We start from the raw sequence: 57,671 nt of genomic DNA, 5'->3' as shown, positions 1-57,671 counted from the left end.
CGGCGCGCTCCAGGGCCGGTTGGTCGACCTGCAGGGGCGTTTCAATCTCAACAATCTTGGCTCCGGCGATGCCGAGGCGACCCAAAAGCAATTCGAACGTCTGATCGAGCTCGTGGCCGATACCGACCAGATCACCGCGCGCACGATCGCGGCCTCGACCCGTGACTGGATCGATGCCGATATCAACCCGACCCTGCCGGATGGCGCCGAAGACGACTATTACCTTGGCCTTTCGCCCGCGTATCGTACCGGTAACACGCCGATGGCGAGCGCCAGCGAGCTTCGCCTCATCAAGGGCGTAACGCCCGCCATTTATAGCGCGCTCGCCCCCTATATCTGTGCATTGCCGGAGGCGACGGCGATTAACGTCAATACCGCCGCGGCGCCGATACTGGCCACGATTGCGCCGGAGCTACCGCCGGATACGGGCGAAGCCCTGGTCAAGGCCCGGGCCGACGAACCGTGGAAATCCGTCGAAGCATTTCTTCAGGAACCCGCCCTGGCCGGCCGGGATATCGAGGGCAACGAACTGGCCGTGACCACCCACTATTTCCTGGCCACCGGCCAGATCAGTGTTGACCGTGCCCAGGTACAGTTTTTCAGCGTACTCGAACGCGGCGACAACGGCGCGGTACGTACACTACGCCATAGCACCAATGTGGATTGACACACGCCCGCCGCGAATCAGCCTGTTCGCACGGCGACGCGCCGCTATGAACACAGCTCGCCCCGCATCCTGGCGTGCAGCCACGCCGTTAGCGCGCGGTGCATTAAAAGCCGTTTGGATTCAGGTAGACTGGCCGCGGATCGGTACGCCCGCGCCGCGCGCCGGCCGATCGAAGATTTCGGGGGTATGCTTTCGTGGCTGAACGATTCATCGTGCATTTCGACGGCGAACGCGCCGCCTGGCTGAATGCGGCCGATGAACTCGTGCTCGGCGAACTCGCCGACGCCGCGCTGGCTGCCGACGGGCGCGAATGCACCCTGTTGATCCCCGGCGAGGACGTGCTGCTTACCCGTGTCACCCTGCCGCCCATCCGCCAGGCGCGCCGCCGCCTGCAGGCCGCGGCGTTTGCCCTGGAAGATCAGCTGGCCACCCGCGTGGACGATCTGCATTTCGCGCTCGCCGCCCGGGCCGACGCCGATGGCGATACGCCCGTGCTGGTGGTCGATCGCGCGCTCATGCAGCGCCTGCTGGATGCCTGCGCCGAGGCCGGACTGGATATCGTTCAGGCGGTACCGGACGTATTCGCCTTGCCCAACCCGGAAAGCGAATGCTGGCACGTCGCCGTCGTGGCCGATCGCGTACTGACCCGAACCGAAACCCACCACGGCTTTGCCTGCGAAGCCTCGCTCTGGCCAGTGCTGGCCAGCGGTTGTACGCCGCCGGCGCGGATCGTGCTCGAGGCCGCACGAAACAATACCGCCGCCCAGACCATGCGCACCGAACAGGGTCTGGAGCCGGCGCCCGCGATCGAGCCGACCGAACACGCCGACGACGACACCGTGTTCGCCCTGCTGCTCGCCCGCGCCGACACCAGTCAGGCCATCAACCTGCGCCAGGGCGTCTTTGCACGGGCCTCGGCGATGCAGACCTGGTGGCAGCCGTTCAAGCTCACTGCCGGCCTCGCGGCCGCCTGGCTGCTGGTCGCGCTTACCGCACGCGGTATCGAAAGCTATCAGTTGCATCAACGCATTAACGCACTCGAAGCGCGTAGCGAAAGCGTGTTCCGCGAGACCTTTCCGCGGGTCGGCACCATCAACGACCTGCGTGTACAGGCCGAACAGAATATCCGGGCGCTGCGCGGCAACGGCGCGAGCGGCGGTGTATTCCCGTTACTGCAGGCGACTGCCGAGGTCGCCGGCCAGGCTGGTAGTCTGAGCATTCAGTCGTTGCAATACCGTGACGGCGCGCTCTATCTGAGCCTGCGCGGAGACAGCGTGCAGTCCCTGGAAGCGCTGCGGGCCGGCTTTGCCCGCCAGCGCGGCACCCGCCTGAACGTGGAAAGCGCGGATGCCGCCGCCGACGGTGTCCAGATCCGGGCCAGCGTGACCGCGGAGCCGACATGAACGCATTACGCCAATGGTACGAAGGCCTGGCGCCGCGCGAACGCGTGGCGGTGATCGTATGTGCTGTCGTGGTGAGCATTGCCCTGTTCTACTACGCCCTCTGGCGGCCGCTGAACACGAGCGTCGAGGAAGGTCGCATGCGTCTGACCGCCCAGGCCGAGGAAACCCGCTGGATGCTGGGGATTCGCGATGAAGCACGCCTGCTTCAGGCCGATAACACCCAGCGCCAGATTCAGGGGCGCAACGATTCGCTGCTGTCGATCGTCGACAGCACCAGCCGCGAAAACGGTCTTGCCGATGCAGTGCGGCGTATCCAGCCCGACGACGACGATCAGGCCACGGTCACCCTGGAAAAGGCCAATTTCAATCAGATGCTGTTCTGGCTGCGCAGCCTGCAACGCGACTATGGCGTGGCCGCACGCCAGATGACCATCACCCGAGACGAAGAAGCCGGCACCGTCCAGGCTCGGCTCACCCTCGCCCGAGGTAACGCATGATGCGCGCGCTACGCTACGGGCTGATCGGGCTGGTCGCCTTCGTCATTGGGTTGCTGGCCTTTTTGCCCGCGCGCGTTGCCGCGGGCTGGGCCGAACAGATGGGCCCTATCGCCATGGGCGGCGTCACGGGCACGCTGTTCGCCGGCCGCGCCAGCTATATCTCCGGACCGGACGGCGCCATCGAGAACGTTGCCTGGACACTCGAGCCGGCATCGCTGCTGCTCGGCCGAGTCAGCGCGCGCCTGCAGATCGACTCCGACCTGGGCGGCTTCGATGCGGATATTTCGCGCTCGCTGTTCGGCCAGACCACGATCGAAAACGTCTCCGGTAGCGCCTCGGCCGGCTGGCTGGCCAAGCTTGGCGGCTATACCTTTCTACCGCTGTCGGCCGACGTACGCGTGAATATCGACCACGCCGTATTCGACGACACACTCGCATTCGACGCGCTCGACGGACAGATCAGCCTGGCGAACACCCGCTGGCAACTGTTCAACCCGCCGGTGCCGCTGGGCCAGTTCACCGCCGCCCTGGCGCGCGCCGACGATGGGCTGGGCCTGACCATGGTCGAAAGCGAAGGCCCGTTGGCGATCGACGGCGGACTGACCCTCGACGAAAGCCGTCGCTACCGGCTCGATGTGCGCCTGCGCGCGCGGGCCGGCGCGGACGAACGATTGCCGCAAATGCTCGATCAACTCGGCCGGGCCGACGCTGACGGCTGGCATACGATCCGCGAACAGGGCCGGCTCTGAAACGCACTTCCCGCCTTAGCCAGGCCGACAAAATGTCGTTCGTTCAACCGGTCTGGTCGAATTCGGCATCCTGGATCAAACGCGGCGCCTCGACCCGCTCCGGGTAGAGATAATTCCGGGTTACCGGCACCACATCGTTGCGCTGTGCGAGCTGGATATGAAAGACCACCAACTCGCCCCAGCGAAAGATGGCCTGACAACCCAATAGATAGAACTCCCACATGCGGCAAAAGCGCTCGCCCAGGCGTTCGCGAAACACATCGCGATGCTGCTGGAAACGCTCGTTCCAGCAGTCCAGCGTGCGCGCATAGTGCAGACGCCAGACTTCGAGATCCGCCAGGCTCATGCCGGTCTTTTCCACACAGGGCGCGAGCTCCGATAGTGACGGCACATAGCCGCCGGGGAAGATGTATTTCTCGATCCAGCCGTGCGTATCCTCGATCGGCGGACCGTTGCGGCCGATGGTGTGGATCAGGCTACGACCGCGCGGTTTGAGCAATCGCTGCACCTGATCGAAGAACACCTGAAACTGCGGCCGGCCGACGTGCTCGAACATGCCGACGCTCACGATCGCATCGTAGCCCTCGCCGTGATCGCGCTGGTGCTCACGATAATCCTGCTTGAAAAAGCGGACCCGCTCGCTCAAGCCTTCGTTCGCCGCGCGTTCGCGTGCATATTCGTATTGATCGTCGGACAGCGTCAGCCCGGTGACATCCACGTCGTAGTGCCGGGCGAGATAGAGCGCCAATCCACCCCAGCCGCAGCCGATATCGAGCACGCGATCACCCGGCTGCAGGCACAGCTTGCGGGCGATATGGCGACATTTGGACTGCTGCGCGGCTTCAAGATCCATCTCCGCGGATTCGAAATAGGCACAGGAGTACTGCATGTCGCGGTCGAGAAACCGCGCAAACAGCTCATGGTCGATATCGTAGTGGTGTTTGACGTTGCGCCGCGAGCGCAATCGCGAGTTGGCTTCGCGCAGGCCGCGCAGCGCATGGCGGGCCAGATCCAGAATCCGGCTGGAGCCGAAATTGCTGGCGTTGGCGAAGTAGAGCTCGAACACGGCGAGCAGGCCGCCTTCGCCGGGCCACCAGTCGCCGTCCATATAGGCTTCGCCAAAAACCATCTCCGGATCGGAGAGCAGCCGGGCGAGTACCTTGCGCTCGCGTAGATGAATATGCGCGGTCGGCTTGCCCTGGCCGATGATCTGCGTATTCGTATCCGGATAGTGGATGACGAGCGTGCCACGGTCGATCAGCCGGTCGAAAAAGCGGGTCTTCATGTCGTCCCAGTCCTTCGGACGACGCATGGTCAGCGCCATCCGCTTCATGCCTGCTGAAAATACTACACAGACTGGCGATCGATGTACATTACACTCACATGTCTTGATTCAATTTAGATTGCGCGCATGGTTTTTATTCGGGCACGTCTGTGTAGGCTGGACGAACGATAGCTTTTACAGGGAGAACGACGATGTTCGAAAAAATCGTGGTCGCAGTCGACGGCTCGGAGCACTCCAAACGAGCGATAGAGATCGCGGCAGATATGGGCCAGCGCTATAGCGCCACCTTGCATATCGTCCACGTGCCCCAGCACACAGGACACGAAAAGACACTGGCGCTGGGGGGCGCGGCGATCACCATCCAACCCTCGCCGGAAGAACTGGAAGCCGCCGGTCGTTCGGTCGTCGATGCCGCCTGCCGGATACTCGAAGACGCCGGCTGCAAGAAGGTGAAAACCGAAATACTCGGCGGCGACCCGGCGCAGCAGATCGTCGCAGCGGCCGACCGTGTCGATGCGGATCTGATCATCATGGGCCGGCGCGGCCTGAGCGATTTCACCGGCCTGGTGATCGGCAGCACGTCGCACAAAGTGGGCCATCTCGCGCCCTGCGCCTGCCTGACGACGCGCTAGATAGCGCGCCGCGCGAGCTGCGCAGCGGTTCAGTCGATCGCCTGCCGGCCCATCGCCGGCAGGGGCCGATCCGCGCGACGTAGCAACCAGACGATATCGCGGCCGAACGACAGCATCAGCAGGGCCAGCGAGACCAGCAGCGCACTGCTTGCCGCCGCCGACCCGATGCCCGGCCACAGACAACCCAGAAGCGTTGCGCCCTGCCACACGCAGGCAATCTTGCGCAGTCGCGAGGCAGGCAGCGGGCGCCTGAGCGGCGGACACACGCCCTGGGCGATCACGAATACATAACGCGCCAGGCCGATCGCAAGCGCCCAGCTGCCCGCCTTATCGAGGGCGACGATCAACACCGATAACACCAGTAAAAAGAAGGCATCCACTTCCATATCGAAGCGGGCGCCGAAGGCGCCGCTGGCGCCTGTCCGTCGGGCGATCCAGCCATCGACCCCATCCAGCAGCAGACAACCGAGCGCCAGCAGCACGAATGTCTGTACATGTGCGCTGAGAAACCCCGGAAACAGGCCGGCGCCTGCGAGTAGCATGACCGCCGCGCCCCGAATAAGGGTGATCCGGTTGGCCCAACCGAACGGCTGCGGCCAGAATGCCCGGTAATGGTAAAGAATTGCCGCCAGGCCGAGATACAACCCGCCGGCGGTGATGTGCAGCGCGGGCGGGCCGCCGACCAGCTGCAACAACGCTTCGATGCCGATACCCAGCATGGCGAACCCGGCGAAAAGTTCGTAGGCACAGGCCCACGACGGCGCCAGCAGGGCCAGTCCGACCGACGCCGATGGCGATCGCGCGGTGGCCACTGGTCGCCGCGAGGGCATGATGCGGGTTACATTTCGCACAGAAGCTCGTACTCGCTGAGCCGGCGCATGGGCGTCGGCCTCTTTAATCGGGCGCGTCGCAACGCCTGCGACGACGTCATGGACTTTAGTTTACGCGAGCCGGCTTTCTCCCGTTTCAATTTTATGACGCTGCCATGCCCCCTGCCGTGACCGATTGCCTTGCCCGTGCCCTGTGGCTGAAACCGCCGTATGACTGCGAGTTACGTGAACAACATCTGCCCGAGCGCGCGCCTGGGCAAGTGACCATCCGTAGCCTTTATTCTGCGGTCAGCCGGGGTACGGAAACACTGGTATTCGCAGGTGCTGTGCCCGAAAGCGAGTACGAGCGCATGCGCGCCCCCTTTCAGGCCGGCCAACTGCCCGGCCCGGTCAAGCACGGCTATGCCAACGTCGGCGTGGTCGAAGCCGGGCCGGATGGTTGGCTCGGGCGGCACGTGTTCTGTCTGTACCCGCATCAAACCCGCTACGTGGTGGATACGGACGCGGTCATCGCCCTGCCGGCAGATGTGCCCGCGGCGCGCGCGGTGCTGGCCGCGAATATGGAAACCGCGGTCAACGCGCTCTGGGATGCAGGAATTGGCGTGGGCGATCGCGTCACCGTGGTCGGTGCCGGCGTGATTGGCGGCCTGATCGCGGGGCTCGCGAGCGCGCTGCCGGGCACCGATATCGAACTCGTGGATATCGATACCGGCAAGGCCGCGCTGGCCAACGCGCTCGGTGTGGCTTTTCGTACACCCGACAACGCGACCGGTAATCGCGATGTGGTGGTTCACGCCAGCGCCAGCGCGGCCGGGCTGAACACCGCCATCGGCCTGGCCGGCTTCGAGGCTACGGTTCTGGAAATGAGCTGGTACGGTAGTGCGCCGGTCAGCGTCGCCCTGGGCGGGGCGTTTCACTCGCAGCGCCTGACCCTGCGTTCGAGCCAGGTGGGCGCGGTCTCGCCGACCCGTCGGGCGCGGCGCGATCATCGTTCACGCTTGGCGCTGGCGGTGTCGTTGCTGGCCGATCCCCGCTTCGATGCCTTGTTCGAAACCGAGGACGCTGCGTTCGACGACCTGCCAGCGGTCATGCACCGTCTGACCCGCGACGAAGACAAAAGCCTGTGTCAGCGCATCCGTTACGACTGACCGTAGCTATCCATTCTCAGACCTCACGCAAGGATTCGACATGTTCAGCCTGACCGTTCGCGACCATTTCATGATCGCCCACAGCTTCGAGGGCGAAATCTTCGGCCCGGCCCAGCGTACGCATGGCGCGACCTATATCGTGGATGTCACCTTCATGCGTAAAGAACTCGATGCCGACGATCTGGTCATCGATATCGGCCTGGCCAGCGATGCGCTCAAGCGCACCCTCGCCGACCTGAACATGCGCAATCTCGACGAGATGGACGAATTTAACGGGCGCAACACCAGCACCGAATTCCTTGCCCGTGCGGTGTTCGAGCGCCTGCGCCAGGCCATCCATGCCGGTGAACTCGGCGAGAGTGCGCGCGCGCTCACGGCCATGCGCGTGACCCTCGCCGAGTCGCATATCGCCTGGGCGAGCTACGAGGCCGATATTTGAGCGCGGCCACCTTCATCGTCGCGGGCACGCTGGATCAGCCCACGGGCGGTTATGTCTACGATCGCGCGATTATCGATGGCCTGCGCAGCCAGGGCCTGGATATCGAGGTCATCGAACTGCCCGGGCGGTTCCCGCTGGTCGACGACACCGCCCGCGCCGCTCTCGAGCATGCCCTGGCGAACAGCAGGAGTCAGGCGCCGATTGTGGTCGACGGGCTGGCTGCGGGCGGCGCACCCGAGGTTGTAGAACGGCATGCCGACACGCGGCCGATCGTCGTATTGCTGCACCACCCGCTGGCCGATGAAACGGGCCTCGATGCCGACACCGCGGCCCGGTTATTGGGATCGGAACGGCGCGTGCTGGCCTGTGCACGGCATATCGTCGTCACCAGCCGGTTCACCGCGCGTCGACTGGCCGTGCTCGGCCTGGCCCGCAGCGCGGATGTGACCGTCATCGAACCGGGCGTGCGTACAGCCCAGCCCAGCCGCCCGACGTCTGGAAGCCCGTGCCGGCTGCTGTGTGTCGCAAGCCTGATTCCACGCAAGGATCATCTGATGCTCGTCGAGGCGCTCGCGCGGCTCGGCGAGCTCGACTGGGTCTGCGATTTCGTCGGCGACGACCGGCGCGATCCCGCGCAGGCCCAGGCAATTCGCGCGGCCATCGACCGGCGTGGGCTGACCGATCGTATTCGCCTGCGCGGCAGTCAGCCGCGCGCGGCGATCGACGACTTCTACGCCGCGGCGGATCTGTTCGTGCTCGCCTCGCGCTACGAAGGCTACGGCATGGTCATCGATGAAGCCGTGGCCCATGGGCTGCCGATCGTAACCACCACCGGCGGCGCGCTGGCCGATACGCTGCCGGTCGGCGCGGGGATCGCCGTGGCCCCGGGTAGCAGCGACGCCATGGCCGAAGCACTACGTACCCTCATTACGGATACCCAGCAACGCGCCTGTGCCGCCGCCGGGGCACGCGCCGCGCGGGCACGCCAGCGCGACTGGCAAGCAGCCGCGTGTGAGTTCGCCTCGGTACTCAGCGTATGAACGACGCCGATCGCCATGCCTATTTCGCTGCCGACTGGCTCAGCCTGCGCGAGCCCGTCGATCATGCCGCGCGGGCCGAATCACTCACCGCAGCCGCCGCCGACTGGCTCGCCGGCCAGGCGGACGCGACCTACCGGATCATCGATCTGGGCGCCGGGCGCGGCTCGAACCTGCGCTATCTGGCGCCGCGCCTGCCGGCACGCCAGCACTGGTGTTTGCTCGATCACGATCGCGGCCTGCTCGACACCACGCGGGCCGAAGCCGACCGCTGCACGGACGCCAATGGCGGGCCGGTCACCATCGAAACACGCACGCTCGATCTGGCCAGCGCGGATCTCGAGGCAGCGCTCGATGGTGCGAAGCTGGTCAGCGCGGCCGCGCTGTTCGATCTGGTCACGCAAGACTGGATCGAACGTCTGGCTCGTGCCTGTGCCCGCCGCGGTGCGGCGGTTCTGTTCGTGTTGAGCATCGACGGTCATATCGACCTGGCCCCCGCGCACGCTGACGATGCCGTTGTATTCGATCTGCTCGCCGCGCACCAGCAGCGCGACAAGCAATTCGGTGCGGCCCTCGGCGAGCGCGCGCCTGCCGTGTTGCAACAAGCCTTCGAAGCCCGGGGTTACACCGTCACGCGGCGATCCAGCCCCTGGCAGATCGATCGTACACAGAGCGAGCTCGGCGCGGCCTTGATCGAGGGCTGGCGCAGCGCGGCCTGCGAACAGGCGCCACAGGCCGCGGCCAGGATCGACGACTGGGCAAAGGCGCGTATTCGCGCACTGCGCCGCGGTGAACTGGCGATGAGCGTCGGCCACGAGGATATGTTCGCGACGCCCGGTTCATGAACCAGGGCTTTCGTTTTGCGCTGCGCGCGCTGATCACCGTCGCGCTGCTGGCGACCGTGTTCTGGCAGATCGAGCCCGCCGCGCTCGCCACACAGTTCGACAACCTGCGCTATTCATGGCTGGCGACCGCACTCGCGCTGACCGTGCCACAGGTCGTGATCTCAGCCTGGCGCTGGCGGCTGACCGCAGGTTGCGTCGGCCTGCGGCTGTCGATGAAAACGGCGATTCGCGAATATTATCTCGCGACGTTTCTCAACCAGGTATTGCCGGCCGGCGTACTCGGTGATGCCCACCGGGCCTGGCGCCATGCACGGCGCGACCACGATAGCGCCGCCGCCTGGCATGCCGTGTTCATCGAGCGCTTTTCCGGCCAGCTGTCGCTTGCATTGATTACGCTCATTGCCCTTTGGCAAACACCCGCGCTCATCGATGGCATGCGCCGGAGCCTCACGGCCATGCCGATATCGCCGATGCAAAGCGCGCTGCTGATCGCAGCCCTGCTGCTGTTGCTCGCCGCCGGGCGACGCTGGGCCGGCCGTTCCCCCAACTTGTTTGCGCCGATCGTACGTCTGGGCAGCAATCTACGCCGCAGTCTGCTCGCGCCCGGCGTCTGGCCGGCGCAATTCGTGAGTTCGCTGCTGGTGGTCGCCGGCTATATCGGCGTGTTTCTGCTATGCGCCCGGGCGATCGATACGGGCACGCCAACGGCCGAACTGCTGTGGCTGGTGCCGCCGGTGCTCATGGCCATGGCGCTGCCGCTGTCGATCGCCGGCTGGGGCCTGCGCGAAGGCGCGGCGGCAGTGGTATGGACGCTCGCCGGCCTGCCCGCTCAACAGGGCGTGGCCCTGTCGCTTTGCTACGGCGTGCTCGTACTCGTTTCCAGCCTGCCCGGCGCGCTCGTACTCGCCTTCTGCGCTCGCGAGCCACACCAAAGACCAGATATGGCCGAATGAAAACGGATCAGAAAGAAGCAGATTGGTCCGCAAATGAACGCCAATACACGCAAATGTAAAGAGACAGTTCGTGGGCGAGTGGCTACTCGCTACCCTCAAGCCGGCCATGAAAACCCCAAACTGCTGGCTAGTCTTTTGTCTTTATTCGCGTTCATTGGCGTTCATTCGCGGACAACGTGTCTTTTGCCTTCGCGACGACGGCTTGAAGAATATCCGTCCGCAAATGAACGCGAATACACGCAAATGGAAAAAATGTCTTCCAGCGCATCAGGTCATCAGTCGGCCGCAAGGGCCTTTAAAAACGCAGAACACCAATACTGCTTTGTGTTTATTTGTGTTTATTTGTGTTTATTCGTGTTTATTCGTGTTTATTCGCGGACAAACGGTCTTGGGCTTTGGCGATGATCCCTTGAAGAAAATCATCCGCAAATGAACGTGAATACACGCAAATGGAAGAAGTCTCTTCCCGCGCATCAGGTCATCAGTCGGCCCTAAGGACCTTTAAAAACGCAGAACACCAATACTGCTTTGTCTTTATTCGCGTTTATTTGCGTTCATTCGCGGACAAACTGTCTTGACTTTGGCGATGATCGCTTGGAGGAAATCATCCGCAAATGAACGCAAATGGAAGTAGCAGACTGGCTTGTTGTCTTTTATTCGCGTTTACTCGCAGACTCCTCGCAGACTCACATCTTGCCGGCGCGTAGGTCGAGGTCGAAGAACATATCGTCACCCATCGGCGTGCTGCGACACGGTGGGCGCAGGGCCGTGTCCAGACGCTCGATCGGCCATAACGACAGCGCGGGGCGGCCGGAGCCGATGAGCATGGGCGCGACCACCACATGTAACCGGTCGAGCAGCCCGGCGTCGAGAAAACGCGAGATCGTCACCCCACCGCCCTCGACCAGCACGCGTTCCAGCCCACGCTCGGCCAGCATGGCCAGAATCACGGCCGGGTCCAGGGTCGCGCCATCGCCGGGCATCACCACCCGTTCCACGCCGGGCGGGCTCGGGGGCGCGTCGGTGGCGACTACATGCAGTGTTGGCACCGAATCGTCGCAAAACAGGCGGCGGTCGGCACTCAGTCGCGCGCGTGGATCAAGCACGACACGTACCGGGTTGGCGCCGGGCACGTGGCGTACGGTTAGCTGCGGATCGTCGGCCGCGACGGTGCCCGCGCCCACGATGACCGCATCGACGAGCGCACGCAGACGGTGTAGATGGATCCGGCTGGCCTCACCCGTAACATAGTGGGAATGCCCGCTTTCGGTCGCGATACGTCCATCCAGGCTCTGGCCGAGTTGTGCGATCACGAAGCGCGCGCCGCCGAGCGCGACCGGCAACAACGTATCCAGCAGCGCCGCCGCTGTGTCGGATACGGGGGCCTTTATCTGCCAGTCACCACGCGCATCGATTAGTATAGGCGCCTGCTGCGTATTTCCGTCGCCAAGCGTCGTCGGCGCGATGCGCCGATCAATGCGTGCATCCTGAATCAAACGCCAGGCGTAATGGTCGTCCATCAAAGACATGATTGGGTCGTCGCGGGCTGATTTGGGTTGGCGGCGCGTTTAGCGCATGCGTCACACGCGCAGAATAATGCCACGCCCCGTGCAGCCGCACGGCCGATCACACCGCGGGCGCGATACGCGCAACTTGAGTTTTGCGAAATAGCAACCATACCGGGACACAGTATGCGACAGGTGGAACGTTCGATATTCGATTTGCGGCGCGGTCTTCCCGTGCTTATTCGCCACAGTGCGCCGCAAGCCGATGACTCGCACAGCGCCACCCTCGTCGCCCCGTTGGAAGGCATGACCGATGACATCCTCCAGCGTCTGGCCGAACACGCCGGCAATCCCTGTGCGCTGATCGTCACCCGCCACCGTCTGGAGGTGATGGGCCTCGATAGCGACGCCGAGGTTGCCGCGCTGCCGATCACTGACAGCCAGTCTGCGACGCAGCTCATCGAATGGGCCTGTGCCCGCCATCCGCAATCGCCGCCGACAGCGGCGTCGCTACAAAACGCGGACGTTGGTGACGCCGCCGGGCTGACCCTCATGCGCCGGGGCCTGCTCATTCCGGCAGCGATCACCGCGCCGGTGGCCGCCGACCGGCTCGCGGCGATCGAAGCCCGGGTCACCGACGGCAGCCTGCTGGCCACCGATACCGACGCCGTAGCGGGTTACGACAACGAAGCCCCCCGTTTTCTCAAGCGCATCAGCGCGGCCGATGTGCCGCTCGATGATGCGCCGCGTTCGCGCTTCGTGCTGTTTCGCGAAGCGGACGGCATGCGCGAACATCTGGCCATCGTGATCGGCGACCCGCAGAAATGGGCCGATGCCGTGCCGGTGCGCCTGCATTCGGCCTGTCTGACCGGCGATCTGTTCGGTAGCCTGCGCTGCGACTGCGGCGAACAGCTGCGCTCGAGCGTGGCCAAGATCGACGAGCACGGCGGCGGCGTCTTGCTCTATCTGGCCCAGGAAGGCCGCGGCATCGGCCTGGCCAACAAGCTGCGCGCCTATAGCCTGCAGGACGAAGGCCTCGACACGGTGGATGCCGATCACGTGCTCGGCTTTGGCGACGACGAACGCCGCTATAACGTGGCCCTGGAAATGCTCGCCCAGCTGGAAATCCACCGGATCGAGCTACTCACCAACAACCCCTCCAAGATCGCGGCCATGAGCCGCGGCGGCGTGACCGTGGTCCAACGCAGCGGCGTGTATGGCCGGGTAACCCACCAAAACCGGCGCTATCTCACCGCCAAGGCAACCCGTGCCGGCCACTGGCTCGATCAGGTGCTCGGCACCACGCCGGAAGACGCAGCGGCCACCGACAACTGATCGTGGTGTGGCCTCACAAGCGAGCGACTCTGGATGCTGATCACAGCGATTTGCGACGGAATTAGTCCGCAAATAAACGCGAATACACGCGAATGGAAGTAGATAGTTCGTGGGCGCGTGGCTGCTCGCCACCCTTGAGTCTGCCGCGAAAATCGCAAACTGCAGACTTGGCTTTTGTCTTTATTCGCGTTAATTAGCGTTCATTCGCGGACAAACGGTCTTGGGCTTCGGCGATATTCGATTGAAGAAATCGTCCGCAAATGAACGCAAATACACGCAAATGTAAGTAGGCAGTTCGTGGGCGAGTGGCTGCTCGCTACCCTCGAGCCGGCCGCTAAAACCGCACACTACCGGCTAGCCTTCTGTCTTTATTCGCGTTTATTGGCGTTCATTCGCGGACAACGTGTCTTTTGCCCTCGCGACGACGGCTTGAAGAATATCCGTCCGCAAATGAACGCGAATACACGCAAATGGAAGAAGTCTCTTCCCGTGCATCAGGTCATCAGTCGGCCCCCGAGGACCTTTAAAAACGCAGAACACCAATACTGCTTTGTCTTTATTCGCGTTTATTGGCGTTCATTCGCGGACAAACAGTCTTGGTCTTTGGCGATAATCGCTTGAAGAAAATCGTCCGCAAATGAACGCGAATACACGCAAATGTAAGTAGCCGGTTCGTGGACGCGTGGCTGCTCGCTACCCTCGAGCCGGCCGAGAAAAGCGCAAACTGCAGACTGGCCGTTTGTCTTTATATTCGCGTTTATTGGCGTTCATTCGCGGACAACCTGTCTTTGGCTTCGGCCGATAACTCGAAGTAATCGTGGGCCAGTCGCGAACACGCAAAAAGTGGCTGTCAGGGATTGCGGTGACCGAGCGTATCCAGATCGAAGGCCAGCGTTTCGTCGATGATCGCGGCCAGGCGGACGCTGAAATGTGTGGCCAGCGTGGCGCCGCGCTCGGCGCTGGCCAGGCGGGTATCGCCGGCCACGCCCTGCGGATGCAGATCTTCGGCCATCCAGGCAAAGCCGGCGTCGCCTTCGGGCAGTAACGTGGCTCCTGCTGCGGCGCGATGCGCGCCGATGGGTTTGAAGTCGGCCAGCTGGTCACGCCGCACCGAATCCGGCGCGAAATGCAGCATCAACGAGGTTTCCAGCGCGCCGCCGTGCAGGCCGTGGGCAAGCTCGTCCGCCGCGAGAATGGCCGGTGGCGCGCTAAAACGAAAATAATTCGCCTTGACCACGAGCATGGCGTGGGCCGCGCGCAGCTTGAGCGCGACGATATCGAGCACCGCCTTGTTGCCGCCGTGACTATTGAACAGCAATAACCGGCGAATGCCGGCCGCCGCCAGCGACGCGCCGATCGATTCGATCACCGCGATTGCGGTTTCCGCGTCGAGGCTGAGCGTGCCGGCAAAGCTACTGTGTTCCGGACTCGCGGCGATGGCCATCGTGGGCAACACCAGCACCGGCGCGCTGGCTGTATCCATATGTTCGAGGGCGCCGGCAAGCAATCCCTCGCCGATTGTTACATCGGTGGACAACGGCAGATGCGGGCCGTGTTGTTCGATGGCGGCGATCGGCAAGACGGCCAGCGCGCTGTCGTCGGCCAGTTCAGCCAGTTCCGGGCCGCTCAGGTCCTGCCAGTGGTGCCAGGCCACAATCAGGCTTCGCTGTCGCGCGGCATCCGGCCCATGAGATAGAACTCGTCGTTGGGCCGCATCGAGGTCAGGTTGGCCATGCGATTCGACAACGCGAAAAAGGCCGCGATCGCGCCGATATCCCAGATATCTTCGTCACTGAAACCGTGTTCGGCCATCCGTGCATGGTCCTCCGGGCCGACCGTATGGGCGGCATTGGACACCTGTACGGCGAAATCGAGCATCGCACGCTGTCGCGGCGTGATATCGGCCTTGCGATAGTTGACCGCGATCTGGTCGGCGATCAGCGGATTACCCTCGCGAATACGCAGAATCGCGCCATGGGCGACCACGCAGTACTGGCATTGATTGATGCCCGAAGTCGCCACCACGATCATTTCCCGCTCGCCCTTGGTCAGGCCGCTCGGTTTTTCCATCAGTGCATCGTGATAGGCGAAAAACGCTCGAAACTCGTCGGGACGATGCGCCAGCGCCCAGAACACGTTGGGCACGAAGCCGGCCTTGTCCTGCACCGCGAGAATACGCTCGCGAATATCGTCCGGCAGGTCGTCGGGTGCCGGTACGTTGAAACGGCTGATCGGTTTATCCATTACACGCTCGATGCTTGGAAGACGCCGCGCAACAATAGCAGCGATCGGTGCCGCTCGCGGCTAATTGCTGTTTTCGCCCGCGCGCGCGGCAGGCTCGCGTACGAAGCCCAGCGTTTGCGCCATTAAGGCGCGATCGCAGCGATACACGGGCAGGCGCGCACCCGCGAAGGCGATTTCCAGCTCGGTCTGTTCGCCGCTGGGGGTATCGAGCGCGCCCTCGAGCGCCTGTTCGTCGATCTCCGCTTCACTGCCCGCCTCGTGCAGGCGTTCAAGCACCCAGGCCAGATCAGCGCCCTGAATGAGCACCGCGCCCTGCGGCGTATCGAGCACGCCCGTACTTTCTTCATCCAGATACAGCGCGGTGGCGCTATCGATGGGGTTGCCGGTATGGGTCACCAGCCGGTCATCGGCCTGGACCCGTGCGACCAGCGGTGCGTATTCGAGTTCGATATAGCCACGCTGCGGGCCATTCTGAAAGAACCAGCGGCCGTAGTCGTCCACGCCGTAATTGCGCGCGATCGTATCCACGATACGGCGATGGCGAATCACCTCGCCCTGAATCAGCCATTCGCCGCGCCGGTTGAGCCCCAGCCAGCCGAATAGTGCCGGCACGTTCGGCATGCGCGCCATCGCGCGTTCCACCCAGTCGTCCATCGCTCATGCTTGTCGTTGATTCAGAGCGTGATCATACGCTGCGCGCGGCGCGTACCGACACGGCGATGGCCCGCGACCCGCTTGTGCTGGCACGCCCGGCCGCGATCTGCTGCAATCGCGATATGTACGATTGCATTGTCGTTGGCGGCGGTATTGTGGGCCTGGCCACCGCGCGTGAACTGCTGCGCCGCGAACCGGCGCGCCGCGTGCTGGTACTGGAAAAGGAAGCCGAACTGGCCGCGCATCAGACCGGCCACAATTCGGGCGTGATTCATGCCGGCGTCTATTATCCGCCCCAGTCGCTGAAAGCCCGCTTCTGCGTGGCCGGCAATACCGCCACGCGCGCTTTTTGTGCCGAGCACGGTATTGCCTACGAGACGCCCGGCAAACTGCTCGTGGCAAGCGTCGAGGCCGAGCGCGCGGGGCTGAAGAGCCTGTTCGAGCGTATCGCGGCCAACGGGATTGAACACCGTTGGCTGGAAGCCGACGAACTCGCCGACCGCGAGCCTGCGGTACGCGGCGTGGCAGCCATCCATGTGCCGAGCAGCGGTATCGTCGACTACCGCGCGGTCAGCCGCGCGCTGGCGGCGGATATCGAAGCCGCCGGTGGCGAAATTCGTTGCCAGACGCCGGTGCGTGCCCTGCATGAATATGCCAGCGAAGTCGTGGTCGAAACGCCGAACGACACGCTGCACACGCGTGAACTCGTGGCCTGTGCCGGGCTCATGGCCGACCGGCTGGTTCGTATGCTCGATATCACGCCCGATTTCATCATCTGTCCGTTTCGCGGCGAGTATTACCGTCTGCGCGCGGCGCGGCGCGATCTCGTGCGCCATCTCATCTATCCGGTACCCGAGCCGGGCATGCCGTTTCTGGGCGTGCATCTCACGCCGATGATCGACGGTTCGATTACCGTCGGGCCCAACGCGGTGCTGGCAACCGCGCGCGAAGGCTATCGCCTGCGTGACGTGAACATGGGCGACACGGCCGAACTACTGGCCTTTGCCGGCGTACGCCGCATGCTCGCCCGCCATATTCGCCCCGGACTGCATGAACTACGCAATGCCCTGTCCAAACGCGCTTATCTCGCCCGTGTGCAGCGCTACTGCCCGCAACTCGAACTCGACGACCTCGAAGCCCACCCGGCTGGCGTACGCGCCCAGGCGGTGGCCCGCGACGGCAGCCTGATCGGCGACTTCAAGTTCGTCGACACACCGCGCACCCTGCATGTTTGCAACGCGCCCTCGCCCGCGGCGACCTCGGCGCTGCCGATTGCAGCGCATATCGTCGACCGGCTGAGTACACGCGACTGAATACACGTTCGTCTTGCAAGCCGCCGAGCGCGCGTTAGCATCGCCGCCATGATGCGCCCCGCCAAGGAAACCCCATGACCGATCAGAACGCCGTTCATTTCTACGAGCCCCGTAACGGCCACGGCCTGCCCCACGACCCATTCAATGCCCTGGTCGCGCCGCGACCGATCGGCTGGATTTCATCGAAAAGCGCGAACGGCACACTCAACCTCGCGCCCTACAGCTTTTTCAATGTCTTCAACTACACGCCGCCCATCATCGGCTTTTCCAGCGTGGGCTATAAGGACAGCGTGGCCAATATTCAGGAAACCGGCGAGTTCGGCTGGAATCTGGCCACCGAAACACTCGCCGAGCCCATGAACGAAAGCTGTGCCGCCGTCGGCCCCGAGGTGAACGAGTTCGAACTGGCCGGACTCACGCCCGCGCCGTCTCGCGTGATCGACGTACCGCGGGTGGCCGAAACGCCGGTATCGTTCGAGTGCCGGCTCAGCCAGGTACTACGCTTGACCGGCGCTGATGGCAGCCAGACGAACACCTGGCTGGTGCTCGGCGAAGTGGTGGGCGTGCATATCGACAAACGACTGCTCGTCGACGGTGTTTACGATACCGCGGCCGGCCAGCCGATCATGCGCGCGGGCGGGCCGGCCGATTATTTCCGAATCGGTGCCGATCAGCTGTTTCGTATGCGCCGGCCTGGCGCATAGACAGCGGCGCGATTCGGCGACGCTGGTTAGCCGGCGTCGCTATCGGTCTTTTCACTGGCGCTGCGAATACGTTCGATCACCGGCCCACATTGGTTTTCCTCGCCACCGGTCGGCGAAACCAGCGCCAGCAGTGAGGCCGCCGGGGTGGCAGCCACGCCCAGTGCCACCGCGGCCGCGCCGCGCGCAAGCAGCGGCCCGGCCTTTACGCCGGGCGACGGGTCGGCAAAGGTGCCACGCACATACAACGGCGAGCGCAGCGTGAACAGACGCGGACCCTTGCTCTTGGGGGTAATGGTCAGATCCAGGGTTTCCGGGCCGAAATCGATATCGCCGGTGATATTCACGATCGCGTTTTCGGTATCGAATACGAATACCGTCGGCGTTGCCAGGCCCTGGTCGACCGGGATATCGGCCGCCGCGCAATTTATACGCACCAGCTCGTCGCCGAACAGCTTGCCGACGACATAATTGCCGACGTTCAGCCCGGCCAGTTCCATGAGATTGCGACTGATCGCACCGCGGTCGATGAGCACGGTCAGGCGCCCGTTCGCGCCGCCCAGCAATGCCGCCACCGAGTTGCCGGTACCGGTAAAACTCGCATCGGCATTGATCTGACCGAGACTGCCGTCCAGCGCTTCGACCTCGGGCACGATTTCGTCGAGCTGCAAGCGCCGCGCATGCAGATCCGCTCGCGCGGCCAGCGGCGACTTGTTGCCTTCCAGGCGCACCGTGGTATTGAGCTCGCCCTTGGCCACACCGAAGCGCAGCGGGTCCAGCAGAATTTCGCCGTTGTCGAGTACGAGGTGGGTATACAGGTCGTTCAGCGGCAAGGTGTCGCCGTGCTGGATGCTTTCGGCGGTGAATTTCACATCCGCATCCATCGCCGCCCAGCTGTCGGTATCGAAGGTTTCGACCGGCAACACCTTGTCCGTGGGCTGACGCGTGGATTCGCCGCGCTCGGCCTTGTGTTCGTTGGAATCCGCGCCGATCAATGGCGCGAGATCAGCAAAGCGCAGCTGTTTGGATTTGAGTTCGCCGGTGAGCTTCGGACGTTCGCCGCGCTCATCAAAGCGCAGGCTGCCATGGATATCGCTGTCGCCGATGTGCCCGGAGAAGTTGCGATAGGCAAAGGTCGAACCCTCGACGTGATTGATCTCGGCGCTCAGATGCCCGCGGGTGGCATAGGCGGGCGTCGGCGGCAGCGTCACGCCGGTCAGGCGCTGGAGGTTGTCGAGACTGGCGCCGGAAAACGCGACGTCCAGATCCGCGCCGCCGAAATTCAGCGGCTGACTGATCGTACCCGCCACCTGTACCCGCGTGCTGCCCGACCGCACATCGGCCTGAACCGGGAACGGCGTGGTTTCGCTCTTGAGCGCGAGCACGCCGCCGATCTTGCCCTGGCCGGACAAGGGCGCGCCACGATAGCGCCCGTCAATATCCCAGCCGAAGACATAATCGCGCACCGCCGCAGCGTCGGTTTCCACGGCGCTGTCGTCGCCCGTGACCTGGGCAAAGGGCACGGCCTTATCCAATGGCTTGACCGTGAGATCGATATTCGCGTCGAGTGTGGCATCGCGGTAGTGCACCGTGCCTTTGTCGAAGGCGATTTCGTCGATGTCCACCGACCAGGCGCTGCCTTGCGAGGCATTGTCATCACCGCCCGTGTCGCCGCCGATATCGAAGGTCCAGTTATCGCGGCCATCGGCCTGGCGAACAAGCGTGGCATCCGCGCCGGCGAAGGCAATACGCGGCAATGATATTTCCTTGGAGAACAGCCCCAGCGGCGCCAGCCAGGCATCCACGCGCGCAACACGGGCCATCGTTTCCGGCTCGAAGCCCTGCGCATTGGCCAGGGTGATGTCCTGGGCGTGCACATGCGGCCACGGAATCCAGGCCGCCAGACCCTGCTCATGTTCGGGTCGATCCCAGTCCAGACCCAGGTCGCCACTGATGGCGAAATCGCGTCCGATCGCTTCGGAAACCTGCGCGTTGAGCCAGGGCTTGATACGGTTGAAATCGAACAACAGCACAAACGCGACCAGTATCAACACCACGGCCACCAAACCGCCGAGGATGCCGATTCCGATTTTCGGTGCACGCTTCAAGGCGCTCTCCTGAAAAGAAATATGGCCTATGCAGAAGCAATTATGGCGCTAAACGGCACGCCGGTGTAGAACAGCCCCCTCGACCCATTTCCAAAACGCAGGTCCGCCATGACCCGATCCCCCTTCCCCGCTGTCACGGCCGCGCCGCTGATTTGCGCGCTCCTACTGGCTGGCGGCTGCGCCAGCAGCGCCGATCGCCCGGCGCCGGCCCAGGCCGCGCCGGCCCCCGCGGTCAAATTACTGACCTATCGCTGCGAAAGCGGTGCACGTGTACGCGCGACCTATCCCACCGATTCGATCGCGCTGGTGCGCTATCGGGGCGAAACGCGTGAGTTGCAGGTGGTGCGCGCAGCCAGTGGCGTGCGTTATGTCAACGACGATCTCGAATGGTGGACGAAAGGCAGCGGCACCGGCGCCACCGCCATGCTTTCGCAACGTGACAGCGATAACGTGCTCGAGCGCTGCGAGCAGGTCGCCGTCGAGGGCTGAGTCAGCCGCGCCCGCCACCCCGCCCGGTCGCGCGTATCGATCGGGTCACAGCGCTTGAAGGCCTGCTTTCTCGCCCCGATAATCCGGGCATCACGTTGAATCACGCACCGCGCGCAAGGACTTTTCATGGCCGACAAAAAATCCATCCTCACCGAAGATTCGCTGGATTTTCTCGAGCGCTATCTCAACAACGCGTCACCGACCGGTTATGAATCGTCGGGTCAGAAACTCTGGATGGATTATCTGGCGCCCTATGTCGATGAATTCATTACCGACGCCTACGGCAGCGCGGTGGGCGTGATCAATCCGGATGCGGACTACAAGGTCGTCATCGAAGGGCATGCCGACGAAATTTCCTGGTATGTGAATTACATCACCGACAACGGTCTGATCTACGTACTGCGCAACGGGGGCTCCGATCATCAGATCGCCACCTCCAAGCGGGTGAATATCCATACCCGCAACGGCATCGTCGACGGTGTGTTCGGCTGGCCGGCGATTCATCTGCGCGATCCGCAGAAGGAAGAGACACCCAAGAAAGACAATATCTTCGTCGACGTGGGCGCGACCTCGAAAGAAGAAGTCGAAGAGATGGGCATTCACGTCGGCTGCGTGATCACCTACCCGGACGAATTCTTCGTACTCAACGGCGACAAGTTCGTCTGCCGTGCCATCGACAACCGCATGGGCGGCTTCATGGTGGCCGAAGTTGCGCGCCTGATTCACGAATCCGGCGAGCGTCCGAACTTCGGGCTCTACGTGGTCAACTCGGTACAGGAAGAAGTCGGCCTCAAGGGCGCAGGCATGATCGCCGAGCGCATCAAGCCCAACGTGGCGATCTGTACCGACGTGACCCACGACACCACCACGCCGATGATCGAGCAGAAGAAAACCGGCACCGCCAAGATCGGCGCCGGCCCGGTGATCACCTATGCCCCGGCGGTCCAGAACCGTGTGCGTGAGCACTTGATCGCGACGGCCGAAAAACACGAAATCCCGTTCCAGCGCTTGGTCAGCGCGCCAGCCACTGGCACCGATACCGACGCCTTCGCGTACAGCAACCAGGGCGTCCCCTCGGCGCTGATCGCGCTGGCCCTGCGCTATATGCACACCACGGTGGAAATGGTGCATCGCGACGACGTCGAGAACGTGATTCGGCTGATTCACGAATCCGTGCGCAGTCTGGAGTCGGGCACGACGTTCAGTTATTTCGACTAAGGCCAGACAGCGGGCGCGATGTTGCAGACGATTGCGGCTGGGCCGGGTCTGTCTCATTCCGCCTGCCCTTCTTACGGGTGAGCTGATCGGCTGGGCTGGCGAGCAGTCCTCGACCGCGCGTGCTTAGGCACGCCCGTTCGGCTACGCGCAGCAGGCCGGCAGTTGAGCGATACTTACAATTGATCCCGATGTTTTCCATTCGCAAATCGGCTAGCGGGGCGCCCGGCCATGATCGGTAGCCTCGCCGCCCTGCTCCTCTTCCAGCTCGCCGGAGAAATCATCGTGCGCCTGACCGGCGCGCCGCTGCCGGGCCCGGTGCTGGGCATGATCCTGTTGTTCGTCGCGCTCGTCCTACGTGGACGCACGCCCAAGGTGTTCGCCGATACCAGCCGTGGCCTGCTTAATTACCTTGCGCTGCTGTTCGTGCCGGCGGGCGTGGGCATCATCAGCTATCTGGGTCGCGTGGCCGACGAGTGGTTGGCAATTACGATCACCCTCGTTGCCAGTACCGCGCTCGCGGTGATCGTGACCGCGTTCACCCTGCGCGCGCTGACCACCCATCGGGGCGATTGATATGGACCGGCTCGCGCAGATCTGGGTCTATATCGAGGAAACGCCCCTCCTGTGGCTAACCCTCACGCTGTGCGTGTTCTGGCTGGCGCAACAGCTGTATCGACGCTTGGGCAACTTTGCCCTGCTCAACCCCGTGCTGGTGAGCGTGATCGTGCTGGTCGTCATCCTCAAGGCAACCGGCACGCCGTATGCGGATTATTTCGAAGGTGCCCAGTTCATCCATTTTCTGCTCGGGCCTGCAACGGTCGCGCTGGCGGTACCGCTAGCAGCACAGGCCGCCGAGCTGCGCCGCTACTGGCTGCCGATCACCATCGCGCTGACGGCCGGCTCGCTTACCGCGGTCGCAAGCGCCATGCTCATCGGCTGGATGCTAGGACTCGACTCGCAGACGCTACTGTCGATGCTGCCCAAATCCGTGACCACACCGATCGCCATGGGTGTGGCCGAACAGATCGGCGGTCTGCCCTCGTTGACCGCCGTGCTGGTGATTCTGACCGGCATCACCGGCGCGGTGATCGGCATTCCCCTGTTGCGCCTGCTCGGCCTGCGCGACCCGGTAGCCAAGGGGTTCGCCATGGGCGTGGCCGCCCATGGCATCGGCACCGCACGCGCCTTCGAACACAGCGAACGCGCCGGCGCCTATTCCGGGCTGGGCATGGGCCTGAACGGCGCACTCACGGCCCTGCTCGTGCCGCTGCTGGTGTGGCTATTCGGCCTGTAGACACAGGGGCTTGTCTCGACCCTGCCCTGTACCCATGCTGGAACGTATAACGACCCACGCCGGGACCGGCTCAACCCGATCGACTGCGCGGCACGGCGCTTCACCATTCAGCGCCCTTCCGCGCGCCCGCCCTGGCCCGATTCGAAGACACCATGAACGACGAAACCAACGAAGCGACCGAACAACACAGCACGCGAAGCAACCATGCCGACGAGATCAGCCATACGCTGGTCCACAGCGGCCCGGCCCCCAAGCCGGAGGTGATCCAGATTCTGCCCATGCGCGAAACGGTGCTGTTTCCGGAGCTGGTCATGCCGGTGGTGATCGACCAGCCCGGCGCGATTGCCAGTGCCCAGCATGCAACCCGCAACAAGCAGCCGGTCGGCCTGCTGCTCGCCGCCCCCGATAACGACGACGAAGACAATGGCGATACGCCCGGCGCGGGCCTGCACCGTATCGGTACGGGCGCCAACATCATGCGCTATGTCACCAGCCCCGACGGCGAGCACCATCTGGTGTGCCAGGGCATCGCGCGTTTTCGGGTACGGGAGTTTCTCAAGGACGACGAAGGCCGCCTGAGCGCAAAAGTAGAGTGGCTCGAAGAGCCCGCGCCGGAGGGCGACAAACACGTCGATGCACGCATGGACAACCTGCGCAACAGCGCGCTGGAGGCCATCGAGCTGATGGATCAGCCCTCGCGCGAGCTGGCCCATGCCATTCGTTCGATCACGTCGGCCGCCCTGCTGGCCGACGCGGTGGCCGGCTATCTCGGCCTAAAGGCGAAGGAAAAACAGCAGATTCTCGATGCGGTGGATCTGGAATCGCGTCTGGATCGCGTGCAGTCGTTTCTCGACTATCGCCTGGAGGTCATGCGTCTATCGCGCGAGATCAACCAGCAGACCCAGCAACGCATGGGCGAACACCAGCGCAAGGCCATGCTGCGCGAACAGATGCGCTCGATCCAGCGCGAACTCGGCGAAGACGAAACCGTGGCCGAAGAGGTCGAGCGCCTGCGCGAAGCCCTCGACGAGGCCAAGCTGCCCGATGAAGCCGCCGAACAGACCGAGCGCGAGCTGCGCCGGCTTTCGCGCATGTCGGATGCCTCGGCCGAATATTCGATGGTACGCACCTATCTCGAGCTCATGGCCGAGCTGCCCTGGTCGAAGCTGTCCAGGGACCGGATCGATATCGACGAGTCGCGCGCGATTCTCGATGAAGACCACTACGGCCTCGACAAGATCAAGCGCCGTATTCTCGAGCATCTGGCGGTGCACAAGCTCAACCCCGAGGGCAAGGCGCCGATTCTGTGCTTCGTCGGCCCGCCCGGCGTGGGCAAGACCTCGCTCGGACGCTCGATCGCGCGTGCGATGAATCGCGAATTCGTGCGTGCGTCGCTGGGCGGCGTGCACGACGAATCGGAAATCCGTGGCCACCGGCGCACCTACGTGGGCGCGATGCCCGGCAGCATCATCAGCCATCTGCGCAAGGCCGGCACCCGCAACCCGGTGTTCATGCTCGACGAAATGGACAAGCTCGGCGCCTCGGCCCACGGCGACCCGGCCTCGGCGTTGCTGGAAGTGCTCGACCCGTCGCAGAACGACAGCTTCAACGACCACTATCTGGGCGTGCCCTTCGATCTGTCGAAGGTGATGTTTATTGCCACCGCCAATGTGCTCGACTCCATTCCGGGGCCGCTACGCGATCGCATGGAAGTCATCGAAGTGCCCGGCTACACCCGCGAGGAAAAACTCCAGATCGCCAAGCGCTATCTGGTGGATCGCGCGCTCGAACAGGCCGGACTGACGCGTACGCAGTGCGATATCGCCGATGCGACGCTGGAAGCGCTTATTTCCGATTACACCCGCGAGGCAGGCCTGCGTAACCTCGACCGCGAAATCGGCGCCATCGTGCGCCATGCCGCGGTCCAGGTCGCCGAAGGCAAACCCGGCCCGGGCACGATCGCACCAGAAGATCTGGCCGAGATTCTCGGCCCGAAACGTGTCGATAACGAAATCGCCATGCGTACGAGCATCGCCGGTGTCTCCACCGGCCTGGCGTGGACCCCCGCCGGCGGCGATATTCTGTTCGTCGAGGCCTCGCGCGCGCCCGGCAGCGGGCGGCTGACCATTACCGGCCAGCTCGGCGATGTCATGAAAGAATCCGCCCAGGCCGCGCTCAGCCTGGTCAAGGCCCGCGCCAAGGACCTGGGCATCGAGCAGGAACGCCTGGACAAGTCGGATATCCATATCCACGTACCGGCCGGCGCGATCAAGAAGGACGGCCCCAGCGCGGGCGTAGCCCTCTACACGGCGCTCGTGTCGCTACTCACCGACCGCAAGGTGCGCGCGGATGTCGCCATGACCGGCGAGATCAGCCTGCGCGGGCAGGTGCTGCCCATCGGCGGCGTGAAAGAGAAAACGCTCGCCGCTCACCAGGCCGGCATCAAGACCGTCATGCTGCCCGAGCGCAACCGCAAGGACGAAGAGGATATTCCCGACAACGTACGCAGCGCACTGGATATCCGCTACGTGTCGCATGTCGACGAGGCGATCGAGATCGCGCTGTCCGAGGCAGATTAGCCGATACTGCTTTGCATTGATCGCTTTTACACCGGTGTCCGAGCGCAATGCCCTGGAACATCTGCATAGATGTGTGTCGATCTTCGGCTAGCTATTTAAAAAACGTAGCCGCCAAAGGAACGGCGCGAGGAGCGTTCTTTGGAGACATAATCGAAGATTGCGCCCTATATGTCCGCAGATCGACGCCGATCCACGCAGATCGGGAAAGCCTGTCGGCCAAAGTTCAATGTCGAGAGCCATCTCCGTAGATCTGCGTTGATCTGCGGATAATTCTCAAGGAACGCAGCCACCGCAGGAACGAACCGTCTGGCTCGACCGTTGTGGCGCACATTCTTTGAAGGCAGAACCGCCGATTGCGCGGGCTGACTCATTACCGGCCCTGCCGTGCGGTGGGCACAGGCGCGATTGCGCTTTACATGTCCGCAGATCGACGCCGATCAGCACAGATCGGGAAAGCCTTTCGGCGCATTGTCGAGATACATCTGCGTAGATCTGCGTCGATCTGCGGACAATGCTTGAGGAACCTCGCCTCCGCACGAACATCTACGCCGAGGCTGGAAAGGTTGCTGGGCGCGGCCGCGCCGCCTCGATTGCGCGCTTAGCGCCCGTGTTCGGCTTCGATCTCGCGCAGCCGTGCCTCGATGGCGAATACGTGGGCATCATCGGCCTCGAGCTTGCGTAGCGCGTCGGCCAGATTGAGCAGATAGTCGCGGTTGGGCCCGCTGGGCCCGTGCGAGACGGCGATCTGGCGGGCGATGGCATCAATGGGTGCCTCGCCCAGCCAGGCCTCGTTTTCGGCCGTGGCAATATACACCAGACCTTCATCGTGGCTGCCGTCGGCAAAGGTCATCTCGGTGGAAAAACGCAGATAGCCGTTTTTCTCACGATGATCGAGATGCCCGAATACGGCCGGGGTAATGCGATAGGCCATGCCGGTGCAGACCTTGCCCGGCGCTTCGACCAGCGTCGCAACCCGCCCGGGCGCCTCGGGCGTACCCCGATGATCGTGCGACCCCTGCCAGAAACGCCGCTGCCAGCCCGTGATCGTGGCCGGCTTTCGGTCGATATAGTCGAAACCGGCCTTGTAGATCAGCGAGCCGTAGCCGAACAGCCACAGCTCGTCTCGGTCTTCGAAACGCGCCGCTTCGCGGTTGGCCGCCGTCGTATCGAAAGACATGCGTCTGCTGCGTTCAGGCGGCCTTGGGCTCGGTTTCGCCGGCCACGCCGAAGTGCGTATACAGCCGATCGAGCACGCCCCGCAGCGCCTCACCCTGCAAGGCCACTCGCGCGGTGAGCTCGGCCACGGCATCGCCGGCGTCGAGCGAATCCAGATCGTCCTGGATCAGATCGAGCGCGCGGATACGCTTGAGATCGAGATTCTCGTCGAGATCGAACTCGATGGCATCGTCGACCGCCACATTGAGCTTGACGACCTGCATGCCGGCTGCCAGATGCGCCAGCACTTCGTCGCGCTGCAAGTCCATGGCCGTAATACGCACGCTGGATTTCACCTCGTCGGTGGTCTCGAACACGCAGCGATCGCCACATTCGAAGCCGTTGGGCAGCGCATTGACGTCCTCGAGCCAACGCGACATTTCCTCGGCCGGGCGCACGCGGGCATCCGGACGTGCGACCGGCAGGCTGCCCAGAGCTTCGCGCAGGCGCGCCACCACATCCTCGGCGCGTTTTTCCGACGAGGCGTCCACCCAGACACGATTGGCCCGCAAGTCGATGATCAATGGGGTGCGCTTGGAGCGGGTGAATGCCCGCGGCAACAGCTCGAAATGGGCCTCGTCCTTGATATCGGCCTTTTCGCGGCGACTGACCTTGCGTCCTTCGGAGGTTTCGATACGCTCCACGCGCTCGTCGACTTCCTCGGCCAGCACGGCATTGGGCAACACACGCGTGATTTCCTGGTGTACGCAAATCACCAGACCATCAACTGCATGCACCATCGCATGTTCGCCCTTGATCGGCGGCACGAAACCATCGACCCGCGTGGCCTGGTCGCCGCATTCCGGGCATAGCGCATCGGCCAGCTTTTCGTCGAGTTCGGCGGCTGTCCAGGAAAAGGATTCGGTGCCGAGAAACACACAGAGATTACGTATCCACATAGCGATCGATAACCCATGGTCGGGGAAGGACGCGATCGGCTCGAGCCGACGGCGACAATGGAGCGCGACCATACCCAACCGCGCAGATCGCCTCAAGCCGACGCCCGGCCGGCCGCTATCCCTGACCGGCGCGCTGTGGCAACATTCGCGCCGCATCGCGCCGGCCGGGCACGCGCATGCACACGTTGCGCGCGAGCGCATGGTAACGACCCGGCGTGAAAACATAGAACACAGGGTTTTACCGGGGTGACCTGCCGCATGTGCCTAGCGCATGTGGCCCGCGGCCCAGCGCCACGCCGCCGATAAGAAAACGAAAGACCGACGTGCGCCCACGTGGGCTTGCAACGGCCGACGCACCGCTGTGCCGATGCGTAACGCGTATGAACCGGCTGTTATAAGCATCGAACGCTTTCGTATTGGTGAAGTCGGCCCCGTGCCCGCATGTCCAACGCTTTACCCAGCCAGACCAGGCCTGCCATGTATCGATTGTCTTCCGTCGCCCGTGTGTTGTCGCTGCTGCTGTTCGTTAGCGCCGTGAGCATGCTCGGCGCCTGCTCGTCCGAAAGTAACGCCACCAACGACAACAACGCCCAGCCTGCCGAACGCGTACAGGCCGAAATCGGCTATATGCCGATCCTGCCGGACGCGCCGCTGTTCGTGGGCCTGGAAAACGGTGATATCGCCGAGGCCGGTATCGATACCAAGCTGGTGTCGTTCCAGAACGGACCGGCGATGGTGCAGGCGCTGCTCGGTGGCCAGCTCGATATCGCCTATTTCGGCATCGGCCCGACGATGGTCGCCCGCGGCAAGGGCGCGGATATCAAGGTGGTGGCCTCCAACATCATCGAACAGATCAGTTTCGTCGCACTGGGCAACCTGGCGTCCTATTTCGAGAACGGCGACCCGGCCACCGCGTTCGCGCGTTTCGAAAAAGACAACGGCCGCAAGGCCAAGATTTCGACATTCCCTGTGGGTTCCGTGCCCCAGACCGTGCTCGCCTACTGGCTCGACAAGCAGCTGGGCGTTGAAGACGATGCCATCGACGTGATCTACCAGGGTGCGTCGCAGGTCCAGCAAGCGCTGCTAACCCATGCCGTGGACGGCGCGGCCATCCTCGAGCCGGTGGTCAGCATCGTGAAAAACCGGTTGGACGAAGCACGCGTGGTCGCCCACGGCGAAGCCATGTTCCCGGGTCAGCCCGGCGCCGTACTGGCGGTCCGCGCTGAATTCATCGACGCCCATCCCGAGATCGTGCAGAAACTGGTCGCGGCCCATGTCGCCGCCACGGAACAGCTCAAAGCTGGCGACGAGGCCGCTATCGATGCCGTGCATAAATATGTGGGCGGCGGGCGCTTGCCGCGCGAGGTCGTGGCCGAAGCAGTCGCCCAGTCGGCCGACAGCTTCGTGGCCGACCCCAATCGCATCATCGACGGCACCCGCCGCATGCGTGATTTCCAGCAGGCCACGGGCACGCTCGGCGCGAATACCGATATCGATGCGCTGTTCGAAACCCGTTTTTACGACGCGCTCGGCTCCAGCGAATCTGACTCGCAGCCGTAGCGCATGGTAACGAGCCCGAATAAAACACGTTCGCGCCGCGTTGCCCGACCGGCGCATGCCGCAGCCGCGCGGCTGCGCCGTATCCTGCTCGGGCTGGCCGGGGTGGCCGCATTCATTGCCCTGTGGAAACTCGCCTATCTATTCAACTGGGCACCGCGGGGCACGATACCGGATCCGTTCGCCGTGCCGGGCGCGCTCTGGGAAGAGTATCAAGGCGGGCGCCTGGTCCCGGCGATCGGCTCCAGTCTCGTGCACTATGTCTGGGGCCTGGGCATCGGCACGCTACTGGGCTTTGCGGTCGGTCTGCTCGCGGCCAGCCTGCGCGTATTCGACGAGGCCCACTACATGCTCGCGCGGATTCTGCGCCCGATTCCGCCGCTGGCCTGGGTGGTGTTCGCCATCGCCTGGTTTCAGGTCAGCCACGCCGGCGCCGCCTTCGTGATTTCCATCGGCGTGTTCTGGGTGAACTATTTCGCCACGGCGGCCGGTGTACGCGATGTCGACCCGCGCTATTACGAACTGGCGCGTGCCTTCGGCCACGGCGGCTTTTTCAAGCGAATTACCAGCATCACGCTGCCCGGCGCGGCCCCCGGTATTCTTTCCGGTATGCGCACGGGTGTCGGCCAGGCCTGGATGACGCTCATCGCCGCCGAGCTGCTCGGCGTACCCGGCATGGGCCAGGAAATGAATTCGGCCGCGGGCGTGGGCGCCTATGATGCCGTGGTGGTCTACATGCTCACGATATCGTTGATCTATACGCTTTCGGACGGGCTGTTCGCACTCGTGGAAAATCGCGTACTGGGGTGGCGACCATGAGCGGCACAGGCGCAAAACTGCTGGCGCTCAACGAGGTCGGTTATCGCTACCCGAACAGCGAACAGCCGGTTTTCGATGGTCTGAATTTCAGTATCGGCCCAGGCGAATTCGTCGCCCTAGTGGGCGGCTCCGGCGTGGGCAAATCCACGGTGCTGCGCTGCGTGGCTGGATTGGCCGAAGCCTCGTCCGGCCAGATCGTGCGTCCCGCACATACCGATCGCGGCACGCGCCCGAGCGCGGTCGTCTTTCAGGATACGCGCCTGCTGCCGTGGCGGCGTATTCGCGCCAATGTGGGCTACGGGCTGAGCGGGCTGGGCCTGTCACGCAGCGAGCGCGACGCGCGTATCGACGAGGTGCTGGATTTAATCGGTATGACCGAATTCGGCGACCGCTGGCCGCACGAGATCTCGGGCGGCCAGGCACAGCGCGTGGGCCTGGCCCGTGCGTTGGCCGTGCGCCCGCATATCCTGCTCATGGACGAGCCGTTTTCGGCGGTCGATGCGCTCACGCGTAGCCGCCTGCAGGATGAACTGCTGGCCATCTGGCAACGCCTGAACATGGCCGTGCTGTTTGTCACCCACGATATCGCCGAAGCCGTCTATCTGGCCCAACGCGTGTGTGTGATGCGCGGCTCGCCCGCACGGCTGGTGTTCGACGAAGCCGTACCCGCCCCCTATCCGCGTGAACGCGACGACAGCCAACTCAATGCATTCGCCCAGCGCGTGGCGGATGCGCTCTAAGGAAGCTCTGCATAACCTCTCGCGGATCGCGTTCGAGTCCTCACAGACGGTGCGGCAAGGCGCCCTGGCGCAGCGCCTGCCTTATTGGCAGGTCAAGCCTGGCAACGAGGCCGCAGCGTCTGTGAGGCCGAACCCCTTGCGGGCCGGGGCTTTGCGCGCGCTTGATCGGCGTCAGTGTTCGCTAGCGTGCAGCAAGCACGCTACGCTCTCACTTCCTTGCCAATCGCGCGCAAAGCACCCGGCGCGACCGCGACAGGTTGTGCAGAGCTTCCCTAAAGGTGTACCCATGTCCGAATCGCCGTTGCAACTGATCATTCACGCGGCCGACGCGGCCTCGCTGGCGCGGGCTCGCAGCAATGCCGCGAACTTCGTCGCCGCCCGGCCAAAGGCCGAGGTGGAAATCGTGGTCAACGCCGATGCCGTGGCCGCGGCACTCGAGGCGCCGCATACCACCGACGCCTATCTGCGCCTGTGCGCGAATACACTCGAAAAAAAGCAGCTCAGCGCGCCCGCCACGCTGGCACGCGTGCCGGCCGCGGTGGTGTATATCGCCGAGCGCCAGCGCGCTGGCTGGGCCTATATGCGTGCCTGACTGCGCCGACGCGCTGCGCTTATGCGCCGGCGCGTATCTCGGCGATCAAATCGTGCGGACAGTCCGAAAGCGTCTCGATAGCAGGGCGTGCATATAAATAGCCCTGCTGGAGCGTAATACCGCGCGCATAGAGCCAGCGCGCCTCCGCCAGCGTCTCCACGCCCTCGGCGATCAGGCGAATATCGAGCCGATCAGTCAGGGTCACCAGGCCGTCCATGATGGCCTGCCGGCGTTCGTTGCGATCGACATCGATAATCAGATTACGGTCGGCTTTGATCACGTCCGGGCGGATATCCACCAGCAGTTCGAGATTGGCGTAGCCGGCGCCGAAGTCGTCGATGGCGGTCAGAAAGCCCATCGCCCGATAGGATTCGACGATACGCTGCAAATGCAGACGATCGCGCACGTATTCGGTTTCGGTGACCTCGAACATGATGTTGTGCAGCGGCCAGCCAAGCTCGGAGGCCAGCTTCAGGGTCGCCTGGATACAGGCATTGGGTTCGTACACCGCATTCGGCAGGAAGTTGATCGATACCGGCCGCTCACAGCCCAGCCCGTGCGCGATCTCGATCGCGCGGGTACGACAGGCCTGGTCGAACCGATACAGTGACGCCGGTGTGACCTTGGCCAGAATTTCCCCCGCGGACTGGCCGTCTACCCCGCGCACCAACGCTTCCTGCGCAAAAACCTCGCCCGCGGCGATATCCACGATTGGCTGGAAAGCCATGGTGAAATCGAAGTCGAGGCCGTGATCGCAACGACGACACGTCCCATTCTCATCGCGAAGACATTTAGACATTATTTACCTGTGTTGCTTGTGTGCGCGCGCAAGAACGTCGGCCGATACAGAGTCTTATCGGCAAGCAAGGCGCTAACTTGCCCCCTGCGGACGCACATTTTCGGCAAATAACGCCAAAGCACGACGCCGGCGCTGGCCGCGGCGCGTTCCGGTGGCGGCCGATCATGGCCGGTCGTGGCCATGACAATATCGCCGTGCGACGGTTTGGCTTGAGCATGACGCGCAACCCTGCTGTGATGTCGGCGATGACGACCCGATTGAATCCATTCTTACAACGCGCTAATGCCCACAGGGAGCCTGCGCAATGACGCTTCGCAATATCGATGCGCTGTTTCATCCGCAAGGCGTGGTGATCTACGGCGCCGCGCAAGGCGCCGCTCAGACCCAGTTGCTGCGCAACATCGAAGCCAGTGTGGATGCCGAGCATTGCCGGCACGTCAAGACACGGGCCGATCTCGCCCGGCTCGAATCCTTCGACGCCCGCCTGGCGGTCATTCTGGATGCGCGCTGGGGCACCGAACAACGCATCGACGCGCTCGGCGCGCGTGGATGTCGCGCCGTACTGTGGGCGGCCGAGCGACGTATCTCCGGCAAGGTGCTGCGCGCCGCCCAGCCCTACAACCTGCGTCTGCTGGGTTCGCGCACCGCCGGCATCGTCCACACGCGCGACGGCCATAATTTCAGCACCCTGGCGCTGGAACCGCGCCCGGGCAAGGTCGCGCTCATCACCCAGTCGCAATCGCTGGCGGCCGCCTCGCTCGACTGGGCACTCGGGCGCAATATCGGTTTTTCCTGGCTCGCCTGCAGCGGCGCGGAAGCCGATATCGATATCGCCGATCTGCTCGACTATGCCGCGCTCGACCCGCGCACCCGTGCGATCGTGCTGCAGGTCGGCCATATCCGCTCGCCGCGCAAGTTCATGTCATCGGCCCGCGCAGCGGCACGGGTCAAGCCGGTGCTAGTACTTCAAACCCGACGCGCCGTGGATGACGGCCCGCTCGGGCCGGACCCGGTACGCTCGGCGGCCTTTGCCCGCGCCGGCCTTGTGGAATGCGAAAACCTGGGCGGACTGTTCGACGGGCTGGCCGCCATGGAGCTCTTACCCACCATCGGCAGCCATCGGGTGGTCGTCGTGGGCAACGGCGCCGGGGCCTGTGCGCTGGGTACGGATGCGATGTTTCGTCACGCCATCGAACCGGCACGCCTGTCGAGTGCCAGCCGCGAAGCACTCACCGAGCAAGCCCCGCAGGCCGTGGATCTGGGTGTGGCCATCGATATCGGCCGTTCGGACATCGATGAAACGCTTGCCGCACTGGCCCATACCTGTCGCGATGAGAATGTCGATGCCGTGCTGTTCATTCACAGCCCCATCGCCGGCCAGCCGCACGAACCCATGGTCAAGGCGATCGGCGCGGCCGAGTTCTCGCATCGCATCATGAGTGTCTGGCTGGGTCTGCATACTGCGCTGCCGGCGCGCGCCGCCAGCGCGAAAGCACGGCTGGCCACCTTCGTGACCGCGGACGATGCCGTGCGCGCGGTGCGCTATCGTGCCCGCTATCAGTTCACCCGCGAACTGCTTACGGCCACGCCGCCCCCCGACCCGACCGTGACGGCGGATGTCGACAGCCTGCGCGAACGCCTGACCATGCTGGCCAGCAGCGGCGTGGAATGGCTATCCAGCGACGAAGCCAGCCATCTGCTCAGTGCCTACGGCATTGCCGGCGAAACCCCGGCAGAAGCGGCCGTGCGCGTGCGCGTTCGTGTCTATCGCCACGGCGAACTGGGCATGGTGATGAGCGTGCGCGACGAAGCGCTGGGTATCGAACCCGCTTATGGCTTCGCACCACTCGATGCGTTGCTGGCACGGCGCATGCTCGAAGGCGCCAGTGCCGGGCGCCTGCGCGGTACGCGGGCAGCCTTCGAAGCGCTGGCCCAGGCGCTGGTGCGACTGGGCAAGCTCGTGGTGGACCTGCCCCAGCTCGCGGGTCTGGACGTACGCGTGGCCGCCGGCCCGCGTGGGCGCTTGCAGGCGCCGGCCGATAGTCTGATCGAAATCACCGATAAACCGCTTGCCGAGCGCGACCGGCTGGCGATGTCGCCCTACCCGGCGCGCATGCGCCATATCGTGTCGTTACGCGGCGGCACTCGCTATATCGTGCGCGCAATTCGCCCTTCGGACGAGCCGCTGGTACTGGATTTGCTGGAAAGCCTCAGTCCGGAAGAAATCCGCCTGCGGTTCTTCAATTTCATCCGCCATTTCTCGCACGATATGGCCGCCCGTATCACCCAGGTGGATTACGACCGGGAGGTCTCGCTCGTGGTCAGCCCCTACGACCGCCCGGACGCGCTCGCCGGCATGGGCACGCTGATTGCCGACCCGGATAACATGGAAGCCGAATTCGCCATTCTCGTGCACCACGATCACACCGGCGTGGGGCTGGGCCGGCATCTGCTCGACTGTTTGCTGCGCCAGGCCAGTGCCCGCGGTACCGAGATCGTCTATGGCGATGTGCTGGCTCAGAACCGGCCCATGCTGCAGCTCGCTCGCAGCCTGGGCTTCAAGGTCAAGCGCTCGCTCGACGATGCCAGCAGCGTACGGGTGGAAATCTCCGTGCGTAACTATACGAGCGTCTTACCGAGCTAGGAGATTCAGCCATGGCCGGATGCTGCCACGAAGACGATGCCCACCTGCAAGCCATGCGCGACGGCCAGCGACGTGTGCTCTGGACCGTGCTCGCGCTCAACGCGGTGATGTTCGTCGGCGAATTCACGGCCGGCTGGATCGCCGGTTCCACGGCGCTGCTCGCCGATTCGCTGGATATGCTCGGCGATACGCTGGTCTACGCCTTCAGCCTGGCCGTGATCGCGCGCGGCGCACGCGCCAAGGCATTGTCGGCCGGCTTCAAGGGGATGGTCATGCTCGTGTTCGGGCTCGTCGTCTGTGCCCAGCTTGTCGCCAAGCTTGTCTACGGCCTGCCACCGGCCGCGCCCATCATGGCAGTCGTGGGCACGCTTGCATTGATCGGCAATATCGTCTGTCTGGTGCTGCTTACTCGTCATCGGGAGGACGATATCAACATGCGTTCGGTATGGATCTGCTCGCGCAACGACCTGTTCGCTAACAGCGGTGTCATCGTGGCGGCCGCACTGGTTGCCTTCACCCACAGTATCTGGCCGGATCTGATTATCGGCGCGGCGATCGCGGCCCTGTTTCTACGCTCCGCCTTTGGCGTGCTCGGTGATGCCCGCGGCGCCTACCGGGAGGCAGCACAACCCGGGCACGCCGTGGACCGGTCGGCATGAGTCATTACGGCGTCGAAACGCCCGAAGCGGCGGTATCGCCGGGCTCGGTCATCGACTTCTGGTTCGACACGCTCACGCCCCGCGACTGGTTTCGAAAATCCGCCGCGCTCGATCGCCGGATCGCCCAGCAGTTCGGCGCCACCCTGACGGCCGCAGCCAACGGCGAACTCGCGCACTGGCGCGCCACGCCGCCGGGGCGGCTGGCCGAAATCCTCGTACTCGACCAGTTCTCCCGCAATATCCACCGCGATAGCCCGCGTGCCTTCGAGAACGACGAGCGCGCGTTGAACTGTGCCCGCGAGGCCATTGCAAACGGCGACGACACAGCGCTGACGCCCCAGCAGCGTGCCTTCGTCTATATGCCGTTCATGCACAGCGAAACATTGGCCGATCACGAACGGGCACTCGCGCTGTATCAAGCGCTCGGCCTGGCCGGACATCTCAAATCCGAACGTGAGCACTACACGATCATCGAACGGTTCGGCCGCTATCCGCACCGCAACAGCCTGCTTGGCCGTACCACCACGCCCGCCGAAGCCGCTTTCCTTCGCGAGCCCGGCTCATCGTTCTGAATACCGATTACGAGTACGCGTCGCAGTTGCGGCCGCTGAGCACTCTCGGCAGGTCTATCGCGGGTGAGACAGGTATTCGGGAAACCGAGCAGGCGTACTCGCGGCTGGCGCCGCTCACCCTTCGGGCTCGTCGCGTACGCGACGATTCGGCCTCGCTACGCGAGGCCGTCGAACCAGCATTGTTGGTTTTGTCGCAGGTTCGACACGTATTTAAAAACCGAGCAGGAGTATTCGCGGCTGGCGCCGCTCACCCTTCGGGCTCGTCGCTTACGCGACGATTCGGCCTCGCTGCGCGAGGCCGTCGAACCCGTCTTGTTGATTTGTCGCAGGTTCGACGCTTATCCGAAAAACCATATCAAAAGCCGGCGCTACGGCCGGCTTTTGATATGGTGCCCCGAGCAGGAGTCGAACCTGCGACCTGCCGCTTAGGAGGCGGCTGCTCTATCCTGCTGAGCTACCGGGGCATGGCGCGCGCCGCGGCTAGCCTACCGCAACCGCCGCAATATCTCGACCGCGTTTTGATGTACGTCATTGAACTACGCGCCGAACGACATAGTATTCGGGGACGCTCTGTATTACCTCTCGCGGCTCGCGTTCGCGCTGAAAAGACTTTCAAGGTCAAATGCGTTGCGACAAGGCGTGCGAGCGCAGCGCCTGCCTAATTCACAGGTCAAGCTCGCACAACGCAGTCGTAGCACTTTTGAGGCCGAACCTCTTCGGACCGGCGCGACCGTGACAGGTTGTGCAGAGCTGCCCTAGCCATTCGACTTCAACGGAAAACGCTGCTGTTGGCAATTACCATAACTACTGCGTCATACATTGACTCCAGTGATATGGCCCCGCTAGCATGCGCCAAATATACCCTATGAGTCATACCGCCGTGTCCGGTAACGAAAAGTCGCCGTTGAAACCGACCACTGCACGTGGCGAGGCGACCCGACAGAAACTATTGGCTGCCGCCGAGGACGCGTTCGGTAACACTGGCTTCTTTCGTGCTTCGATAAGCGATATTACCCGTGCTGCCGGCGTCGCCCAGGGTACTTTCTATCTCTATTTCCGTAACAAGGAAGACGTCCTTGCGGAACTGGTCCGGCATATGGGGCGTGAATTACGCCGCATGCTGGCCCACTCCATCCCGCCGGGCCTGTCGCGCCTGGACGCGGAACGCGAAGGCATGGCCGCGTTCATCCGCTTTGTCGGCAAGCGCCGAAACCTTTACCGGGTGGTTCAGGAGTCGCTGTTCGTCGACGAACAGATCTATAAGGACTACTACATGGATTTCGCGCGCGGTTATATCAGCGCCCTGGAGAAATCCGTGGAGAAATACGAGATTCGCGACGGCGATCTCGACGTCTGGGTCTGGGTACTCATGGGCACCGCCCATTTCCTGGGCCTGCGTTATGGCCTATGGCAAAACGAAGGACTGAACGAGGCCGAACTGGATGCGGTCATGGACTTCATCCGTAACGGGATCGCTATCCGCACCAGCGAGACCCCGTAAACGCGCCAGTGCCCGCCCGCGGGCGCGCTATTCGCAGCATCCGGGGCCCGACCTAGACAGTTCGGCAAACCCGGATTCGCATCCAGACAGGCCCGGCCCACGCGGCAGAATCGCCGCCATTTTTGCGCAGCGCAACACCGCATTTGCCAATTTTGTTGTATTGCGCACCTATTTAGTCGAATTATTTTCAATGGCGAATTAGTGCATTAGCACAGTTCGCGAAAAATGTTGCAGTGCATTCCTTGAATATACACATATCTCGCCATACGCTATACCCATAGCCGAATAGCAATACGACTTTCGTTTAATACCGCGCCAAATCGCGCGAACACGTTTTCAAGGAGACCGCAATGAACACCCGTATCGCACACACCGCCCTTTCCACCGCACTAATCGCCGGGCTTGTTGGTTTCTCCTCGCTCGGTTTCGCCCAGTCGGAAGCGGTTCAGGCGCTTGACGCCCAGAATGCGCAGCCCCAGGCCAACGCTACGGTCGCCAGTCACCCGCAGGCCGACCAGCTGGCCGCGGAACTCGATGCATTCAACCGCCAGGATACCCAGGGCCGTATCGTCGGCAATGGCCTGGCGAGCAGCGATCAGAGCGCCGACGTGTCCCGCACGGCGATGCAGCTGAGCAACGAAATCGAAAACTACAATGCCCAGGCCAGCGAAGGTCTGGTACCGGAAACGCACATGCCTGCCGGCACCACGGTCCATACCTATCCGCAGACCGAAGCACTGGCCGCCGAGCTGGCCCGCTACAACGAGACCGGTGGCAACCTGAACGCACTGCGCTTCTAACCCCCTGAGAAGTGCATGCGAGCCGGGAGCGATTCAATCGCTCCCGGCTTTTTTGTGAGCGTTATGGGTATAATGGTTACGCGCTCGTTTGCATAAAAAGCGGCAAAATACAGCTATCACCGTCTACGAGCGCTGAAACCAGAATAAAAGGCTGCCCTAAGGCCAAGCCGACCACTCAGGAGAGATGATATGCACAAACCGGCAAAAACACGTTACGCACTGATCTGCGGCTTTGCCTTGGCGGGCACGATGGGCAGCGTTGGCGTTGCACTGGCCGAGCAGGATCAGGCCAATGAGCCGACCCGTGCCGAGGAATTGTCGCAGGAAGTCGAGCAGTTCAATCAGAACCACGGCTCCTTGAAAGAAGAAAGTGCGGCCCGCTCGGGCGCACCCACCGGGCATATCGACGCCGATGGCGAATCGCTGCCAAAAACACCGGCCGACCACGAAAAAGCTGACGAACTCGCCAACGAAGTGCGCGATTACAACCGTAGCGGCGGCTCGCTCAACCGCGACAGCGCGGCCGACAGCCAGGTCAACGACGATCTGTCCAACTCGAAGCCGGTCGATCACGAACGTGCGGATGAACTCTCGCATGAGGTTCAAGACTTCAACAAGAGTGGTGGTTCACTCAACAGCGACAGCGCGGCCGACAGCGACCTCGATGATGACTGATTAGCGGTCTGTCTCTACGGGCAGATAGCGTGTTAATCCAGGACGCCGACAGGTTTTACCGCTTGTCGGCGTTTTTTTACGTTCTCTAGACAGCCAGCGACATCGATATTAGGCCGGATCAGGGCGCTCGACGCCATCAGCGTGCAACGATGGACGGCAAAAAAAACGCCGGCATAAAGCCGGCGTTTTCGCGAGCCGAAAGGCCTCAGTCGGCGTAGGTCAGTCGATCCTTGGGTTTGGGCATTTGGCCCGACACCTGCTCGGCCAGCGAAATATTCTCGCCGACGAATTCCTTGATCCGAACACGGCCGACTTCCGGACCCGGCTCCCAGGCAATCACCTGGCCGCTGGGCGAACGCACCAGCGAGCCTTCGCTGTGTACCGCCAGCTCGTCACCCACTTCAAGGCCCGCAGCCCGGCCGGCATTGATATACATATCCTCACCCTTGAGGGCGAAACTGTGACCGAACCAGGGCGCGATGCCAATCCGATCGGCCGCGGTATCGAGAATACGATCGCTCCAGATTTCCAGGTCCGAATTCGATCCATCGGCAACCTGCACGCGTGTGGACAACGGCTCGTAGCGAATATCGAAATCCGGATCCATCATGCGCGACTCAAGCGTTACCGAGTTGCCACTGCCTTTGGGATCCACGACCAGCAGACCCCGGATACCGGGGAAGATCGCCAGCAGGCGCGGACAGTCGAGCGGGCTTTCCGAGCCACAGGCATCCGAGCCGCCAACGGCTTCGTCCAGTTCGTTGGGCGAGATCAACGTCAGCCCATGCCGCGCCGACTGGCGTTCCAGCGCCGCGAGCAGACGATAAGCGGTCATCGAATCGCGCTGATCCTTGGCGATATAAACACCGATCTTGGGTTTCATCCCCGATGAATCAATCGTCTCGACCGGGGCCGCAGCCACCGTAGCCGCCGGCGCCTGACCGGATCGTATGGCATCGGCACGTCCTTCTTCACGCGCCTTGTCCATCCATTTTTCCCAGAAGGGTTTGCCCCAGTCCGTCTGCTCGTAACCAAACGCCGCGTCCGAATCGGCCAAAGGCGCTTCGCCGTTGTCACCGGCGGGGTTACCGGGCCCCGAGGCACAGCCCGCCAGAACACCTGCCGCCGCGGCGGCCCAGACAAGCGATTGAACGCATTTGAAACGATTCGACAACACAGCGACTCCCGATACAAAAAAAGAGGGGCCTTCGCCAACGGCGAAGACCCCTTCAACCTTACTGACGCTTAGAACTGTACGCCAAGATTCACGCTGCCGGCGATTACCCGATCGTCGGCAAAGGTGCCACCGTTCGGCGTGCCGCCGCCAATCAGGCTATTGCCACGCAGAATACCGACATCGTTCTCCTTGAGCATACCCAGCGTGGCCCAGGTACGGACCGCTTCGTTGAGCTGATAGCTGGCCTGCAAGTCGTAGACCGTGCTGGTGTCGCTGGTTTCGCCATTGACCGCGGCCGAATCCGGCACTTCGATATCCAGGAAGCCCAGCGCGCCGCGCACGGCGAACTTCTCGGTCACATTCATGCCGATACTGGCGATATACAGCGACTCGTCGAAGCCTTCACGCCCGAGGTAACGACCCATCTGATACAGGCTGGTCGGATTGGCGGTGGATTCCGGGCTGGAGTTGATCAGGCTCGAGTAGGTATCGAAGCCGGTCGACATCAGACCGCCGTCGCGGGTCGCCACGTACTGTGCCTTGAGTTCGAACATGCCGACGTCGGCGCCGATGCGGAAGTAACCCGAATAGGCGTCGTCGTTGAAGTAATCGCCGCCTTCTGCGGTCTGGTTCGCATTGACGTTGCCGCCTTCGAGCCAGTTACCACCAAAGGAAATATCTACCGGGCCCACGCTACCCTGCATGTAAGGCGAGTAGATATTCGTGTTCGACAGCACATACGTATTACGCGGTCCGGCCGGCCCCACCAGGTCGCCGTTGTAGTTGTCGAGCCAGTGCACGTAGAGGAAGCCCAGCGACCAGCCGGATTCGCCCAGCGGGGCGACAAAACCCGGGAAGATTTGGTCGCCGTTGTCTTCGTTGAGGTAGCCGGTGTTGTCCTGACGACGGTCATAACCGATGAAGGCACTGACCTTGCCCAGCTTGGTCAGAAACAGCGCACGATCGCGACGGTCGTCGCAGACCAGGAAACAGTTGTTCCAGTTGGCTTCCTGCCGGCCGACGCGCAGCAGACCATATTGGAACGGAATCTGTACGAAGCCCAGGTCGAGCCGGACGTTGTCGCCGCGGTTGTCCGCATTGAACGAGTTATCGGAACTGGTCTGGTAATCGCGCTGGTCGCCACTCCAGCGATCGCCGGCCAGTTCGACACGGGTATGGACTTCGACACCGGTTTCTTCGTGCTTGAGATCGGCCTTGACGCGTAGGTAATGCGCAAAGCCGTTATCGTTGTCTTGCGGGGTGATTTCCGGGTCGGTGGCCGGCGTGGCAAACGACTCGGACTCCACATAGAAACCGGTGGCGCGATAGTCGACGCCGATATCGGTCTTGATGGTGGCATTGGCTGTACCCACACAGCCCAGCGCTGCCAGGGCGGACAAACCGATGACGCGGGTCAGATGGCCCCGACGGCCCGGCTGTTTCGCCTCGATTGCTTTATTGAGATCGCGGATCATTTGTTCTTTCTCCCCTCTAGTTACTACGGGAACGCATGGACTGGTGTTCTCGAGTACTCCGCACACTGCTTGGGGCGTCGGTCGACCGGTTCGTGCCTCAGGCCCGCCTGGTCTTTATCGCTCGCACCCGCGTCGTGCTTTCAAGCCCAGGCCGTCGCGGCGACCGGTGGGCTCTTGGCCGACTTGCTCGATGTTGAATACTCCCCCTGGGTGACTCGTGAGTCATAAGTCACGACTGTCTGTTTATAGTATTTTTTTTTACCGTGCAAGCGGTTAGTGAACTCCTGTTTCATTTTTATTGACGCAACCTGAAAGGCGAATTTTCGGATATGAATCCGCTTTCCTCATCCGACTGTTTATAAACGACTTATAGCGCTTTCATACCGCAATGCAGCATCCGATTCGACTTTAATCGAATGCACCATGCAGGCGTTGATGTGCATTGCAGCATGCGCATATTCGCCCGTCGCTTGTCGGGCCGTAAAAACGCATACCAAACCGGACTTTCCGAGGCGTGATCCGCGCAGAAATTTGGGCAAATGAAGCCCGCGATTCGCGCGTTGGCGCCATCGAACCGCCTTGTTGTCGGCTGGCTGCCACAGGGATAGAGGCTTGCGCCAGTCACGCGAATGGCGATACGTGGCGTATCCTTCAGAGCCGAAAGCGGCACTGCCGTGATGTGTGCGTTATCGACTGGCCGGCGAATGTTCTATCTGTATCACCACAACGATCTGAGCCGGCTGGCCGAGCTGTTCGGCGCACTACGTCAGCAACGGCCCGCGCCGCCCCTGATTCGCGACACCGTGCTCGCCCCGAACGCCGGTATCGGCCGCTGGCTGCGTATTCAGCTGGCCGAGAGCGAAGGTATCGCGGCGAACATCAACGGCCGTCTGCCCGGTGAGTTCATCTGGGCCTTGCTGCACGATCTGATCGACGATGCCGACGCCGGCGATCATTTCGAGCCCGATTGCCTGCCCTGGCATCTGTACCTGGCATTACCGGCGATGGCGCATGAAATTCGCGCCGTGGCGGATTATCTGGGCGACCCGGTCGACGAGGTGCGCCGCTACCAGCTCGCCCGTCAGCTCGCCGATGTGTTCGATCAGTATCTGGTCTACCGCGCCGACATGCTGGCGCGCTGGGAGGCCGGCGAAACACCCGCGCACAATCCCGGCCACTGGCAGGCCGCGGTCTGGCGCTGGCTCACCCGGGCGGAACGGCTTGGCGCCCGTCATCGCGCCCGCGTGCTGACCGATTTCATCCAGCGCCTGAAAACCGACCGCGTCCTGCAACAGCGCCTGATCGCCCACTGCCCCGACCCGCTGTATTGCTTCGGGCTGGTCGCGCTCGCGCCCGATCATCTGCGCCTGCTCTATGCGCTGGCCGAGCACGTCGACGTGTATTTCCTGTTGCCCAATCCCAGCGAGGCGTATTGGGGCGATATCGTCGCCGGCCGCTTGCCGCTGGAACTGCCGGGCGACGACGACACCTCGCTTTTGCCCGGCGAGGCCGCCGTGGAAGCCGGACATCCGTTGCTCTCGGCGCTTGGGCGCATGGCACGTGACACGGTGCGCGTACTGTATTCCGACGAATTCGCGGGCATGATCGAACCCGAACTGGGCGATCTGATGGCCTACGAGATACCGCCCGACGACAGCCTGCTGCATCGTATCCAGGCCGATATCGTGCGCCTGGACTGTCGCGACAGCGCCCAGGGCATGGCCGACGACGATACCTCGTTCGAAGTGCATGCCTGCCACAGCCCGCTCCGTGAAATACAGGTGCTGCAGGATCAGTTGCTGGACCGTCTCGCCGCCGACGATGCCCGCGTGGCCGCCGGTGAAATCGACGCGAGCGCGCGCCTGGCCCCGCGTGACATCATCGTCATGTTGCCGGATGTGGCCGCCTACGCGCCGGCCATCGAAGCCGTGTTCGGTGGTGCGCCGCCCGATCGCTATCTGCCGTTCGGCCTGGCCGATCGCGCGCGCTCGGCCGCGCACCCGATCGTGACCTGTGTCTCCGCCCTGCTCGATCTGCCGTTATCGCGCTGGCAGGCCAGCGAACTGCTGGATCTGCTGGCCGTACCCGCGGTCATGCGCCGCTTCGGCCTGTCGGCCGGCGAACTGGACGCGATGACCGACTGGGTGGCCGAGGCCGGCATACGCTGGGGCCGCGACAGCGCCCACCGCGCCGAACTCGGCGCCGGCGCATTCGAACAGAACAGCTGGCGTTTCGGTCTGGATCGACTATTGCTGGGCGTGGCCCAGTCCGACGACCAGACGCTGACCGCAGGCGTGGCCCCCTGGGCCGATCTGGAAGGCGGAATCACCACCGCACTCGGCAAGCTCTGGCGTTTCGAACGCGTACTCGCCGATACCGCCGACGCGCTGGCGGAACCCGCCACGCCCGGCGAATGGCAGACCCGGCTCAATACGATGCTCGATGCACTCGTCGCACCGGCCACCGACGCGCCCGACGAACAACGCGCGGTCGATAGCCTGCGCAGCGTATTCGCCCGTTTCGAAACCGCTGAACGCTGTACCGCCGAGCGCACACTAAGTGGCGATCGCCGTATCTTCTGGCCCGCCGTGCGCGACATGCTGCGGGCCACGCTCGAATCCGCGGCCGAACGCCAGCCATTTCTGGCCGGCGGCATCACCTTCTGCGGCATGGTGCCGCTACGTGCCGTGCCGTTTCGGGTGGTCTGCGTGCTGGGCATGAACGACGACGCCTTCCCGCGCCAGGACACGGCCCGCGCCTTCAACGTAATGTTCGATGCGCCGCGTCTGGGCGATCGCAATATTCGCGACGACGACCGGCTGCTGTTCCTGCAAGCGCTCACCGCCGCACGCGACGCCTTCTATATCAGCTATCTCGGCCAGGACATGCATACCGGCGAAAGCCTGCCGCCCTCGCCGATCGTGGGCGAAACGCTGGAATTCGTGCATCGCCATTATTTTCGGGATCACAGCGCGAAGGCGTTCAAACAGCGCCTCGTCCACGAACAGCCCATGCAGCCGTTCTCGCCGCGCTACTTCACGCCCAACGAACCCGATACGCGCGTATTCACCTTCGCCGGCGACTGGCGCGCTGCCACCCGTGCGGCGATCAGCGCTCGCGCCACGGCCGCCCCGCTACTGGACAACAGTAGCGCGCCGCTGCGCGAGGCCCTGGACACGATTGACCTGGAAAGCCTGAAACGGTTTTTCGACCACCCGCCGCGGGCATTCTTTCGCGAACGAATCAAACTCGACCTCGACATCGAGGACGCCCGTATCGAAGATGCCGAGCCCATCGCGCTCGACCCGCTCGCCGCGGCCGGGCTGCGCCAGCGTCTGTTCGACAGCGCCGATCGTGGCGACCTCGATGCGATCAGCCTTCAGCCCACCGCGCTCGAACGCGCCCGCGGCACGCTCCCCCCGCCACCCCTGGCTGATGTGAACTACGCCGATCAGGCAGACGCCGTGAACCAGCTGTTGCCGATCTGGCAGACCTGGAAGGCAGACGCCACGCCGACCACCGTGGATATCGATCTATCGATTGCCGGCGTGCGGGTGACCGGACGCGTGCCGCAAAAATGGCCGCAGGCACTTCGGCGGCTGCGTACCGGCAAGCTCAAGACACGTTTTCGGCTGCGCTACTGGATCGATTATCTCGCGGTAGTGGCATCCGGCCACGACGTCGCACTGGAAATGGCGGGCTTCGCGCCGAAGAAGAAGACCCTCGAAACCGCCTACTACAGCGGACAAATCGACGCAGCCACTGCCGCGGCCACGCTCGCCGACTTGATCGCGATCTATCGCGACGGCCAGTGCCAGCCGCTGGCCTATCATCCCGACCTGGATGACGAATACGACCCGGACCAGAACAAGGCTTTCGACAATGTCAGCTATCGCTTCAAGCCGGACGCCTACTTCCCCCACCATCTGACTCGCGACCCGTACTTCGCGCGCCTGCTCGGGCCCGACGACGCGCCGCTGGGCGAAAGCGCCGAGCAAAGCCCCTTCATTCAGGCCATCGAGGCCATCGGCGGGCCGATGAACGCCGTACTGATGCCGGTCGACGATCGCTGAATCCCCGTATTGCGGCCCACTCGAACGTTCGCGCGCCTGGGTAGCGCCAAAGTACGGGGGAGAATTGCGGATTCCATCACCCCAAGCGAGCGTTTAGCCTACGCGCGGTTTGAGGCATGACAGGCGACAGCGCAGCGTGAAATATCTTTCGATCGTCGTTTTCGGGCTCATCGGCGCGGCCGGCCTGGGCCTAGCCGTCGCCAACTTGCTATCGCTGATTCCCAGCGATATCTGGTGGATTCGCATCACGGATTTCCCGCGGCTGCAGAGCGCGGTGATCCTGGTCGTTTTGTTGCTGGGCGCGGCCTGTTTTCTGGGCCGCTATCGGCGCGCGAGCCTGGCGTTGATGGCGATCATGCTGGCCACGCTGATCTATCATGTCGTCGTCCTGCTGCCCTACGCGCCGCTACACGGCCGGCTGACCGACAATAGCTGCCCGGCCGATAAACGCCTGACCGTGATGGTCGCCAACGTGCGCCTGACCAACAACCCGGACGGTCGGCTGATCAAGCAGGTTCGGCGCTACCAGCCGGATGTGTTCGTGGTGCTCGAGGTCAACGATCAATGGCTGAATGCGCTGGCGCCGCTCGAACAGACGATGCCCCAGACCATCCGCCATACCACTGGCTCCTATTTCGGTATCGCGCTGTATTCGCGCCTGCCGCTGCATTCCAGTGAAGTGCGGTATCTGGCCGGCCAGGACACACCGCAGATCATCACCGAAGTCGAGCTTCCCACCGGCGAGCATGTCGATTTTCTGGGCATTCATCCGCGTCCGCCGCATCCCTCGCAATCCGCGCTCGGCCGCGACGCGGTGCTGCTCAAGGCCGGCTTGCTGCTGCACGACAGCGACCGCCCCGGCGTGGTTGCCGGCGACCTGAATGCCACACCGTGGGAACGGGCCGTCACGCACATGCGCGAGATTGCGCGCCTGGTCGACCCGCGCCACGGCTACGGTTTTCTGCCCACCTACGACGCCAACTCCTGGTGGATGCGCTGGCCGCTGGATCATGTGTTCTACGAAGCCGGCTTTGATGCGCTGGAACTGATTCGCGGTGACGATTTCGGCTCCGATCACTTTCCCTATGTCGCGCGCCTGTGCCGGGTCGAGAAAAGCGAGAGCGAAACCCGCGACAAACCCGAACAAGCCGCCCTACGCAGCGCGCACGCCACCATCAAACGCGCCCGGGCCCAGGCGGACCGCGCCGATGGGCACTAACACCGCCACAAGCTAGCGTCGGGGCGTCGTCCCCGCGGGCGGGGCATGCCACACTTGGCTCAATGCCATCTGCACTGTCCTACGCTGCGCCCCGCGTGACCGAACGATCTGAATGAGCCCGACCCAGCCTTTCGATGCCGCCACCCTGCCGCTGCACGGCCTGCGCCTGATCGAGGCCAGCGCCGGCACGGGCAAGACCTTCAGCCTGGCCGGGCTGTATCTGCGCCTGATCGTGGAACAACGCGCGAGCGTGCGCGAAATCCTGGTGATGACGTTTACCCGCGCGGCCACCCAGGAACTGCGCGAACGCATCCGCGCGCGCCTGGCCGATGCCGCGCGTATCGCCCACACGCGCGAACTCGCCGTCGCCGGCAACGCCGAGCACGACTTCACCCTGCGTGTGCTCGACCACAGCGACGAGCCGCCCGAAGCTCTGGCCCGCCGGCTCGCCGATGCGGCCGCGCGCGTGGACGAAGCCACGATCGTAACCATCCACGGCTTTGCCCAGCGCGCCGCTACCGAAAATGCCTTCGAGTCCGCGCTGGCGTTCGACCGGGGCGATCCGATCGACGATCCGTCCATCTACCGCGAAGCCACCACCGACTACTGGCGCGAACATGTTTTCGGCGCGCCTGCGCATGCCGGCGACGTACTCGCGCTCTGGCCGACGCCAGACACGCTGTATGCCACGCTCGCACCACTTCTCGCACGCCCGCATGTACGCCTGGCCGGTATCGACCACAAACGCCTCGCCGAGCTGGGCGACGAACTGGCACAACACTGGCCGGGCACGGCCGACATCCTGACCAAAACCCTGGTCGAGGCCCTCGAAGCCGACGCGCTGCTCAAAAGCGGTGAGCTGTACAAGACACTGGCCGCGTTCGACGATATTGCGGGCGAAATCGCGGCCCTCGACAGCCGTATTCGCGACTCACTCGCTGCAGGCACTACCCCGGCCCTGCCCACATGGATACGCGTGCTCGCCAATCCGGCACCGCAGTTCAAGAAGGCCGCCAAATCGCAGGCGTACGGCCAACCGCTGGCCGACCTTGCCGCCCTGCCGCTGCTGGCCGAGTTGCAACCGCTGGCGCGCCTGGCGGCGATCGACGAGGCCGCGCGTGCCGTGCGCGCGCTCGCTGCCCAGCGCAAGATCGAACGCCGCCAATACAGCTTCGACGACCTCATCGCTGCGCTGCATGCGGCATTGCATACGCCCGGTACCGGCGAGACGCTGGCCGATGCCCTGCACGAGCGCTGGCCGTACGCGCTGGTCGACGAATTTCAGGACACCGACCCGCTGCAATACGCCAGCCTCGCGCGTGTCTATTTGTACACACCGCGCGAGCGCGGCGCGCTGCTGCTCATCGGCGACCCGAAACAGGCGATCTATGGTTTTCGGGGCGGCGATATCTATGCCTATCTCGCCGCCGCGCGCGCGGCCGGCGACGCACGCTATACGCTGACCACCAATTTCCGCTCCACCCAGTCCGTGCTCGATGCGATCGAAGCGCTGTACACGCTGCCCGCGCAAGCGCCATTTCTGGTCGACGAGATCGACTTTCCGCATATTCAGGCAGGCCGTACGGCCCACGACAAACGCATTGTCGACGCCCACGGCGACGAAATATCCGCACTCACTGTCTGGCAGCTGAGCGGCGGCAAGGGCACGAAAGGCGAAGACCGCCCGCTGCTCATCGACCATACCGTGGCCGCCATCGCGCGCCTGCTGGACGGCGCCACCCATTGGCAAACCCGCGACGGCCAAAACCAGCCGATCGCGCCCCGCGATATCGCCGTGCTGGTCAACAGCCATCACGAGGCCACGGCCATTCAGGCCGCACTCGCAAGCACGGGCGTCATGGCCGTCTGCCAGCATCGCGACTCGGTGTTCGCGAGTGCAGAAGCCGACGACCTGCGCCGGGTGCTGCGGGCCATGGCCACACCGGACGATGCCATGGCCGTACGCGCGGCCCAGCCCACGGCACTCATCGGCAAACGCCTGGCCGATCTCATCGCGCTGGCCGACGACGACCATGCCATGCAGCAGGCCATCGAACGCTTTCACGCACTCCACGAAGCCTGGGCCAGCCGCGGCGTACTGACCGCGCTGGAACGGCTGTTCATCGCCTGTGCACCGGCGCTGCTCGCGCTCACCGACGGCGAGCGCCGCATGAGCAACTACCTGCAACTGGGCGAACTGCTCGCCAGCGCCGAGGCCGAATGCTTCGGCATGGCCAGCGTCGTACGCTGGCTGGACGAGCGCATCGCCGCCGCCCTGGATGGCACGGCGAACGCCATCGATGACGACAGCCAGCTACGCCTGGAATCCGACGCCGATCTGGTGCGTATCACCACCGTGCATGCCGCCAAAGGTTTGCAGTACCCGATCGTGTTCATGCCGTTCGCGCTGTGGCTGGGCACCGCCGGCACGCCCGACAAGCCGCCGCTGATCTTTCACGACGCCGACGGTCAGGCGATGATCGACCTGGTGGGCGATAACGACACTCATCGCGAACAGGCCGTACTCGAGGCGCGTTCGGAAGCGCTGCGCCTGCTCTATGTGGCCCTCACCCGAGCCGAACAGGCCATCGTCGTCGGCTGGCGTGAGGCGCCCACGACACGCGCCAGCGCCCTGGCCAGCCTGCTCGGCCGTGGCGAACAAAGCGCCGCGGCCGCGCTGGAACAGCTCACCGACAACCCGTCGATTACCGTCGAACCTGTCGATGCCGAAGGCACGCCGCCGACGGTGGAACGGCGTACACTGCACAGCGAGCAAACGCTGGGCGAGGCGCGGGATGATTTACCCGCGCCGCGTCCACGCTGGTCGACCTATAGCTTTTCGCGCCTGGCCCATGCCCCGGCCGACAACCGCCCGGCCGAACTGCCCGAAGCCGGCGCCGAAGACGAACTGGCCAGCGCGCCGACAGACATCGACCCAGCGGATAACGAAGACGCTGCGCCCACGCTCGACCCGCGTCTGGCCGGTGTGCGCTTTGGCTCGGCGGTGCACGACGTGCTCGAAGAGTGGGTAGCCAACGCCAAACGCGCGCCCTGGCCCGCGCCGGGCTCGCCGCTTGCCGACGACCAGCGTGCCTTTCTGATCAAAACGCTAAAAAAATACGGGCTCGTGGGCGACGACGAACAGGACGTGCGTATCGAACAGACCGCCGCGCTCATCGCCCGCACCGTCCATACACCGCTACCCGAACTCGGCCCGCTGGCCGCACTCGATGCGAACCGCAGCCTCGCCGAGATGGAATTCATGCTGCGCCTGCGGGGTAATCGTCTGGGTGCGCTCGTGACATTGCTGCGCGATGCCGGTTATCTGCCCGCAGCGATTGGCGGCACGCCGCAGCAAACGCTCTATGGCCTGATGCAGGGCTTTATCGATCTCGTTGTGGAAAAAGACGGCGCCTATTACGTGCTGGACTACAAGACCAACCGCCTGGGCGACACCGCCGCCGCCTACAACGAGGCCGCGCTCAAACGCGCCATCGGCCGGGCCCACTACGACCTGCAATATCTTATCTACACCGTCGCCCTGCACCGGCATCTACGCCAGGCGCTGGGCGACGCCTACGACCCGGCCCGGCATCTGGGCGGCGTGCAATATCTGTTCGTACGGGCCATGGACGGTGAAACCAGCACCGGCGTGTTTACCGACACACCGCCGGTCGCGCTGATCGAAGCGCTGGATGCGTTGTTCGATGCCGAACTGACCGCGCAGGGGGCGAGCGCATGAGCTCGCAACCGCACGTAGCTCCCGTAGTCCACGTAGGTCGGCTTAGGCCGAAGGCCGTAAGCCGACATGCTGGGATGGCGCATCGCGCTCGATTTCGAGCTCGACAAAGCCGCACCTCGGGGTCTACGGCAGACTGCGAGTTGGGACGTAAACCAGCCCACGTAGGTCGGCTTAGGCCGCAGGCCGTAAGCCGACATTCCGGCGTCGCAGTCGGGCCCAAAAGCCGAGAAAACCACGCATCCCGATCCACGGCGGACAGTGAGTCACGGCGCCACAAGCACGTCTCTCGGTACTCGCGACCCCACCGTGTCGCGCTGCAGCGCGACCCACTTTCGTTTGCTTGTCCAAACGAAAGCAGGCAAAGCAAAAAACACCCGAGTTACGCGTTGGCGCCGCGCGCCGAACCCCCTTCGACCCTGTGCTTCTCGTTCGCTCCACACCGGGGCCAATACACGCGGCTAGCCCGTAGCGTCGAGTCGCTACAGCTACAAACCAGGTTTCGCTCTAGTGGCCACGGCCTGTCGGCTTACGCTTTGCTAAGCCGACCTACAAAAGACGTGACCTTGAGCGAGCGACAGCGATGCTTGCCTGTATTTGGCCCCTTGGGCGCAGCGCCGAGCAGCGCGGAGCGCGAGCGGAAAAAGACGGCCGGATGTTTGAGCGTCAGCGAGTTTCCGGCCGTCCCGCTCGCGATTCGTGATGGGAGGAAACCGATGCGTAGCATCGGCGCAAGACAGGGTGTCTTTTGCTTTGGTTACTTTCATTTGGACAAGCAAATGAAAGTGACTCGCACAGCAGTGCGAAACCCCAAGCCAAAATTCACCCGCTCCGTTGATTTCCGAACACCGTGTTTCGGAACACCGCGCCGATTAGCGATTGCAACGCACCTACGACTCTCACCTTTCGGGGCACCGACCGTACGCACGATGCATCGATGCGAACGCAATCGAGGCCGCCCATGAACAACTCCCGTACAGGCGATCTGTTCGCTGACGAGCCGGCCTCAACAGGACCGGCCAAGCCGGCCAAACCAACCGCCGCGCCACAATCCGCGACGCCCGTAATGGCCGAAGAAGTCCACGTAGGTCGGCTTAGGCCGCAGGCCGTAAGCCGACATTCCGGCGTCGCAGCCGGCGTAGCGCTCGGCGCTCAAACCCGCGAAAATCGTGCGTCATGGCCCACACGTAAACCGAGCGCCTATCGCTGCTCACGAGGTTTACGCCCCCTCGGTTTAGCGCTGCAGCGCGATCCACTGTCGTTTGCTTGTCCAAACGGAACTGGGCAAAGCAAAAGACAACCCGGTTACGCGTCGGCCCTGCGCCAGCGCAATACGAAGCGCTCGGGACGAATGGACACGGCCGTGTTGGAATTTGACCCGGTCGCGTCGCATTGGCATCGCATACGCGTTATCGCCCAGCCATTTACGCCCAGGCTATGCGGCAACGATCGGCTCAATATGCCGCTTGGGCCGGTGCGCGGACAAATCGTATGTCGTCTGCATATTCACCCAGAATTCGGGCGATGTATTGAACGCCTCCGACAAAAGCCATGCCGTATCTGCAGAAATGCCCCGCTTACCGCGAATGATCTCATTCACGCGCTGAACGGAAATACCCAGATGGCTGGCCAGCGCCTTCTGGCTCAAACCCAACGGTTCGAGAAATTCATGCAGCAGGATCGCACCCGGATGGGTCGCTGTTCTTTGCGTGGGAATCATCTCGGCACCTCCAAAAGCTTGATGTCGCACTACTCATCCGTGGTAATCCACGATGGCAACGTCATGCGCGTCCGCGCTTTGCCATCGAAATACGATCCGCCACTGGCTGTTGATTCGAATGCTGTGGAATCCCTGGTAGTCGCCGCGCAACGCCTCAAGCCGATTGCCCGGCGGCACCTGCAGATCGCGCACCGTCGTTGCCGCATTGATCATATCCAGCTTGTAGAGCGCCGAATCGAGTATTTGCGAAGGCAACCGCCGTACTTTGTTGCTGGATACGCCGTTGAACAGATCCGCGGTCGCGCGGTTGCCGAAAGACACGATCATCATATCAACTTAATGGATACCGTTAATCCATGCAACGGGAGCAAAGCCAGCCAACCTCGATCAAGTCGTGGATCCGCAAACCGCCCCGGTCGCTTGCTGTGCTCATCTGTTAAGCCTGACCAGCCCAGACCCGGGAGCCGGCATTCCACGGCCAGCGACCGCGCTCGCCAGGCGAAAACTGCGTCGACCCACGGCGAAAACAGAGCGAACCCTCGCCCGGCGTCCGCCGTTTTCGTACGTCGCCGCGCTCCATAACGCGAAGCTCGCAATGACCGAATCCCGCACCGGCGACTTGTTCGACGCGCCAAGCAAAAGCAACAAAGCGACGAGAACGCCCGCCCCCATAGCCGTCGAACAAGCAACGACATCATCGGCCGTACAAGACGCCGCGCTGTCCGATCTCGACCTCGCCCTGGCGGACTGGGCCCGCCGCCACGGCGCCGATCGGCTCGTGGCTCGCGCCTTTGCGCTGGCGAGTTGGGCCGTGGCACAAGGCCATACCTGCCTCGCGCTGGATCAAATCCCCACCGCGTTGATGAGCGCCGTCAACCAGGCCGCGCTGGCGGATGCGCTTGCCACCAGCGATCTCGTTACCGTGCGCGACGGCGCATCGAAGCACGACGACACACCCACACACCCGCTGATTCTAGAAAACGGCCGGCTCTATCTACAGCGCTATCACGCCTACGAAACCGCGCTCGCCCAACGTCTGCGTACGCTGATGAATGCCGCGCCGAGCCCGGTCAACGTCGACGCACTCAAACCCGGCAACGGCCTGTTCGCCGCAGACGCGGCCAACCCCAACGCCACCAACTGGCAGGCCGTGGCCGCCTTTGCGGCCCTGCGCCATCACTTCACGGTGATTTCCGGCGGCCCCGGCACAGGCAAGACCTACACCATCGTTCGCCTGCTGCGCGTGCTCATTGAAGCCGCACTCAGCAACGACGACACACCGCCGCTCATCGCCCTGGCCGCGCCCACCGGCAAGGCCGCCGCGCGCATGCACGAATCCGTACGCAACGGCCTGGAGGACATGGGCGCCGACGCCACCTTCGACAAACAGCGCGTGGAAGCACACATCCCGCAAACCGCCCGCACGCTGCACCGCCTGCTGGGACTCACGGGTGCCACCACCCGCGCCCGTTTCAACACCGACAACCCACTGCCGTATGACGTGGTGATCGTCGACGAAGCCTCGATGGTGGATTTGCCCATGATGGCCAAGCTGGCGGAGGCCATACGCGACGACGCGCGGCTGATTCTGCTCGGCGACCGTTACCAGCTCGCCTCGGTCGAATCCGGCTCCGTGCTGGCCGAAATCTGTGCGAACGCCGGCGTGAACCGCTTCACCGAAAACCAGCAAGCCGCTGCCGGCGAACTGTTGGCGCAACCGAGGCAACCCGCCAACCATGCCCTGGCCGATCACGTCGTCACGCTACAAACCAGCCGCCGCTTCAACGCCGACAGCACCATCGGCCAACTTGCCGCCGCCGTAAACGCAGGCGACATCAAAGCCGCCGAAACACTGCTCACCGCTGGCCACGACGATCTCGTCTATCACCCACGCGCCGACGCCGCGGCGATCAGCCAACTAATCGATCGCCTGACGGAGAACTACGCCAAACTACTCGACGCAACGGACCCGACGCTCGCACTCGCCGAACTGGGCAAACAAACCGTACTCACCGCCGTACGCCAGGGCCCCGCCGGCAGCGAAACCCTCAACGCCGGCATCACCGAACGCCTCGCTCGTCGCTTCGACTTCAACCCCGGCCAGCCGTGGTATCACGGCCGCCCCGTCATGGTTAGACGAAATGACTACAAGACCGGGCTCTACAACGGCGATGTCGGTATTGCGCTCAAAAACGCAGACGGGCAACTTAGAGTCTGGTTCGAGGGGGATAACGGCCTACGCGCGTTCCTGCCGAGCGCACTACCCGCGCACGACACCGTGTACGCAATGACCATCCACAAAAGCCAGGGCTCCGAGTTCGATGCCGTCACACTCGTGCTGCCGGACTACGACGTGCCGGTTTTAACGCGGGAGTTGTTTTATACGGGGTTGACGAGGGGACGGGAGCAGTTGTCGATTTACTCGCAGCGAAACGCGCTTGAGCAAACCGTTACTCGTCGCGTCTTGAGAGTATCTGGGTTAGCAGAGCGCATCGCCCAACCTGGCGAAAAGTAATCCATTGGCGTACCATCCTCGTATGCAGACCGTAGCCGAGACGCCGGAGTTCTCGCGCAAGATTCGCAAGTTGATCGGCGATGCTGACTACCAAGCGCTGATCGCGTATCTGGCAGAACATCCAAAAGCCGGCGACCTCATGCGAGGCACCGGCGGCATACGAAAGCTTCGATGGGCTCGCGACGGATCCGGCAAAAGCGGTGGCGTTCGTGTCGTCTACTACTTTCACGACGAACGCATACCCCTTTATCTGCTCACGATTTTCGGCAAGAACGAAAAGACCAATATCTCGCAAGCTGAACGCAACGCACTTGCTCAGCTTGTCGCACTGCTCACCAAGACAGCAGGAGTCTAGACATGAGCGACGCGTTTGAAAGTATCAAGGCCGGTCTCGAACAGGCGATCGCGCATCAAGCGAATAAGCCGAACGAGGTCGTCGTTCATGAAATGTCGGCTACAGACGTTAAGGCCGTACGCGATAAGGTTGGCATGACCCAGCGCGAGTTCGCTGCTTCGTTCGGTATCAGCCTCGGGACATTGCGGCATTGGGAGCGTGGGGATAGGCAGCCGCACGGCCCCGCTCGGGTTTTGCTCAATGTGCTTGACCGGCGGCCCGATGCTGTACTTGGCGCGCTTACGGAGTCCAATGTCATTGCGGCGGCGCACGATGCAAGACCTGACCCCAACTAGCTCCGGATTATACGAGCGCACACCGCCCCAGCATGTCGCTAATACGCATATCGCAGCCGCGCCCCGCCGTAAGACGAAATGACTACAAGACCGGGGTCTAAAAGGGCGATGTGGGTATTGCGCTCGAAAACCGAGACGGGCAACTTAGAATCTGGTTTAAGGGGGATAACGGCCTGCGCCCTTTCCTACCCAGCGCCCTGGCCGCACACGACACCGTGTACGCAATGACTATCCACAAAAGCTAGGGCTCGGCGTTCGATGCCGTGATGCTCGTACTGCCGGCCTACGATGTGCAGATTTGGACCTAGGAGTTGTTTTATACGGCGTTGACGCGCGGGCGGGAGCGCTTAGCCATTTTTGCTGAATCGAGCGGTTTGACACGGACGGTTGACGAGCGAGTTGCGCGCGTGTCGGGGCTCGCAGATTGCGCTTAACTACACACGACCGATCATGAGCAGCAGCACAAGCCGCTTAACCCACAAGCGTAGTTAGCCTCGCCCATGCTTCAGAACATTATTGGCGTATTGCAGCAGCATATATACGGAGTAAACACGGGATGACTGAGGACACGGAATCTCCAAATCTTCTCAAGGTTCGAGATGACCATGAGCCACTGCATTTTGTTGCAAAAGGCGATCATTTCAAGCTCCAAGCAGGCTCGAAAGTCTCTTGGTTAGGGTCGACAGAGTTTGGTGTTAAAGAACTCCGTAATCGAATTGAGCCTTGGCTTACATCGCTGTTTCAGTCCGAGCACCTCTCGGTACTGGCCGGCTCCGGACTCACCCATGCCGTACACCACATAGCTACAGGAGAGGCTGCTGCTGGAATGGGCGCTATGCCTATCACCAGCTATCGGAAAGAAATCGACCAAGCGGCCGAAAAAACCGCAAGTGCAGCCTGCCGCGAGAAAGGCAATCTGGAAGATCAATTACGCGCTGCTAATGAATTGCTCCGCGGTCTAGAAATCCTCGGACACGACTCCGATGCCAACGTATTGCGCAACGAGCTTCAGAGCGGCATTAAGACATTTGCACAGTCAATTCTCAAGAGCGAGGCGGGCATAGCCAATGCCGAAGATCGCAAGCGCGAGCAGGCTTTCAACACGCTGGTGACCTTTCTAATGAGTTTTGCTAGCCGCACCGGGATGCGTGATCGGCTGAACATTTTTACAACTAACTATGATCGGCTAATAGAGGCCGGATCAGAATTGGCTGGTCTACACCTGCTCGATCGTTTTCTCGGTAATCTCACGCCAATTTTCCGCGCTTCGCGCTTGGATCTAGACATGCATTACAACCCGCCAGGTATTCGCGGTGAACCGCGTTATCTGGAAGGCGTAGCGCGCTACACCAAACTGCATGGTTCCGTTGACTGGTTACAAACTGGCCAAGACATCCGGCGTTTCGGTCTGCCTTTCGGGGCTGACAGCGTAACGCCCTATTTATCGGCCCCGGGCCTCGGTGAGACCACTGCGCATCAATTAATGATTTATCCAAACTCTGCTAAAGACAGGGAAACTGCCGACTATCCTTATGTGGAGTTGTTTCGAGATTTGGCGGCAGCTGTATGCCGCCCAAACAGTACGCTTATAACCTATGGTTACAGCTTCGGCGACGAGCATATCAATCGCGTGATTCGCGACATGCTTTCCATTCCTTCAACCCAT

50 protein-coding genes and 1 tRNA gene (2 of these 51 cut by a window edge) are annotated in these 57,671 nt (G+C 63.1%); 36 read left to right on the top strand and 15 right to left on the bottom strand.

Going from position 1 to position 57,671, the window contains the following annotated elements:
• The 4 genes from gspK to S4A8_RS11600 all read left to right on the top strand — a co-directional run.
• Nucleotides 1-667 carry the 3' portion of a type II secretion system minor pseudopilin GspK gene (gene gspK / locus S4A8_RS11615; RefSeq protein WP_353175762.1) on the top strand. The gene continues 278 nt to the left of window position 1, outside the view, so the window shows 667 of its 945 coding nt (coding positions 279-945); its start codon lies beyond the left edge, outside the window; its stop codon occupies nt 665-667.
• A 194-nt stretch (nt 668-861) separates the two neighbouring features.
• Nucleotides 862-2,070 (top strand): type II secretion system protein GspL, encoded by a 1,209-nt coding sequence (gene gspL, locus S4A8_RS11610; RefSeq protein ID WP_353220276.1) that lies wholly within the window; start codon nt 862-864, stop codon nt 2,068-2,070.
• The gene (locus tag S4A8_RS11605; RefSeq protein WP_353220275.1) at nt 2,067-2,567 is read left to right on the top strand and encodes a type II secretion system protein M; all 501 of its coding nucleotides are present in this window, start codon (nt 2,067-2,069) and stop codon (nt 2,565-2,567) included. The genes gspL and S4A8_RS11605 overlap by 4 nt, the downstream gene beginning before the upstream one ends.
• Nucleotides 2,564-3,316, top strand: coding sequence for a type II secretion system protein N (locus S4A8_RS11600; protein WP_353175768.1), 753 nt, complete (start codon nt 2,564-2,566; stop codon nt 3,314-3,316). Before S4A8_RS11605 ends, S4A8_RS11600 begins: the two co-directional genes overlap by 4 nt.
• A 43-nt stretch (nt 3,317-3,359) precedes the next feature.
• Here S4A8_RS11600 and S4A8_RS11595 read toward each other — a convergent pair whose 3' ends face one another.
• Complete coding sequence (locus S4A8_RS11595; protein ID WP_353220274.1) at nt 3,360-4,628, bottom strand: class I SAM-dependent methyltransferase; 1,269 nt, start codon at nt 4,626-4,628, stop codon at nt 3,360-3,362.
• Between the two features lie 164 nt (nt 4,629-4,792).
• On the opposite strand from S4A8_RS11595, the gene S4A8_RS11590 reads away from it, so the two are divergent.
• On the top strand, nt 4,793-5,233 hold the full coding sequence (locus S4A8_RS11590; RefSeq protein ID WP_353175772.1) for a universal stress protein: 441 nt from the start codon (nt 4,793-4,795) through the stop codon (nt 5,231-5,233).
• Between the two features lie 29 nt (nt 5,234-5,262).
• Here the strand turns inward: S4A8_RS11590 and S4A8_RS11585 are convergent, their stop codons facing one another.
• Nucleotides 5,263-6,045 carry a CDP-alcohol phosphatidyltransferase family protein gene (locus S4A8_RS11585; protein ID WP_353220273.1) on the bottom strand — a complete coding sequence of 261 codons (783 nt, stop codon included), beginning with the start codon at nt 6,043-6,045 and terminating at the stop codon, nt 5,263-5,265.
• 173 nt (nt 6,046-6,218) lie between these two features.
• Between S4A8_RS11585 and S4A8_RS11580 the strand changes: the two genes are divergently transcribed.
• The 6 genes from S4A8_RS11580 (at nt 6,219) to S4A8_RS11555 (ending at nt 10,918) form a co-directional block, all read left to right on the top strand.
• Entirely contained in the window at nt 6,219-7,211 is a 993-nt protein-coding gene (locus tag S4A8_RS11580; protein WP_353220272.1) for a zinc-dependent alcohol dehydrogenase, read from the top strand.
• A gap of 40 nt (nt 7,212-7,251) precedes the next feature.
• Nucleotides 7,252-7,650: a 6-pyruvoyl trahydropterin synthase family protein gene (locus S4A8_RS11575; protein WP_353175777.1), complete on the top strand. Its 399-nt coding sequence runs from the start codon at nt 7,252-7,254 to the stop codon at nt 7,648-7,650.
• Nucleotides 7,647-8,690 (top strand): glycosyltransferase family 4 protein, encoded by a 1,044-nt coding sequence (locus S4A8_RS11570; protein WP_353220271.1) that lies wholly within the window; start codon nt 7,647-7,649, stop codon nt 8,688-8,690. Before S4A8_RS11575 ends, S4A8_RS11570 begins: the two co-directional genes overlap by 4 nt.
• Complete coding sequence (locus tag S4A8_RS11565) at nt 8,687-9,532, top strand: class I SAM-dependent methyltransferase (protein ID WP_353220270.1); 846 nt, start codon at nt 8,687-8,689, stop codon at nt 9,530-9,532. The genes S4A8_RS11570 and S4A8_RS11565 overlap by 4 nt, the downstream gene beginning before the upstream one ends.
• Nucleotides 9,529-10,485: a lysylphosphatidylglycerol synthase transmembrane domain-containing protein gene (locus S4A8_RS11560; protein ID WP_353220269.1), complete on the top strand. Its 957-nt coding sequence runs from the start codon at nt 9,529-9,531 to the stop codon at nt 10,483-10,485. Before S4A8_RS11565 ends, S4A8_RS11560 begins: the two co-directional genes overlap by 4 nt.
• Nucleotides 10,486-10,555: 70 nt before the next feature.
• Nucleotides 10,556-10,918, top strand: a complete 363-nt coding sequence (locus S4A8_RS11555; protein WP_353220268.1) for a hypothetical protein — start codon at nt 10,556-10,558, stop codon at nt 10,916-10,918.
• Nucleotides 10,919-11,171: 253 nt separating this feature from the next.
• Here the strand turns inward: S4A8_RS11555 and S4A8_RS11550 are convergent, their stop codons facing one another.
• Nucleotides 11,172-12,014 carry a RibD family protein gene (locus tag S4A8_RS11550; protein ID WP_502950733.1) on the bottom strand — a complete coding sequence of 281 codons (843 nt, stop codon included), beginning with the start codon at nt 12,012-12,014 and terminating at the stop codon, nt 11,172-11,174.
• 162 nt (nt 12,015-12,176) lie between these two features.
• Here S4A8_RS11550 and ribA point away from each other — a divergent pair, with 162 nt between their 5' ends.
• The gene (gene ribA, locus S4A8_RS11545) at nt 12,177-13,325 is read left to right on the top strand and encodes a GTP cyclohydrolase II RibA (protein ID WP_353220267.1); all 1,149 of its coding nucleotides are present in this window, start codon (nt 12,177-12,179) and stop codon (nt 13,323-13,325) included.
• Nucleotides 13,326-14,175: 850 nt separating this feature from the next.
• Here ribA and S4A8_RS11540 read toward each other — a convergent pair.
• Genes S4A8_RS11540 through S4A8_RS11530 form a run of 3 tightly spaced genes read right to left on the bottom strand, consistent with a single transcriptional unit; the run spans nt 14,176 to nt 16,223 of the window.
• Nucleotides 14,176-14,979, bottom strand: a complete 804-nt coding sequence (locus tag S4A8_RS11540; RefSeq protein WP_353220266.1) for a creatininase family protein — start codon at nt 14,977-14,979, stop codon at nt 14,176-14,178.
• 2 nt (nt 14,980-14,981) lie between these two features.
• Nucleotides 14,982-15,569, bottom strand: coding sequence for a peroxidase-related enzyme (locus S4A8_RS11535; RefSeq protein ID WP_353220265.1), 588 nt, complete (start codon nt 15,567-15,569; stop codon nt 14,982-14,984).
• Between the two features lie 60 nt (nt 15,570-15,629).
• Complete coding sequence (locus S4A8_RS11530) at nt 15,630-16,223, bottom strand: DUF2946 family protein (RefSeq protein WP_353220264.1); 594 nt, start codon at nt 16,221-16,223, stop codon at nt 15,630-15,632.
• Between the two features lie 5 nt (nt 16,224-16,228).
• On the opposite strand from S4A8_RS11530, the gene lhgD reads away from it, so the two are divergent.
• On the top strand, nt 16,229-17,536 hold the full coding sequence (lhgD, locus tag S4A8_RS11525; protein WP_353220263.1) for an L-2-hydroxyglutarate dehydrogenase: 1,308 nt from the start codon (nt 16,229-16,231) through the stop codon (nt 17,534-17,536).
• A gap of 74 nt (nt 17,537-17,610) precedes the next feature.
• Nucleotides 17,611-18,240, top strand: coding sequence for a flavin reductase family protein (locus S4A8_RS11520; protein ID WP_353220262.1), 630 nt, complete (start codon nt 17,611-17,613; stop codon nt 18,238-18,240).
• Between the two features lie 26 nt (nt 18,241-18,266).
• Here S4A8_RS11520 and S4A8_RS11515 read toward each other — a convergent pair whose 3' ends face one another.
• Entirely contained in the window at nt 18,267-20,345 is a 2,079-nt protein-coding gene (locus S4A8_RS11515; protein WP_353220261.1) for an AsmA family protein, read from the bottom strand.
• A gap of 108 nt (nt 20,346-20,453) precedes the next feature.
• Here S4A8_RS11515 and S4A8_RS11510 point away from each other — a divergent pair, with 108 nt between their 5' ends.
• The 5 genes from S4A8_RS11510 (at nt 20,454) to lon (ending at nt 25,925) form a co-directional block, all read left to right on the top strand.
• Nucleotides 20,454-20,834, top strand: a complete 381-nt coding sequence (locus S4A8_RS11510; RefSeq protein WP_353220260.1) for an MliC family protein — start codon at nt 20,454-20,456, stop codon at nt 20,832-20,834.
• Between the two features lie 126 nt (nt 20,835-20,960).
• Entirely contained in the window at nt 20,961-22,052 is a 1,092-nt protein-coding gene (locus tag S4A8_RS11505; protein WP_353220259.1) for a M42 family metallopeptidase, read from the top strand.
• Nucleotides 22,053-22,280: 228 nt separating this feature from the next.
• Complete coding sequence (locus S4A8_RS11500) at nt 22,281-22,625, top strand: CidA/LrgA family protein (protein ID WP_353220258.1); 345 nt, start codon at nt 22,281-22,283, stop codon at nt 22,623-22,625.
• A gap of 1 nt (nt 22,626) precedes the next feature.
• Complete coding sequence (locus S4A8_RS11495; RefSeq protein ID WP_353220257.1) at nt 22,627-23,346, top strand: LrgB family protein; 720 nt, start codon at nt 22,627-22,629, stop codon at nt 23,344-23,346.
• A 152-nt stretch (nt 23,347-23,498) separates the two neighbouring features.
• On the top strand, nt 23,499-25,925 hold the full coding sequence (gene lon, locus S4A8_RS11490) for an endopeptidase La (RefSeq protein ID WP_353220256.1): 2,427 nt from the start codon (nt 23,499-23,501) through the stop codon (nt 25,923-25,925).
• Between the two features lie 598 nt (nt 25,926-26,523).
• Here the strand turns inward: lon and S4A8_RS11485 are convergent.
• Nucleotides 26,524-27,102, bottom strand: a complete 579-nt coding sequence (locus tag S4A8_RS11485; protein WP_353220255.1) for a gamma-glutamylcyclotransferase — start codon at nt 27,100-27,102, stop codon at nt 26,524-26,526.
• A gap of 13 nt (nt 27,103-27,115) precedes the next feature.
• On the bottom strand, nt 27,116-28,039 hold the full coding sequence (locus S4A8_RS11480) for a recombination-associated protein RdgC (RefSeq protein WP_353175813.1): 924 nt from the start codon (nt 28,037-28,039) through the stop codon (nt 27,116-27,118).
• 477 nt (nt 28,040-28,516) lie between these two features.
• On the opposite strand from S4A8_RS11480, the gene S4A8_RS11475 reads away from it, so the two are divergent.
• The 4 genes from S4A8_RS11475 to S4A8_RS11460 all read left to right on the top strand — a co-directional run bounded on the left by S4A8_RS11475 (nt 28,517) and on the right by S4A8_RS11460 (nt 31,747).
• Nucleotides 28,517-29,599, top strand: coding sequence for an ABC transporter substrate-binding protein (locus tag S4A8_RS11475; RefSeq protein ID WP_353220254.1), 1,083 nt, complete (start codon nt 28,517-28,519; stop codon nt 29,597-29,599).
• Nucleotides 29,600-29,602: 3 nt separating this feature from the next.
• Nucleotides 29,603-30,415, top strand: coding sequence for an ABC transporter permease (locus S4A8_RS11470; RefSeq protein ID WP_353220253.1), 813 nt, complete (start codon nt 29,603-29,605; stop codon nt 30,413-30,415).
• On the top strand, nt 30,412-31,155 hold the full coding sequence (locus tag S4A8_RS11465; RefSeq protein WP_353220252.1) for an ABC transporter ATP-binding protein: 744 nt from the start codon (nt 30,412-30,414) through the stop codon (nt 31,153-31,155). The genes S4A8_RS11470 and S4A8_RS11465 overlap by 4 nt, the downstream gene beginning before the upstream one ends.
• A gap of 286 nt (nt 31,156-31,441) precedes the next feature.
• On the top strand, nt 31,442-31,747 hold the full coding sequence (locus S4A8_RS11460; protein ID WP_353220251.1) for a hypothetical protein: 306 nt from the start codon (nt 31,442-31,444) through the stop codon (nt 31,745-31,747).
• Nucleotides 31,748-31,766: 19 nt separating this feature from the next.
• On the opposite strand, the gene S4A8_RS11455 is transcribed toward S4A8_RS11460, so the two are convergent.
• Nucleotides 31,767-32,474, bottom strand: coding sequence for an EAL domain-containing protein (locus S4A8_RS11455; protein ID WP_353175823.1), 708 nt, complete (start codon nt 32,472-32,474; stop codon nt 31,767-31,769).
• A gap of 376 nt (nt 32,475-32,850) precedes the next feature.
• Here S4A8_RS11455 and S4A8_RS11450 point away from each other — a divergent pair, with 376 nt between their 5' ends.
• The 3 genes from S4A8_RS11450 to S4A8_RS11440 are packed head-to-tail and all read left to right on the top strand — an operon-like array spanning nt 32,851 to nt 36,421.
• The gene (locus tag S4A8_RS11450) at nt 32,851-35,190 is read left to right on the top strand and encodes a bifunctional acetate--CoA ligase family protein/GNAT family N-acetyltransferase (RefSeq protein ID WP_353175827.1); all 2,340 of its coding nucleotides are present in this window, start codon (nt 32,851-32,853) and stop codon (nt 35,188-35,190) included.
• Nucleotides 35,191-35,201: 11 nt separating this feature from the next.
• The gene (locus S4A8_RS11445) at nt 35,202-35,849 is read left to right on the top strand and encodes a cation diffusion facilitator family transporter (RefSeq protein ID WP_353220250.1); all 648 of its coding nucleotides are present in this window, start codon (nt 35,202-35,204) and stop codon (nt 35,847-35,849) included.
• Nucleotides 35,846-36,421 (top strand): DUF924 family protein, encoded by a 576-nt coding sequence (locus tag S4A8_RS11440; RefSeq protein WP_353220249.1) that lies wholly within the window; start codon nt 35,846-35,848, stop codon nt 36,419-36,421. The genes S4A8_RS11445 and S4A8_RS11440 overlap by 4 nt, the downstream gene beginning before the upstream one ends.
• A gap of 387 nt (nt 36,422-36,808) precedes the next feature.
• On the opposite strand, the gene S4A8_RS11435 is transcribed toward S4A8_RS11440, so the two are convergent.
• A tRNA-Arg gene (locus S4A8_RS11435) sits at nt 36,809-36,885 on the bottom strand.
• 401 nt (nt 36,886-37,286) lie between these two features.
• Here S4A8_RS11435 and S4A8_RS11430 point away from each other — a divergent pair.
• The 3 genes from S4A8_RS11430 to S4A8_RS11420 all read left to right on the top strand — a co-directional run bounded on the left by S4A8_RS11430 (nt 37,287) and on the right by S4A8_RS11420 (nt 39,397).
• The gene (locus S4A8_RS11430; protein ID WP_353220248.1) at nt 37,287-37,922 is read left to right on the top strand and encodes a TetR/AcrR family transcriptional regulator; all 636 of its coding nucleotides are present in this window, start codon (nt 37,287-37,289) and stop codon (nt 37,920-37,922) included.
• A 350-nt stretch (nt 37,923-38,272) separates the two neighbouring features.
• The gene (locus S4A8_RS11425) at nt 38,273-38,722 is read left to right on the top strand and encodes a hypothetical protein (RefSeq protein ID WP_353220247.1); all 450 of its coding nucleotides are present in this window, start codon (nt 38,273-38,275) and stop codon (nt 38,720-38,722) included.
• Between the two features lie 189 nt (nt 38,723-38,911).
• A complete protein-coding gene (locus tag S4A8_RS11420; protein ID WP_353220246.1) occupies nt 38,912-39,397 on the top strand; it encodes a hypothetical protein in 486 nt (161 codons plus the stop codon).
• A gap of 205 nt (nt 39,398-39,602) precedes the next feature.
• Here S4A8_RS11420 and S4A8_RS11415 read toward each other — a convergent pair whose 3' ends face one another.
• Both S4A8_RS11415 and S4A8_RS11410 read right to left on the bottom strand, forming a co-directional pair.
• Entirely contained in the window at nt 39,603-40,454 is an 852-nt protein-coding gene (locus tag S4A8_RS11415; protein WP_353220245.1) for a hypothetical protein, read from the bottom strand.
• A gap of 188 nt (nt 40,455-40,642) precedes the next feature.
• A complete protein-coding gene (locus S4A8_RS11410) occupies nt 40,643-42,049 on the bottom strand; it encodes a hypothetical protein (RefSeq protein ID WP_353220244.1) in 1,407 nt (468 codons plus the stop codon).
• A gap of 704 nt (nt 42,050-42,753) precedes the next feature.
• Between S4A8_RS11410 and recC the strand changes: the two genes are divergently transcribed.
• The 3 genes from recC to recB all read left to right on the top strand — a co-directional run bounded on the left by recC (nt 42,754) and on the right by recB (nt 51,083).
• Complete coding sequence (gene recC / locus S4A8_RS11405; protein WP_353220243.1) at nt 42,754-46,122, top strand: exodeoxyribonuclease V subunit gamma; 3,369 nt, start codon at nt 42,754-42,756, stop codon at nt 46,120-46,122.
• 136 nt (nt 46,123-46,258) lie between these two features.
• On the top strand, nt 46,259-47,341 hold the full coding sequence (locus S4A8_RS11400) for an endonuclease/exonuclease/phosphatase family protein (RefSeq protein ID WP_353220242.1): 1,083 nt from the start codon (nt 46,259-46,261) through the stop codon (nt 47,339-47,341).
• Nucleotides 47,342-47,453: 112 nt separating this feature from the next.
• Nucleotides 47,454-51,083 (top strand): exodeoxyribonuclease V subunit beta, encoded by a 3,630-nt coding sequence (gene recB / locus S4A8_RS11395; protein WP_353220241.1) that lies wholly within the window; start codon nt 47,454-47,456, stop codon nt 51,081-51,083.
• Between the two features lie 1,432 nt (nt 51,084-52,515).
• On the opposite strand, the gene S4A8_RS11390 is transcribed toward recB, so the two are convergent.
• Nucleotides 52,516-52,830: a HigA family addiction module antitoxin gene (locus S4A8_RS11390; protein WP_353220240.1), complete on the bottom strand. Its 315-nt coding sequence runs from the start codon at nt 52,828-52,830 to the stop codon at nt 52,516-52,518.
• A gap of 3 nt (nt 52,831-52,833) precedes the next feature.
• Complete coding sequence (locus tag S4A8_RS11385; RefSeq protein ID WP_353220239.1) at nt 52,834-53,130, bottom strand: type II toxin-antitoxin system RelE/ParE family toxin; 297 nt, start codon at nt 53,128-53,130, stop codon at nt 52,834-52,836.
• A gap of 64 nt (nt 53,131-53,194) precedes the next feature.
• Between S4A8_RS11385 and recD the strand changes: the two genes are divergently transcribed.
• From recD to S4A8_RS11365, 4 genes are all read left to right on the top strand, one after another.
• Nucleotides 53,195-55,315, top strand: coding sequence for an exodeoxyribonuclease V subunit alpha (recD, locus tag S4A8_RS11380; protein ID WP_353220238.1), 2,121 nt, complete (start codon nt 53,195-53,197; stop codon nt 55,313-55,315).
• A 22-nt stretch (nt 55,316-55,337) separates the two neighbouring features.
• Complete coding sequence (locus S4A8_RS11375; protein ID WP_353220237.1) at nt 55,338-55,670, top strand: type II toxin-antitoxin system RelE/ParE family toxin; 333 nt, start codon at nt 55,338-55,340, stop codon at nt 55,668-55,670.
• 2 nt (nt 55,671-55,672) lie between these two features.
• Nucleotides 55,673-56,005: a helix-turn-helix domain-containing protein gene (locus S4A8_RS11370; RefSeq protein ID WP_006915196.1), complete on the top strand. Its 333-nt coding sequence runs from the start codon at nt 55,673-55,675 to the stop codon at nt 56,003-56,005.
• 556 nt (nt 56,006-56,561) lie between these two features.
• Nucleotides 56,562-57,671, top strand: partial view of an SIR2 family protein gene (locus tag S4A8_RS11365; protein ID WP_353220236.1) — the 5' portion only. The gene runs 258 nt beyond the window's last position; the window shows 1,110 of its 1,368 coding nt (coding positions 1-1,110); its start codon is at nt 56,562-56,564; the stop codon falls past the right edge of the window.

This window comes from Salinisphaera sp. S4-8 (assembly GCF_040361235.1).
In the GTDB taxonomy this organism is placed as follows: Bacteria; Pseudomonadota; Gammaproteobacteria; order Nevskiales; family Salinisphaeraceae; genus Salinisphaera.
The sequence above is the reverse complement of the archived record's forward strand: the minus strand, read 5'-3'. Positions and strand labels throughout refer to the sequence as shown.

Bases quoted from the DNA above. Each gene is read 5' to 3' on its own strand.
- S4A8_RS11550 (WP_502950733.1), bottom strand. From the start codon at position 12,014: ATGTCTTTGATGGACGACCATTACGCCTGGCGTTTGATTCAGGATGCA.
- S4A8_RS11560 (WP_353220269.1), top strand. From the start codon at position 9,529: ATGAACCAGGGCTTTCGTTTTGCGCTGCGCGCGCTGATCACCGTCGCG.
- S4A8_RS11420 (WP_353220246.1), top strand. From the start codon at position 38,912: ATGCACAAACCGGCAAAAACACGTTACGCACTGATCTGCGGCTTTGCC.
- S4A8_RS11475 (WP_353220254.1), top strand. From the start codon at position 28,517: ATGTATCGATTGTCTTCCGTCGCCCGTGTGTTGTCGCTGCTGCTGTTC.
- ribA (WP_353220267.1), top strand. From the start codon at position 12,177: ATGCGACAGGTGGAACGTTCGATATTCGATTTGCGGCGCGGTCTTCCC.
- S4A8_RS11440 (WP_353220249.1), top strand. From the start codon at position 35,846: ATGAGTCATTACGGCGTCGAAACGCCCGAAGCGGCGGTATCGCCGGGC.
- S4A8_RS11580 (WP_353220272.1), top strand. From the start codon at position 6,219: ATGCCCCCTGCCGTGACCGATTGCCTTGCCCGTGCCCTGTGGCTGAAA.
- recB (WP_353220241.1), top strand. From the start codon at position 47,454: ATGAGCCCGACCCAGCCTTTCGATGCCGCCACCCTGCCGCTGCACGGC.
- S4A8_RS11535 (WP_353220265.1), bottom strand. From the start codon at position 15,569: ATGGATAAACCGATCAGCCGTTTCAACGTACCGGCACCCGACGACCTG.
- S4A8_RS11590 (WP_353175772.1), top strand. From the start codon at position 4,793: ATGTTCGAAAAAATCGTGGTCGCAGTCGACGGCTCGGAGCACTCCAAA.
- S4A8_RS11595 (WP_353220274.1), bottom strand. From the start codon at position 4,628: ATGCGTCGTCCGAAGGACTGGGACGACATGAAGACCCGCTTTTTCGAC.
- S4A8_RS11600 (WP_353175768.1), top strand. From the start codon at position 2,564: ATGATGCGCGCGCTACGCTACGGGCTGATCGGGCTGGTCGCCTTCGTC.
- S4A8_RS11450 (WP_353175827.1), top strand. From the start codon at position 32,851: ATGACGCTTCGCAATATCGATGCGCTGTTTCATCCGCAAGGCGTGGTG.
- lhgD (WP_353220263.1), top strand. From the start codon at position 16,229: ATGCTTGTCGTTGATTCAGAGCGTGATCATACGCTGCGCGCGGCGCGT.
- S4A8_RS11430 (WP_353220248.1), top strand. From the start codon at position 37,287: ATGAGTCATACCGCCGTGTCCGGTAACGAAAAGTCGCCGTTGAAACCG.
- S4A8_RS11445 (WP_353220250.1), top strand. From the start codon at position 35,202: ATGGCCGGATGCTGCCACGAAGACGATGCCCACCTGCAAGCCATGCGC.
- S4A8_RS11500 (WP_353220258.1), top strand. From the start codon at position 22,281: ATGATCGGTAGCCTCGCCGCCCTGCTCCTCTTCCAGCTCGCCGGAGAA.
- S4A8_RS11460 (WP_353220251.1), top strand. From the start codon at position 31,442: ATGTCCGAATCGCCGTTGCAACTGATCATTCACGCGGCCGACGCGGCC.
- S4A8_RS11565 (WP_353220270.1), top strand. From the start codon at position 8,687: ATGAACGACGCCGATCGCCATGCCTATTTCGCTGCCGACTGGCTCAGC.
- S4A8_RS11505 (WP_353220259.1), top strand. From the start codon at position 20,961: ATGGCCGACAAAAAATCCATCCTCACCGAAGATTCGCTGGATTTTCTC.
- recC (WP_353220243.1), top strand. From the start codon at position 42,754: ATGTTCTATCTGTATCACCACAACGATCTGAGCCGGCTGGCCGAGCTG.
- S4A8_RS11385 (WP_353220239.1), bottom strand. From the start codon at position 53,130: ATGATGATCGTGTCTTTCGGCAACCGCGCGACCGCGGATCTGTTCAAC.
- S4A8_RS11530 (WP_353220264.1), bottom strand. From the start codon at position 16,223: ATGGACGACTGGGTGGAACGCGCGATGGCGCGCATGCCGAACGTGCCG.
- S4A8_RS11520 (WP_353220262.1), top strand. From the start codon at position 17,611: ATGACCGATCAGAACGCCGTTCATTTCTACGAGCCCCGTAACGGCCAC.
- S4A8_RS11370 (WP_006915196.1), top strand. From the start codon at position 55,673: ATGAGCGACGCGTTTGAAAGTATCAAGGCCGGTCTCGAACAGGCGATC.
- S4A8_RS11485 (WP_353220255.1), bottom strand. From the start codon at position 27,102: ATGTCTTTCGATACGACGGCGGCCAACCGCGAAGCGGCGCGTTTCGAA.
- lon (WP_353220256.1), top strand. From the start codon at position 23,499: ATGAACGACGAAACCAACGAAGCGACCGAACAACACAGCACGCGAAGC.
- S4A8_RS11375 (WP_353220237.1), top strand. From the start codon at position 55,338: ATGCAGACCGTAGCCGAGACGCCGGAGTTCTCGCGCAAGATTCGCAAG.
- S4A8_RS11495 (WP_353220257.1), top strand. From the start codon at position 22,627: ATGGACCGGCTCGCGCAGATCTGGGTCTATATCGAGGAAACGCCCCTC.
- S4A8_RS11480 (WP_353175813.1), bottom strand. From the start codon at position 28,039: ATGTGGATACGTAATCTCTGTGTGTTTCTCGGCACCGAATCCTTTTCC.
- S4A8_RS11605 (WP_353220275.1), top strand. From the start codon at position 2,067: ATGAACGCATTACGCCAATGGTACGAAGGCCTGGCGCCGCGCGAACGC.
- S4A8_RS11455 (WP_353175823.1), bottom strand. From the start codon at position 32,474: ATGGCTTTCCAGCCAATCGTGGATATCGCCGCGGGCGAGGTTTTTGCG.
- S4A8_RS11575 (WP_353175777.1), top strand. From the start codon at position 7,252: ATGTTCAGCCTGACCGTTCGCGACCATTTCATGATCGCCCACAGCTTC.
- S4A8_RS11465 (WP_353220252.1), top strand. From the start codon at position 30,412: ATGAGCGGCACAGGCGCAAAACTGCTGGCGCTCAACGAGGTCGGTTAT.
- S4A8_RS11470 (WP_353220253.1), top strand. From the start codon at position 29,603: ATGGTAACGAGCCCGAATAAAACACGTTCGCGCCGCGTTGCCCGACCG.
- S4A8_RS11510 (WP_353220260.1), top strand. From the start codon at position 20,454: ATGACCCGATCCCCCTTCCCCGCTGTCACGGCCGCGCCGCTGATTTGC.
- S4A8_RS11410 (WP_353220244.1), bottom strand. From the start codon at position 42,049: ATGATCCGCGATCTCAATAAAGCAATCGAGGCGAAACAGCCGGGCCGT.
- S4A8_RS11425 (WP_353220247.1), top strand. From the start codon at position 38,273: ATGAACACCCGTATCGCACACACCGCCCTTTCCACCGCACTAATCGCC.